General features: G+C 61.6%; 51 protein-coding genes, 1 tRNA gene and 1 other RNA gene (1 of these 53 running past the window's edge). 30 read left to right on the top strand and 23 right to left on the bottom strand.

Going from position 1 to position 57671, the window contains the following annotated elements; genetic code table 11:
* The 3 genes from Q0025_RS02785 to ilvC all read left to right on the top strand — a co-directional run.
* Window positions 1–606 (top strand): thiamine pyrophosphate-dependent enzyme (locus Q0025_RS02785; protein WP_297295802.1); only part of this gene is annotated, 606 nt, incomplete at its 5' end.
* A gap of 16 nt (window positions 607–622) precedes the next feature.
* On the top strand, window positions 623–1174 hold the full coding sequence (gene ilvN / locus Q0025_RS02790) for an acetolactate synthase small subunit (RefSeq protein ID WP_297295929.1): 552 nt from the start codon (window positions 623–625) through the stop codon (window positions 1172–1174).
* A gap of 53 nt (window positions 1175–1227) precedes the next feature.
* Window positions 1228–2247, top strand: a complete 1020-nt coding sequence (gene ilvC, locus Q0025_RS02795) for a ketol-acid reductoisomerase (RefSeq protein ID WP_297295804.1) — start codon at window positions 1228–1230, stop codon at window positions 2245–2247.
* Between the two features lie 413 nt (window positions 2248–2660).
* Here the strand turns inward: ilvC and Q0025_RS02800 are convergent, their stop codons facing one another.
* Window positions 2661–3431 carry an Imm52 family immunity protein gene (locus Q0025_RS02800; protein WP_297295806.1) on the bottom strand — a complete coding sequence of 257 codons (771 nt, stop codon included), beginning with the start codon at window positions 3429–3431 and terminating at the stop codon, window positions 2661–2663.
* Window positions 3432–3514: 83 nt separating this feature from the next.
* Between Q0025_RS02800 and Q0025_RS02805 the strand changes: the two genes are divergently transcribed.
* Window positions 3515–3916 carry an IS1595 family transposase gene (locus Q0025_RS02805; RefSeq protein ID WP_297295808.1) on the top strand — a complete coding sequence of 134 codons (402 nt, stop codon included), beginning with the start codon at window positions 3515–3517 and terminating at the stop codon, window positions 3914–3916.
* Here the strand turns inward: Q0025_RS02805 and Q0025_RS02810 are convergent.
* A complete protein-coding gene (locus tag Q0025_RS02810) occupies window positions 3867–5066 on the bottom strand; it encodes a hypothetical protein (protein WP_297295810.1) in 1200 nt (399 codons plus the stop codon). The genes Q0025_RS02805 and Q0025_RS02810 overlap by 50 nt on opposite strands.
* A 191-nt stretch (window positions 5067–5257) precedes the next feature.
* Here Q0025_RS02810 and Q0025_RS02815 point away from each other — a divergent pair, with 191 nt between their 5' ends.
* Window positions 5258–5950, top strand: a complete 693-nt coding sequence (locus Q0025_RS02815; RefSeq protein WP_297295812.1) for an SDR family oxidoreductase — start codon at window positions 5258–5260, stop codon at window positions 5948–5950.
* A gap of 104 nt (window positions 5951–6054) precedes the next feature.
* Entirely contained in the window at window positions 6055–9660 is a 3606-nt protein-coding gene (locus Q0025_RS02820; protein ID WP_297295814.1) for an AsmA family protein, read from the top strand.
* Here Q0025_RS02820 and Q0025_RS02825 read toward each other — a convergent pair.
* From Q0025_RS02825 to ssrA, 4 genes are all read right to left on the bottom strand, one after another.
* The gene (locus Q0025_RS02825) at window positions 9654–9911 is read right to left on the bottom strand and encodes a ribbon-helix-helix domain-containing protein (protein WP_297295816.1); all 258 of its coding nucleotides are present in this window, start codon (window positions 9909–9911) and stop codon (window positions 9654–9656) included. The genes Q0025_RS02820 and Q0025_RS02825 overlap by 7 nt on opposite strands.
* A complete protein-coding gene (locus Q0025_RS02830) occupies window positions 9904–10101 on the bottom strand; it encodes a DUF4169 family protein (protein ID WP_297295818.1) in 198 nt (65 codons plus the stop codon). The genes Q0025_RS02825 and Q0025_RS02830 overlap by 8 nt, the downstream gene beginning before the upstream one ends.
* Window positions 10098–10706 carry a ClpXP protease specificity-enhancing factor SspB gene (locus tag Q0025_RS02835; protein ID WP_297295820.1) on the bottom strand — a complete coding sequence of 203 codons (609 nt, stop codon included), beginning with the start codon at window positions 10704–10706 and terminating at the stop codon, window positions 10098–10100. The genes Q0025_RS02830 and Q0025_RS02835 overlap by 4 nt, the downstream gene beginning before the upstream one ends.
* A gap of 22 nt (window positions 10707–10728) precedes the next feature.
* Window positions 10729–11088, bottom strand: a transfer-messenger RNA (tmRNA) gene (gene ssrA / locus Q0025_RS02840).
* Between the two features lie 108 nt (window positions 11089–11196).
* Between ssrA and Q0025_RS02845 the strand changes: the two genes are divergently transcribed.
* The gene (locus Q0025_RS02845) at window positions 11197–12009 is read left to right on the top strand and encodes a CPBP family intramembrane glutamic endopeptidase (RefSeq protein ID WP_297295821.1); all 813 of its coding nucleotides are present in this window, start codon (window positions 11197–11199) and stop codon (window positions 12007–12009) included.
* Window positions 12010–12012: 3 nt separating this feature from the next.
* Window positions 12013–12909, top strand: a complete 897-nt coding sequence (gene thyA, locus Q0025_RS02850) for a thymidylate synthase (protein WP_297295823.1) — start codon at window positions 12013–12015, stop codon at window positions 12907–12909.
* Between the two features lie 14 nt (window positions 12910–12923).
* Here the strand turns inward: thyA and Q0025_RS02855 are convergent, their stop codons facing one another.
* From Q0025_RS02855 to Q0025_RS02880, 6 genes are all read right to left on the bottom strand, one after another.
* Window positions 12924–15950, bottom strand: a complete 3027-nt coding sequence (locus Q0025_RS02855; RefSeq protein ID WP_297295825.1) for a tetratricopeptide repeat protein — start codon at window positions 15948–15950, stop codon at window positions 12924–12926.
* Between the two features lie 105 nt (window positions 15951–16055).
* Entirely contained in the window at window positions 16056–16274 is a 219-nt protein-coding gene (locus Q0025_RS02860; RefSeq protein ID WP_297295827.1) for a DUF465 domain-containing protein, read from the bottom strand.
* Between the two features lie 113 nt (window positions 16275–16387).
* Complete coding sequence (locus tag Q0025_RS02865; RefSeq protein ID WP_297295829.1) at window positions 16388–17008, bottom strand: L,D-transpeptidase; 621 nt, start codon at window positions 17006–17008, stop codon at window positions 16388–16390.
* An 89-nt stretch (window positions 17009–17097) separates the two neighbouring features.
* Window positions 17098–18306: an SGNH family hydrolase gene (locus Q0025_RS02870; protein WP_297295830.1), complete on the bottom strand. Its 1209-nt coding sequence runs from the start codon at window positions 18304–18306 to the stop codon at window positions 17098–17100.
* Window positions 18307–18480: 174 nt separating this feature from the next.
* Window positions 18481–19518 (bottom strand): nickel/cobalt transporter, encoded by a 1038-nt coding sequence (locus Q0025_RS02875; RefSeq protein ID WP_297295831.1) that lies wholly within the window; start codon window positions 19516–19518, stop codon window positions 18481–18483.
* Between the two features lie 33 nt (window positions 19519–19551).
* Complete coding sequence (locus tag Q0025_RS02880; RefSeq protein WP_297295832.1) at window positions 19552–20172, bottom strand: DUF1007 family protein; 621 nt, start codon at window positions 20170–20172, stop codon at window positions 19552–19554.
* A 283-nt stretch (window positions 20173–20455) separates the two neighbouring features.
* Here Q0025_RS02880 and Q0025_RS02885 point away from each other — a divergent pair, with 283 nt between their 5' ends.
* Together Q0025_RS02885 and Q0025_RS02890 are read left to right on the top strand one after the other, a co-directional pair.
* Window positions 20456–23953 (top strand): indolepyruvate ferredoxin oxidoreductase family protein, encoded by a 3498-nt coding sequence (locus tag Q0025_RS02885; RefSeq protein ID WP_297295833.1) that lies wholly within the window; start codon window positions 20456–20458, stop codon window positions 23951–23953.
* A 103-nt stretch (window positions 23954–24056) separates the two neighbouring features.
* Window positions 24057–24473: a cupin domain-containing protein gene (locus Q0025_RS02890; protein WP_297295834.1), complete on the top strand. Its 417-nt coding sequence runs from the start codon at window positions 24057–24059 to the stop codon at window positions 24471–24473.
* A gap of 73 nt (window positions 24474–24546) precedes the next feature.
* On the opposite strand, the gene Q0025_RS02895 is transcribed toward Q0025_RS02890, so the two are convergent.
* Both Q0025_RS02895 and Q0025_RS02900 read right to left on the bottom strand, forming a co-directional pair.
* Window positions 24547–25977, bottom strand: a complete 1431-nt coding sequence (locus tag Q0025_RS02895; RefSeq protein ID WP_297295836.1) for a saccharopine dehydrogenase C-terminal domain-containing protein — start codon at window positions 25975–25977, stop codon at window positions 24547–24549.
* A 154-nt stretch (window positions 25978–26131) separates the two neighbouring features.
* A complete protein-coding gene (locus Q0025_RS02900) occupies window positions 26132–26875 on the bottom strand; it encodes a L,D-transpeptidase (RefSeq protein WP_366939380.1) in 744 nt (247 codons plus the stop codon).
* 333 nt (window positions 26876–27208) lie between these two features.
* Between Q0025_RS02900 and Q0025_RS02905 the strand changes: the two genes are divergently transcribed.
* The 3 genes from Q0025_RS02905 to Q0025_RS02915 all read left to right on the top strand — a co-directional run bounded on the left by Q0025_RS02905 (window position 27209) and on the right by Q0025_RS02915 (window position 29154).
* A complete protein-coding gene (locus tag Q0025_RS02905; protein WP_297295838.1) occupies window positions 27209–27397 on the top strand; it encodes a DUF465 domain-containing protein in 189 nt (62 codons plus the stop codon).
* 178 nt (window positions 27398–27575) lie between these two features.
* Window positions 27576–27652, top strand: a tRNA-Arg gene (locus Q0025_RS02910).
* 665 nt (window positions 27653–28317) lie between these two features.
* A complete protein-coding gene (locus Q0025_RS02915) occupies window positions 28318–29154 on the top strand; it encodes a hypothetical protein (protein ID WP_297295839.1) in 837 nt (278 codons plus the stop codon).
* Here the strand turns inward: Q0025_RS02915 and Q0025_RS02920 are convergent.
* Both Q0025_RS02920 and Q0025_RS02925 read right to left on the bottom strand, forming a co-directional pair.
* The gene (locus tag Q0025_RS02920; RefSeq protein ID WP_297295841.1) at window positions 29138–30064 is read right to left on the bottom strand and encodes a cytochrome c; all 927 of its coding nucleotides are present in this window, start codon (window positions 30062–30064) and stop codon (window positions 29138–29140) included. The two genes, Q0025_RS02915 and Q0025_RS02920, sit on opposite strands and share 17 nt — an antisense overlap.
* Window positions 30065–30175: 111 nt before the next feature.
* Entirely contained in the window at window positions 30176–30709 is a 534-nt protein-coding gene (locus Q0025_RS02925; protein WP_297295843.1) for a helix-turn-helix domain-containing protein, read from the bottom strand.
* 80 nt (window positions 30710–30789) lie between these two features.
* Here Q0025_RS02925 and Q0025_RS02930 point away from each other — a divergent pair, with 80 nt between their 5' ends.
* The 3 genes from Q0025_RS02930 to Q0025_RS02940 all read left to right on the top strand — a co-directional run bounded on the left by Q0025_RS02930 (window position 30790) and on the right by Q0025_RS02940 (window position 40219).
* A complete protein-coding gene (locus Q0025_RS02930; protein WP_297295845.1) occupies window positions 30790–31971 on the top strand; it encodes an MFS transporter in 1182 nt (393 codons plus the stop codon).
* Between the two features lie 837 nt (window positions 31972–32808).
* On the top strand, window positions 32809–38145 hold the full coding sequence (locus Q0025_RS02935; RefSeq protein ID WP_297295933.1) for a HAMP domain-containing protein: 5337 nt from the start codon (window positions 32809–32811) through the stop codon (window positions 38143–38145).
* Between the two features lie 7 nt (window positions 38146–38152).
* Entirely contained in the window at window positions 38153–40219 is a 2067-nt protein-coding gene (locus Q0025_RS02940; RefSeq protein WP_297295847.1) for a response regulator, read from the top strand.
* A gap of 430 nt (window positions 40220–40649) precedes the next feature.
* Here Q0025_RS02940 and Q0025_RS02945 read toward each other — a convergent pair whose 3' ends face one another.
* Entirely contained in the window at window positions 40650–40964 is a 315-nt protein-coding gene (locus Q0025_RS02945) for a hypothetical protein (RefSeq protein WP_297295849.1), read from the bottom strand.
* 84 nt (window positions 40965–41048) lie between these two features.
* On the opposite strand from Q0025_RS02945, the gene Q0025_RS02950 reads away from it, so the two are divergent.
* From Q0025_RS02950 to Q0025_RS02960, 3 genes are all read left to right on the top strand, one after another.
* Window positions 41049–42200, top strand: a complete 1152-nt coding sequence (locus tag Q0025_RS02950; RefSeq protein ID WP_297295851.1) for a DUF1236 domain-containing protein — start codon at window positions 41049–41051, stop codon at window positions 42198–42200.
* A 105-nt stretch (window positions 42201–42305) separates the two neighbouring features.
* Window positions 42306–42515 carry a CsbD family protein gene (locus Q0025_RS02955; RefSeq protein ID WP_297295852.1) on the top strand — a complete coding sequence of 70 codons (210 nt, stop codon included), beginning with the start codon at window positions 42306–42308 and terminating at the stop codon, window positions 42513–42515.
* A 251-nt stretch (window positions 42516–42766) separates the two neighbouring features.
* Window positions 42767–43120 (top strand): DUF1236 domain-containing protein, encoded by a 354-nt coding sequence (locus Q0025_RS02960; RefSeq protein ID WP_297295935.1) that lies wholly within the window; start codon window positions 42767–42769, stop codon window positions 43118–43120.
* Between the two features lie 80 nt (window positions 43121–43200).
* On the opposite strand, the gene Q0025_RS02965 is transcribed toward Q0025_RS02960, so the two are convergent.
* Window positions 43201–44232, bottom strand: coding sequence for an SDR family NAD(P)-dependent oxidoreductase (locus Q0025_RS02965; RefSeq protein WP_297295853.1), 1032 nt, complete (start codon window positions 44230–44232; stop codon window positions 43201–43203).
* Window positions 44233–44537: 305 nt separating this feature from the next.
* On the opposite strand from Q0025_RS02965, the gene Q0025_RS02970 reads away from it, so the two are divergent.
* The 3 genes from Q0025_RS02970 to Q0025_RS02980 all read left to right on the top strand — a co-directional run bounded on the left by Q0025_RS02970 (window position 44538) and on the right by Q0025_RS02980 (window position 45629).
* Window positions 44538–44822: a DUF3175 domain-containing protein gene (locus Q0025_RS02970; RefSeq protein ID WP_297295855.1), complete on the top strand. Its 285-nt coding sequence runs from the start codon at window positions 44538–44540 to the stop codon at window positions 44820–44822.
* A 65-nt stretch (window positions 44823–44887) separates the two neighbouring features.
* Window positions 44888–45070 carry a DUF6496 domain-containing protein gene (locus tag Q0025_RS02975; protein ID WP_297295857.1) on the top strand — a complete coding sequence of 61 codons (183 nt, stop codon included), beginning with the start codon at window positions 44888–44890 and terminating at the stop codon, window positions 45068–45070.
* 37 nt (window positions 45071–45107) lie between these two features.
* Complete coding sequence (locus Q0025_RS02980) at window positions 45108–45629, top strand: DUF892 family protein (protein WP_297295859.1); 522 nt, start codon at window positions 45108–45110, stop codon at window positions 45627–45629.
* A 132-nt stretch (window positions 45630–45761) separates the two neighbouring features.
* Here Q0025_RS02980 and Q0025_RS02985 read toward each other — a convergent pair whose 3' ends face one another.
* Window positions 45762–46157: a PRC-barrel domain-containing protein gene (locus tag Q0025_RS02985; protein ID WP_297295861.1), complete on the bottom strand. Its 396-nt coding sequence runs from the start codon at window positions 46155–46157 to the stop codon at window positions 45762–45764.
* A gap of 662 nt (window positions 46158–46819) precedes the next feature.
* Between Q0025_RS02985 and Q0025_RS02990 the strand changes: the two genes are divergently transcribed.
* The gene (locus Q0025_RS02990; protein WP_297295863.1) at window positions 46820–47356 is read left to right on the top strand and encodes an inorganic diphosphatase; all 537 of its coding nucleotides are present in this window, start codon (window positions 46820–46822) and stop codon (window positions 47354–47356) included.
* Between the two features lie 50 nt (window positions 47357–47406).
* On the opposite strand, the gene Q0025_RS02995 is transcribed toward Q0025_RS02990, so the two are convergent.
* Window positions 47407–47901, bottom strand: a complete 495-nt coding sequence (locus tag Q0025_RS02995; protein ID WP_297295864.1) for a ferritin-like domain-containing protein — start codon at window positions 47899–47901, stop codon at window positions 47407–47409.
* Between the two features lie 476 nt (window positions 47902–48377).
* On the opposite strand from Q0025_RS02995, the gene Q0025_RS03000 reads away from it, so the two are divergent.
* From Q0025_RS03000 to Q0025_RS03025, 6 genes are all read left to right on the top strand, one after another.
* Window positions 48378–48854: a DUF3147 family protein gene (locus Q0025_RS03000; protein ID WP_366939383.1), complete on the top strand. Its 477-nt coding sequence runs from the start codon at window positions 48378–48380 to the stop codon at window positions 48852–48854.
* Window positions 48854–49288 (top strand): DUF3147 family protein, encoded by a 435-nt coding sequence (locus tag Q0025_RS03005; protein WP_297295866.1) that lies wholly within the window; start codon window positions 48854–48856, stop codon window positions 49286–49288. Before Q0025_RS03000 ends, Q0025_RS03005 begins: the two co-directional genes overlap by 1 nt.
* 117 nt (window positions 49289–49405) lie before the next feature.
* Window positions 49406–50851 (top strand): hypothetical protein, encoded by a 1446-nt coding sequence (locus tag Q0025_RS03010; RefSeq protein ID WP_297295868.1) that lies wholly within the window; start codon window positions 49406–49408, stop codon window positions 50849–50851.
* A 95-nt stretch (window positions 50852–50946) separates the two neighbouring features.
* Complete coding sequence (locus Q0025_RS03015) at window positions 50947–51393, top strand: MarR family transcriptional regulator (protein ID WP_297295870.1); 447 nt, start codon at window positions 50947–50949, stop codon at window positions 51391–51393.
* 64 nt (window positions 51394–51457) lie between these two features.
* Window positions 51458–52018, top strand: a complete 561-nt coding sequence (locus tag Q0025_RS03020; protein WP_297295872.1) for a cysteine hydrolase — start codon at window positions 51458–51460, stop codon at window positions 52016–52018.
* A 2-nt stretch (window positions 52019–52020) separates the two neighbouring features.
* A complete protein-coding gene (locus Q0025_RS03025) occupies window positions 52021–52353 on the top strand; it encodes a hypothetical protein (RefSeq protein ID WP_297295873.1) in 333 nt (110 codons plus the stop codon).
* A gap of 529 nt (window positions 52354–52882) precedes the next feature.
* On the opposite strand, the gene Q0025_RS03030 is transcribed toward Q0025_RS03025, so the two are convergent.
* Window positions 52883–53251, bottom strand: a complete 369-nt coding sequence (locus Q0025_RS03030) for an SPW repeat protein (protein ID WP_297295875.1) — start codon at window positions 53249–53251, stop codon at window positions 52883–52885.
* Window positions 53252–53436: 185 nt separating this feature from the next.
* Window positions 53437–53628: a DUF6494 family protein gene (locus tag Q0025_RS03035; protein WP_297295877.1), complete on the bottom strand. Its 192-nt coding sequence runs from the start codon at window positions 53626–53628 to the stop codon at window positions 53437–53439.
* A 147-nt stretch (window positions 53629–53775) separates the two neighbouring features.
* On the opposite strand from Q0025_RS03035, the gene putA reads away from it, so the two are divergent.
* On the top strand, window positions 53776–56859 hold the full coding sequence (gene putA, locus Q0025_RS03040) for a bifunctional proline dehydrogenase/L-glutamate gamma-semialdehyde dehydrogenase PutA (RefSeq protein ID WP_297295879.1): 3084 nt from the start codon (window positions 53776–53778) through the stop codon (window positions 56857–56859).
* Window positions 56860–56865: 6 nt separating this feature from the next.
* Here the strand turns inward: putA and Q0025_RS03045 are convergent, their stop codons facing one another.
* Window positions 56866–57671, bottom strand: partial view of a PLP-dependent aminotransferase family protein gene (locus tag Q0025_RS03045; protein WP_297295881.1) — the 3' portion only. 757 nt of this gene lie beyond the right edge of the window; only the last 806 of its 1563 coding nucleotides appear in the window; its start codon lies beyond the right edge, outside the window; it ends in the stop codon at window positions 56866–56868.

Consider the following 57671-nt stretch of genomic DNA (forward strand, 5'->3'; position numbering starts at 1 on the left):
ACGCGCGGCCGCGACACCTACATCACGACCGAAGTCGGCCAGCATCAGATGTGGGCCGCGCAGCATTTCCATTTCGACGAGCCGAACCACTGGATGACCAGTGGCGGCCTCGGCACGATGGGCTATGGCCTGCCGGCAGCGATCGGCGTGCAGATGGCGCATCCGCATGCGCTCGTCGTCGATATCGCCGGCGAAGGCTCGATCCTGATGAACATTCAGGAGCTTTCGACCGCGGCGCAATATCGCCTGCCGGTCAAAGTCTTCATCCTCAACAATGAATATCTTGGCATGGTCCGGCAATGGCAGGAGCTGTTGCACGGCGGGCGCTATTCGGAAAGCTATTCCGAGGCGCTGCCGGATTTCGTCAAGCTCGTCGAATCCTTCGGCGGCCACGGCATCCGCTGCTCGGACCCGGCCGATCTCGATGCCGCCATTGCCGAGATGATCGAGACGCCGAACATGGTCGTGTTCGATTGCCATATCGACAAGACCGAGAATTGCCTGCCGATGATCCCGTCGGGCAAGGCGCATAACGAGATGATCCTGCCGGACACGGAGGAAGCGATCAGCGATGTGATCGACGACGCCGGCAAGATGCTCGTTTGAGATTGAGATGGCTGACATGAATGCCCCGACCGCGCCGCTTTCGCCTTATTCTTCCGCACTCGGCACCGAGAATGTCGAGACGCATACATTGTCGATCGTCGTCGACAACGAGCCGGGCGTGCTGGCGCGCGTGGTTGGTCTCTTCTCCGGCCGCGGCTACAACATCGAAAGCCTGACGGTGGCCGAGGTCGCGCATGCTGAACACCTGTCGCGTATTACCATCGTCACGTCGGGTCCGGCTGCCGCGATCGAGCAGATCGGCCATCAGTTGAACCGGCTCGTGCCGGTGCATAACGTCAAGGACCTGACGCTGAGCGGCAACGCGATCGATCGCGAACTCGCGATGATCAAGGTCTCAGGCACCGGCGTCGCGCGCGAGGAAGCGCTGCGGCTCGGCGAAATTTTTCACGCCCATGTCATCGACACGACGACGCAATCCTTCGTCTTCGAATTGACCGGCAGCGCATCGAAGATCGACGAATTCGTCGAACTCATGCGGCCACTCGGCCTTGTCGAGGTCGCCCGCACCGGCGTCGCCGCGATGACGCGCGGCAAGGAACCGACTTAAGTTTCTTTATCAACTCCAATGGCCGCGGCGCGGCCCATCAACCGGGAAAGACCATGCGCGTTTATTATGATCGTGATGCCGACCTTAACCTCATCAAGGGCAAGAAGGTCGCAATCATCGGCTATGGCAGCCAGGGCCATGCTCATGCGCTGAACCTGCGCGATTCGGGCGTCAAGGATGTGATCGTGGCGCTGCGCGAAGGCTCAAGCTCGGCCAAGAAGGCCGCGGCCGAAGGCCTGACGGTCAAGTCCGTCGCGGAGGCCGCGAAGGTCGCCGATGTCGTCATGGTGCTGACGCCGGACGAATTGCAGAGCGACATCTATCGCGAGCATCTCGCGGGCAATCTCAAGGAAGGCGCGGCGCTCCTCTTCGCGCACGGCCTCTCGATTCATTTCAATCTCATCGAGCCGCGCAAGGACCTCGACGTGCTGATGGTGGCGCCGAAGGGCCCCGGCCATACGGTGCGCTCGGAATATAAGCGCGGCGGCGGCGTCCCCTGTCTCATCGCCGTGGCGCAAGATGCGACCGGCAATGCGCACGATCTCGCGCTGTCCTATGCCTCAGCGATCGGCGGCGGCCGCGCCGGCATCATCGAGACGACCTTCCGCGAGGAATGCGAGACCGATCTCTTCGGCGAGCAGGCGGTACTTTGCGGCGGCCTCGTCGAATTGATCCGCAATGGTTTCGAGACGCTGGTCGAAGCCGGCTATGCGCCGGAAATGGCCTATTTCGAATGCCTGCACGAAGTGAAGCTGATCGTCGACCTCATCTATGAGGGCGGCATCGCCAATATGAATTATTCGATCTCGAACACTGCCGAATATGGCGAATATGTCTCGGGCCCGCGCGTCATCACCCCGGCGACCAAGGCCGAGATGAAGAAAATCCTGGCAGACATCCAGACCGGCCGCTTCACCCGCGATTGGATGCTGGAGAACAAGGTCAACCAGACCTCGTTCAAGGCGAGCCGCGCCCGCTCGCAGGCGCATCCGATCGAGCAGGTCGGCGCCAAGCTGCGCGCGATGATGCCCTGGATCGGCGCCAACAAGCTGGTCGACAAGGACAAGAACTGATCAGGGCAGAATCGGGCGCGGCCGCTCTGGCCGCGCCGATAAGGCTTTAACCAGCCTCTGCCGGTTCGGCACCAGGCGGCCAGGCAGCGCGGCGAGCGGCGCGACAGCCGCCATGGCGTCTTAACCATTCATAAACTTTGTCATCGTTCTGCAACACAACTTGAGATAAGTTTGGGTTGCGTCCGGGTTGGCACACATCTGCCGGAAAGCGCTCAATTTTTTGGTGGTGAAGGAAACGGCCCTTGCGTCCCCGTGGGGCCGTTTTCCTTATCCGGCCTTCTTTGGCCGGAGCAGAAAGACGCCGGGCGGCGCGCCACGATGCCGTGGATCGGCGCCAATAAGCTGGTCGACAAGGAAAAGAACTGATCAGGGCAAGCGCCAGGCGCGGCCACTCTGGCCGCGCCGATAAGGCTTTAACCAGCGTGTGCCGGTTCGGCGTCCGGTGGCCAGGGCAGGGCGGCGAGCGGCGCGACGGCGGCCAATATATCCCGCGCGGCGGCGACATGCGCCGGGTTTGAAACAGAAAAAGGCTCGTCGGTTGCCGCCATCAGCAGACCGCCGTTGGGCCTGCGCTCGACAATTGCGCTCGCGGGCGGCGTGATCAAATGCGCGAAGCGCGGCCCGACATAGGAAATCCATGCGAGACGGTAATAAGACGGTCTCCGCCCGAGTTCCATGAGGTCGTGGGAATAGGCCGTGCCCCACATGGCATCGAAGGTTTCGGCTGTTGCGAGGACGGCGCCTTTAAAAATCGGAAAAGTGATGATGGCCGGATCTGGATCAACGTACCAGTCCGTTGAAATGCGCACATCGTTGGTGATGAGGTCCGAATCGGACCAGCAGCCGCCGTGCACGTCGATGCTCAGCCCGCGAGGCTCGTGTTCGATCGAATTATAGACATAAAACCTGTAACCGTAGATCGGTTCGGGGTCTCCATCGTCGCCCCGCGAGATTTTTGCCGCGATCTCCGCGGGCAATTCACGCTTGATCTCCTCAAATGCCACGGTCTGATCGTCTTGGTCGGTCCAGAGCCAATGGTCAAAAATCGGATCGACCGCCTTCAGCCGATCGAGCAAATCGAGGAAGCGTCCGGCCAGCGCCGCGGGCGTCTCGCGCCGCGGCCCCCAAAAGGCTTTTGTCGCGAAGTTGTTTCTTATACGGAGTTTCGAATTTTGACTGCTCATTAGAAACCACTCCATATAATTTCTGACGTGCCCGTTCCTTCCGGGGTATAAAAAATCCGAACCTTGGATAGAAAGCCTGCCTCATGGGTATGTTGCAGCGTGACGGCCGTATCTTGGCTGCGCCAGTTCCCGGCACCAGCGCAGACATTCTGCAAGGCGCTATCGCCCAAAATGTCGAACTCGGCAGCACTATCAGCACCGACGAACACAAGTCCTATCACGGCTTACGCTTCGGCTATGAACATGGCGTCGTCACGCATAGCGCCAAAGAATACGTGCGCGGCAAGCACCACGTGAACTCTCTCGAAAGCCATTGGTCGCTGTTCAAGCGCGCCGTCAAAGGCACGCATGTCCACATTTCGTCAAAGCACGCTTGGAAATACGTGAGCGAATTTAGTTATCGCCGGAACATGCGGCAGTCGCATTGGGCGATGTTTAACCTTCTCGTTCACGCTTTTGCGCTGCCGCGCCTAGAAGAGAATTGAAATCCTCTCGGTGACGTGGGTTCTTTTCGTCGCCTGATTCGCCGAAAGCGTTCGATTCCGGCTCAGGATCGTTCCTAGAGGCGCGATCTTTCTCTGCGGCCTCTTCTCTCCTGCGCCTCTTTTCCTTAAAGACCGGCTTGTTGATCAAGGGCCAAATCTCCCATGCTGGCACTGTGACTGCGACACTATTGGGAATTTTTAGCCTATCGCCTTCCTTGAGGGCTACATCCGCCCCTTCGGCCGAGACTAATTTTTCGACCTCAATTATTTTTACGGGGTCGTGGAACTGCGCGGAGTGAACTCCAAGTAACTTAATGAACGCATTGTTATGCAATTTTTGCTGGCGTTTATAATATTGCTCAGACGCATACATATCTTCGTGCCAGCGAGATAAAAGGCCTGATATTGGCGGTGGGTCCTCGTGAATACCGAACGCAATATCCCGAATGTCGCCCTCAGGCGTTCGATAAACAAAAACCGGCGAACCTGAAAAGCCAGGGCGCGACCGCATATCGAACAGGTGCGACGGCCGCCTTACACCATTCCCTTGACGGATTGGCTCTTTATCATCCGCCAAGAGACTTATGTTGCCAAATTTCGCAGCAACTAGGTTGTGAGTTTTCCCAGGAAGATCGGCGAACAGCCCCAACATAAAGCCGTCTTCGCCAATACCTAGTTCTACCCCTTCAATAAAGCGCTTTGTGCCTAGCATTTCAGGGACCAGTGCCGATACGGAGTCTTCCTGAAGGCTCAAAAGATCGGTCACATCGGCTGCGGCGAGATCGTCGCCAGAATCAGATTTTTCCCAATCGCTAGGCTCAATGTCGATTGGGCGGCTTTTGCCTTCCTCCGCTGAATTTACCCGAATCGCATGCGTATCAATGGCGACGTGATGGCACGTCACGGCATATACATGGGTGACATCTACGAAGAGGTCGCTAGGTATCGCAACAAAGACCCCCGAACCGATTGGCTTCGTTTCCGCCGTTTTGGGATTAATGCCAAAAGCGAAAAACACCATTTTCGGCATCCACGGAGCTAAACGTGGCATCCCGATCGGCCTCCAGCCAATTATGCGCCCACCAATCCCCATGACTGGCTGAAGCTCAAAATCAGCGTCGTTAAATACTATTTCATGGCAGGGCGGCATAATTATCCACAATCACTACTTGCCGAGAAGGGATAAACCCCGCCAAACGATGTAAAGAACATAAAGTGAACATCAGTCTTACCGATCGTCGTCCCGCATAAGTCCAAAACCCCAGCCGGCTTGACCCAGTCAAAACCGCGCACATATCCGCACAGGTGCGTGCATATGCATCTATTTAAAGGGAGGACGTCATGAAAATCGAGGGTTCGGTCGCGCTGGTCACCGGCGCCAATCGCGGTCTTGGCAAGGTATTGGCCGAGCAATTGAAGGCCAAAGGCGCCAAGAAAATCTACGCCGGCGCCCGCGATCCCGCGAAAGTGGCCTATGCCGGGGTCGAGCCGGTCAAGCTCGATATCACCAGCGCCGCCGATGTTTCGGCCACCGCCAAGGCGCTGGGCGACGTCAACCTGGTGATCAACAATGCCGGCATCGCGCCGTTTTCGTCGCTCGCCGCCGACGCCTCGCTGGAGGTCGCCCGGACCGCGATGGAGACCAATTATTTCGGCACGTTGCGCGTCGCCAATGCCTTTGCGCCGATCTTGGCCAAAAACGGCGGCGGGGCGCTCGTCAACATGCTCTCGGTCTTGAGCTGGATCACTTATCCCTCGCTCGCCGCCTATTGCGCCTCGAAATCCGCCGCCTGGGCGCTGACCAATGCCCTGCGGCATGAGCTCAAAGAGCAGGGGACGCTCGTCATCGGCGTCCATGCCGGGCTGATCGATACCGATATGGCGGCCGGCGTCGATGCGCCGAAAGTCTCGCCGGAACAGGTCGCCGCGGCGATCCTCGAAGCGGTGGCCTCGGGGCGCGAGGAGGTTCTGTCGGACGAACCCTCCCGCCAGATCAAGGCGGCGCTCTCGGCTCAGCCGGGGCCTTATCTTTAAAGCCGGGTCCCGCGCACGCCGCCAAAAGTTCTATTGTCTGGACGCCGGCAGAGTCTTAGGGACTGCGGGCAACCCCGCGCTGCCGTGCGCCCAGGCGAAATCTCTTGCGCGAAATTCTCACCATCCTCGCCATCGTCCTGATCGTGATTTTGACCGCCGCTCTGGCGGTGCCCTATTTCATCGATTGGGACGCCGAGCGCAGCCTGGTCGAAGCGCAGCTGTCCAATCTGACCGGCGCCGCGGTCAAAATCCGCGGCGGCATCGATCTCAAGCTGTTGCCGACGCCCTATCTGCAGCTGGCCGATGTCGAACTCGCCGCGCCCGCCTCGGGGACCGACGTCAAGGTCGCGGAACTGCATCTCGAACTGGCGCCGACGGCGCTGTTGCGCGGCGAAGTCGATTTCGTCGAGGCGCGGTTCGTCGCGCCGCAAATCAAGCTGCGCTTGCAAAACGATGCTCTGCCGCAATGGCGGCCGCGGCACGGCTTCACCGGGCAGATGAGCTTCGAGCGCATCTCGGTCAAAGACGGCAGCCTCGTCCTCGACGACCCGGCGGCCAAGCGCGCCTATCATTTCGACAACATCAATCTCTCGGCCGAAGCCGACGCTTTGACCGGGCCGTTCCGCGCCGACGGACGGTTTGACATGGGTGGCGCGCCGACCGCCTTCCGCTTCTCGACCGGCGCGCGCGAGGGCGCGAAACTGCCGGTGAAGCTGATCTTCGATCAGAATGCGCTGCACCCGAGCGCCGATCTCGACGGCAGCCTAATCTTTCATCCGTCGGCGAGCGCATTCTCCCTGCCGGACGTGACCGGCACGCTGCATCTTTCCGGCGCCCGCGCGTTTGACGTGCCCTGGCAGGCAAGCGGCACGCTCGAAGCGGGGCTGCGCAAGGGGCGTCTCTCCAATCTCGAGGTCCAGTTCGGCGATGATCTCGCCGCGACGCTCGACGGCAGCGCGGACTTCGACCTCGGCGCGACGTTGCGCGCGACGATCAAATTGAAAGCGCAGCAGCTCGATTTCGACCGGTTGCTGACCGTCAAGGATGCGCCGGTGCCGATGCAGCGGCTGCGCGCGGCCTTTACGGCGATTGCGGCAGGGCCGAGCGCGACCTTCTTCGGCATGCCGCTGACGTTTGATCTTTCTGCCGGCACGATCATTCTCGGCCGCGATGCGCTGACGGGTGTCTCGGCCATGGTGTCGGCCACGGCGCCGCAAACGGACGGCTTACGCTTTTCCGCCGAAGGTCCCGGCGGTGCGCATGTCGCGCTCGATGGCCGGCTTGAGACCGGCAGCGCCCCCGTCTTTCAAGGGCATGTCGATGCCGGCGCCGACGATGTCTCGCGCTTTCAGGATTGGCTGTCGGCCAGCCTGCCGGAGTTGGCGCGTCCCGATCTGCCGCCCGCATCCGTTGCGCTCGATGGCGACGCCAATATTTCGCAGGTCGGCGCTGTCGGCAGCGGTCTGATGCTGCATCTCAATGGCTCGGTGCTGACCGGCACGCTCGCCTATACGAAGAAAATCGGCACCGAGCGGTCGCGTCTCTTTGCCGATCTTTCGGCCCAACGGCTCGAATTGCCGGGCCTGCCGGATCTGCCGAACCTGCTGGCCCAGACGGGCGATATGGATCTTGCGCTGCGCTTCGATGCGCGCTCGGTGAAGCTCGCGGGCTCTAAAGCCGGCGCCATCGAAACCGGGCAAATCCAGTTCGACTTCGCCAAGACGGGCCCGGCGTCGGAACTCAAGAGTTTGACGATCAGTGGCTTCGACGGTGCCAATGTGACGGCGAGCGGCCATTGGCGCGATGCGGGGGGCGGCGAATTGGCGCTTCAGCTCGACGCGCCGCATGCCGGCGAAATCGCCAGCCTCGTCGCCCATCTCGCACCCGGCGCGGAGACGGATTTCGTCGCCGCGCACAGCAGCGAATTCTCGCCGATGCATCTGTCGCTCGCGTTGAAAGGCGATGGCGGCGCGGCAAAGGCCAATCTCACCGGTCTCGACGCTGCGGGCACCGCCGGCGCGACGCAATTCCTCGCCCGTGCAACGCCGGCGCCGGGCCATGGTCTCGATGTCTCGGCCCGTGCCGAGTCGCCCGACGCCCGCGCCTTGCTGCGGCAATTGGGGTTCAAGACCTTTCCGGGCAAGAAACTCGGCGCAGCGACAATCAGCGCGACGGCGCAGGGTGCGCTCGACCATCTCCAGTCGCGGGTTTCGGCTTCGCTTGCCGGGGCGACGCTTGATTTTGAAGGCGGTGTCGCGCAGGCGGACAAGGCGCCGCACGCCGCCGGTACGCTCAAGATCGCCAGCGCCGATCTGGCAGAGCTCTTGCGCGCCATCGGCCTCGCTGATCCCAATCTGCAACGCGCTCTGCCGCTCGACCTCAGCGCTGCCTTGGAAGCGGGCGGCGACGGCCTCCTGCTCAAGGCGCTCACCGGCACCTGTGCCGGCAACAAGATCGCCGGCTCGCTCAGCTATGCCCCGGACCGCGGCGTCACCGGCACGCTCGAAACGGACCGGCTGGCGCTCGGCGCCTTGCTGCAATTGGCGCTGGGGCCGCCGCGTCCGGCAAAGCCTGGCGCGCTCTGGTCCGACGTGCCGTTCGCCGCGCCGGTCACGCTGCCGCCGGCGCTCGTCGCCTTGCATGCCGGCACGTTCAGCATCGCGCCGACGATCGATGCCCATGACGCCGATTTCGATCTATCGCTGGCCGGCGGCCAGATCGGCCTGCAACATTTTTCGGCGAAGCTCGGCGAGGGCCGCCTCTTCGCCGATCTCACCTTGCAGCGCGACGGCACAACCGCTGCGGCCGCGGGCCATTTGAGCCTGGATGATTATGCGCTCGACCTGCCGACGGCGCGCGCCCGCGTCTCGGGAAAATTCGATTTCGCCGGCACAGGTCAAAGCGCCCATGCGCTTGTCACCGGGCTCGCCGGCTCCGGCGCGCTCAATTTCAAGGACATTTTGCTGATGCGCAGCGATCCGAGCGCGCTGGCGCAGGTCTTGAGCGATGTCGACGAAGAGCGCTTAAGCATCGACGAGACCGAGATCGATCGGGCTTTGTCCGACGCGTTCGACCGGCATGCGCTTTCGGTCGACGCGGCGGACTTCGATGCCGGACTGGCGGCGGGCGTGTTGCGCCTCACCGGCAAGGCGTCGACGCCGGTGGGCGGCAATTCCGACGTGATGCAGCAGACGCAGGCGGCGTTCGATCTGCGCAATCTTTCGCTCGATCAAAGCAGCGTCCTGACGCTCACGGCACTGCCGCGGAACTGGACCGGCGCACCGCCGCAGGTCGCCGTCGAATGGAGCGGTCCGCTCGATCATCCGCTGCGCAATCTCGATGCGTCGAGCTTCGTCAATGCGCTCGCGGCACGCGCCATTGCGCGCGAGACGGCGCGCATCGAGGCGCAGGAATTCGACGTCCACGAACATGCCGTTGCGCTGAACCGCCTGCAGGCGCTGCGCCGCCAGGAGGCCGAGAGACTGCAAGCGAGCGACGACGTGAAACATGCCGCCGAGCGCGCCCGCGAGCGCGAGGCGACGATGGGGCGGCTGCGGCAATTGCTGGCGCTGGAAAAGCAGAAGGCGCAGCCTTTGCCGATCAGCCCGGTGCCGTCATCGCCGGCCATGCCGCCCGCGGCAACGGCGCCCACGCCGGCTGCGCCGCCGCCGGCGGTTCCAGCCGATCCGAGTGCGGCCGGGCGTTATTGAGCGGTCACGCGCTCGGCCTGCCGGGCGCCAGAAACCACCGTCTCCAGGACGAAAACGCGAATGGCGGAGGAAAGATTGGCGCCGCCACGCCGCGCATCGATCTCGCCGATCAGCGCCGCAAGTGACAGGCCGCGCGCATGAGCGATCTCGCGCAAGCCGTCCCAGAACGCGTGCTCGAGTGAAATGCTGGTGCGGTGGCCGGCGATCGTGAGCGAATGTTTGGCGAGGGCCGTCGCGGCCGGCTCAGCCATTGTCGGAACCGGGTTCGGGGTCGCGGCGATGCGCATCGAGATGGCGGCGTTCGAGATCACCGGTCGCAGCCGCAAGCGCACGCTCGCTCTTGCTGACGCCGAAGCGCAGCCGGTTCTGCGCCGCCGTGTCGGCTGCCGCGGCCCGCGCCTTGGCTTTGCGCGCCCGGCGCAGATTGACGATCTCGCTCATTTCTTGCGAAAGGCGTCGATGGAGACGACCTTGGCCGGCGTGTCGGACGGCGTCTCCTCCGACTTCTGCGCGGTCTTCGCCGCGGCTTTGGCCTCTGCCGGCTTAGCGGCTTCGGCCAAGTCCGGCTGTTTCGGATTGATCTCGGCGGGTTCGCTGCCGCTGCCGCGGGGCTTGGTCTTTTCCGGCGAGGCCGGGCGCGGCGCCGGCGCTTGCGGCGCGGCAACGGCGGGTGCGGCGCCGGCCGGTTCGGTCGCCATTTCGAATTTCAGGCCGAATTCGACCGCCGGATCGAAGAAGCCGGTGACCGCATCGAAGGGGATGACCAAAATCTCCGGCTTGCGGTCGAAATTGAGCCGAACCTCGAACGCCTGCTCACCCACCGTCAAATCCCAGAATTCGTGCTGCAGGACGATGGTCATTTCCTGCGGATATCGTTCCCGCAATTTGTTCGGCACGCGCACGCCCGGGGCATCGGTGCGGAAGGCGATGACGAAATGATGATTGCCGGGCAGGCCGTCGCGGGCGGCATCGGCCAGGACGCGGCGCAAAACCGAGCGTAGCGCCTCCTGCACCAGAAGATCGTAGCGGATCAGATCGGTCGTCATTCCAATATCCCGCCCCGGGGGAAGTGGAGGCTTCTGTTGCCAGGTGCCTCCGAACCCCGCCTTGAGGGGCTAACCCCAAGGGCTTTGAATCGGTACCATTACCGCATTACGCGGCAAGGGCAACCGGAGCATAGTTGTCGTTGGCAACTATAGGTTTAGCCCGATGACGGTGGAACCATGCCGAGCGAAAGAACACCCTTTACACTCCCCGTCGAACCTATTTCGCCCCCGCCGGAACGCGCCATTGACACATGACGCGCTCTGGTGGAGGCGCCGGGTACCGCCCCCGGGTCCGAAGAGCTTATTGCGATGCCGTTTATCGCCATAGCTGCCGCAAGGCAGCGGCCCAAATATAGGCAGAGACGGGTGAATTAGAAAGTCCCAGGGCGATGGCGCGGCCAAAGTCGGAAGTTTTCCCCGAAGCTTTGCTTCAGCCGCGAAATTGGGGATGCGACCGCTTCGCCCCTTTCGCGCCGGCCACGAGAATGCGATGCGCCGAGATCAGATTCTGAATGCCGGACATAGGCCGCCCATGGACCCCGCGCCCGCCGAGACAAAGCCCGCGCCTTATAAAACGATCGGCCTTTGCCTGAGCCTCGTCGCGGCGCTCGGGCTCGCGGTCATCCTGATGACGGCGATCGCCGGCAGCGGCTATCTCGCGATCGCATTGCTGCACGGCAAGGCCGCAGCTAATGCAACGGTCGCCGCGCTCCTCGCCGCTCTTGAGGTCAACAACGAATTCGGCGTCGCGCAACTCGGGCTCGGAGCCTTTTTCTATGCCGCGGCGCTGGCCGCCATCCTTCTCATCGCGCGCTGGCGCGGCGGCAAGGATTGGCGCGGCCTCGTCGCCTGGACGCCGCCGATCTGGCCGCTTCGCGATAAAGTGCTCTGGATGCTTGCCATAGCCGGTCTCGTCTATGGCTTGGCCTCGAGCGCCGCGCTCAGCTATTTCTATCCGAAATCCGACAGCTGGCTTTTGATTCCGCGCGATCCTCGCGCCGCCGGCCTCCTGCTCGTCATGGCGGCGGTCATGGCGCCCATCGCCGAGGAGACATATTTTCGCGGCTGGATTTTCACCAGCCTGCGCGCCCGCTGGGGGCGCTGGCCGGCGATCGTGATTTCGGCGCTGCTGTTCGGCCTCGCGCATTACGAATCGACGCATCTTTATGCGCTGGCGGTGTTTCCCCTCGGGCTCGTGCTCGCGGCGCTGCGCGAACGCACCGGCAGCGCCGGGACTTCGATGCTATTTCACGCGGCGAACAATCTGATCGCCTTCCTGTCCGCCGGAATGGCCGGGAGCTGAAGGATGCGGCACCCTGAATATCAATATCTCGATCTTCTCGCCGACGTGTTGGCGCATGGCGACAGGCGCGTCGATCGGACCGGCGTTGGGACGCTCTCGCTTTTCGGCGCGCTGACGCGGTTCAATCTCGCCGCCGGCACGGTGCCGATCCTCACCACCAAGCGCGTCTATTGGAAAACGGCGATCCGCGAAATGCTCTGGTTCTTGACCGGAAAAACCAATATCCGGCCGCTGCTCGAAAATAACGTCCACATCTGGACCGACTGGCCGCTCGAGCGCTATCGCCGAGCGACGGGCGAGGCGATCGCGCAAAGCGATTTCGAGCAAAGGATCATTGCCGATGATGCGTTCGCGTCGCGCTGGGGCGATCTCGGGCCGGTCTATGGCAAGCAATGGCGCCGCTGGCTCGGCCCCGACGGCAAAGAGCATGATCAGATCGCGACTTTGATCGAGACGCTGAAGACCAATCCGGCCAGCCGGCGCATGCTGTTCCACGCCTGGAATGTCGGTGAACTCGCTGAAATGTCGCTGCCGCCGTGCCACATGGTCTATCAGTTCCATTGCACGCATGATGGCAGGCTGAGCTGCCTGCTCTTCCAGCGTTCGGGCGATCTGTTGCTCGGGTGCCCGTTCAATTGGGTCGGCGGTACGGCGCTGCTTGCGATGATTGCGCAGCAGGCCGGTCTCGTGCCGGGCGAATTCGTCTGGGTCGGCGGCGATGTGCACCTCTATCTCAATCATATCGAGCAGGCGCGAATCCAGCTGGCGCGCGAACCGCGGCCATGGCCGACCCTGCGGCTTTTGCGCATGCCGGCGAGCATCGATGATTACCGCATCGAGGATTTCGAGGTCGCGGGCTATCATCCGCACGCCGCCATCAAGGCCGATGTCGCGGTATGAGCCGCTGATCGCAATCAGCCGATGCGGCGCGCGATGATGTCCATGCCGATGCGAAGCTGCGCGCTCACCTGAAATTCAAGCGGTTCGAAGCCCCACTCGCGCAGCAGCGCATAAAGCCGCGCGCGGCCGAACATATGATAGCGGCCGATCTCGCTCCAATACGGATTGGCCGCTTGCGCGTGGAGCAGATTGAACGGCATCGCATCCATATTGGGCAGGCTCAGCACGAGCAGGCCGTCGCGTTGCAGCAGCCGGTGCGCGGCGGCGAGCCTGTCCGTGGGATCGGCGCAACGCGGCAATTGATCGTCGAGGCTGACGACACCGAAACGCCCCGGCGCGGCGAAATTTTCGATCGAGACATGGTGCGCTTCCAAGCCGAGCTGGCGCAGCGCCGCGACAGGCGCAGCCCGGCTTTCGAGGCCGACGGCCTCGAAGCCGAATTCGGCTGCGGTGAGCAGCAGCGATCCGGCGCCGAAACCGGCATCGAGCCAGGCCGTATCGCAATTGCGCAGGCCGATGTGGCGTGCCGCAGCGGCGACGAGCGGGGCTATGGCGCGGCGGCCGGCTTCCATCTCATGGCCGAAGGATGCGCCGCCAGGCGCGAGCGCCGGATCGAAATAGCCTTCGGCGAAGACGTGGTCGCAATCGTCGCAGAGGTGCCATTGCACTTGCGATGGCATGCCCGCCCGGTAGCCGGAATCCCGGCTGCAATCGGCGCCGAAGAAAGCCTTGTGCGCGCGGCTGCCGCAGAGCGGGCAGGCCTCATAGGCGTGGCGGGTGATCGCCTGCACCGGGGCGAGCGCAGCGGCGGCGTGCGGCGTGATCGGCGCCACGGCGAAAGCCCGCGGCGCCTCGCCGCCCGCCCAAACGTCCCACATGCGGGTATAGGCGGCCTCGAGATGGCGCGTATAGCGGGCCACATCGAACAAAGGCGCGCTCGGCCGATTGGCGAAAAGCTTGCGGCGGACGGCGGCAAGCGCCTCGGGCGCTTGTGCGAGCTTCAGCGCCAGCGCCTCATAGTCTTGCAGGGATCGGGTCACGAGTTCCGGCAGGCCGACGGCATGGAGCAGGCTCGCGGCGACGCGGCCGGCGAAGGTGTCGCCGAGCATCGTGATCACCGGCAGGCCGGCCCAGAGCGCATCGCTCGTCGTCGTATGGGCATTGTAAGGCAGAGTATCGAGGAAGAGATCGGCCAGGCGATGCCGGGCGAGATGGGCGCCGAGGCCGCGCCGCGCTGCGAAGACGAGCCGCTCCGGATCGACGCCTTGCGCCGCCGCCTCCCGGCGGAGATTGGCTTTCACGCGCTCATTGCCGTCGAGCAGCCAAAGCACGCTGCCGGGGACGGCGGCCAGCAGGCGCATCCAAATGGCGAAGAACTGCGGTGTGATCTTGTAGCTGTTGTTGAAGCAGCAGAAGACGAAACCTTCCGCCGGGAGGCCGCATTCGGCACGTGTCGGCGTGCGGTCGTCGATTGGGCGCGACCGGTCGTTGGGCTGATAGCTGTCGGGCAGATGGATGATCTTCTCGTCGTAGAATGGCTGCTGATCCATCGGCAAAGTGATCGGATCGGCGATCACGTAATCGATGAAAGCCGCGCCCATCGTGCCGGGATAGCCGAGGAAGTTCACCTGGATCGGTGCCGGGCGATGCGCGGCGATCTCGCTGCGCGAGAACTGCGTATAGCCTTTGAGTTCGATCAGAATATCGACCTTGTCGTCATAGATGCGCTGGGCTGCGATCCGATCGTCGACGCCGGTGAGATCGACGAAACGGTCGAAGGCCCGGTCGAGCCGATGGCGCAATTCGCTGCCGTCGCTGGCGCCGTGCGAATAGGCGATGATCTCGAAGCGGGACCTGTCGTGCTGCTCGAAGACCCCGACCATGAGCATGGCGGTCGCGTGGCGGAAGAAATCCGACGAGAGGTAGCCGATGCGCAGTTTTCGCCCGCGCTCGTTCGCTGCCGGGCGGCGATGATCGAAACTGGGCGCGGCGCGGAGCGCCTTGGTCCAGTTCCGCGCCACATGCAGTTGCAGCGCATGACCGGAGTTCATGCTGAGGGTGCTGAAGGGCGGGACGGTGCCGCCATACGCGGCAGCCGCGGCAAGAACCGCGCTTTCTTCGGCGTCGTGGCCGGCCCAATCGCAGAAGGCGCGGCGAATGTAGAGCATCTGCAATCTTATGCCGACAAGGGCCGGGTTGAGCGCGACCGCGCGTGCGTAGGCGCTCAGCGCCTCGTCGGCGCGGAATAGGGATTCATAAGCCGTGCCGATATTGCAATGGACTTCCGCCATATCGGGATTGATCGCCAGCGCCTTTTCGTAGGCGGCGAGGGCGCCCGCGAAATCGTTATGATGCTGCAGCATATTGCCGAGATTGCTGTAGGCTTCGGCGAAATCGGGACGCAACGCGACGGCCTGCTCGAAGGCCGCACAGGCTTCGTCGATGCGCAGCAGATCGCGCAAGATATTGCCGGCGGCAAAATGCGGGGCTGCCGCGTCCGGCCGCTTCGCCGCCGCGGTGGCACAAAGCGCCAGCGCTTCGTCGTGACGGTCGAGCCGGCGCAGGATTTCGGCGCCGTTCACGTGGGCTTCGACGAAGAACGGATCCAGCCGGCAGGCCGCCAAATAGGCCGCGAGCGCCGCTTCCAGCGCGCCGATGTCTTCGAGCACATTGCCGAGATTGTTATGCGATGGGGCAAAGCCGGGATCGAGGCGCACGGCGCGTTCGGCGGTCTCGCGCGCCGCGTCGAACTGGCGCGCCTCGCGCAGGATCGCCGTCAGATTGGCATAGGCGCGGGCGTAATCGGGCTTCAGGTCGATCGCTTTGCCGATATATTCCACGGCCTGAGCATGCCGGCCGGTCACATGCTCGACGAGGCCGAGATTGTGCCAGGCGATTTCGTGATTGGGATTCTGTTCCAGGACTTGCGCATAAAGCTGGCGGGCGATGCCGTATTGCCGGCTGTTATGAAATTCGATCGCGCTTTCGAGCAACTGGGCTTCGGCGAGTTCAGACGGTAGCGCGGCTTCGGTGCGGGTCATGGCGGGCCTCGAAGCGTCCGGCCGGCGCCGGGCGCAATTCCAGAGCGTAGCCTTCGCCCTTTATCGGCCCTCGCTTGCGCGAAGCTGCCGCAATCAGCGGGAAAATTACGCGATGATGTCGGGGGTCAGCGCATCCTCGATGCGGTCGATCCTATCGCGCAGGACGAGTTTGCGCTTTTTGAGCCGCTGGATTTGCAATTGATCGGAAGCGGCGATGTCGGCGAGCGCCTCGATGGCCGAATCGAGGTCGCGATGTTCCTGACGCAGCCGCTCGAGCTCCGCGCGCAAGGCCGCGCGCTCCTCATCGCTCAACTTGTCAGCCATCGCCGCCGTCCCGAAACGCTACGGCCGGCACATGTATGCCGGCCGATGCCGATCGCTATCGGGATAAAGCATTTTGCCGTCTGCCTGCAAATCGTCCGAAAGCCCGCGGCGGTTCAGATCACGTTAACTTGCGTGCCCACCTTGACGCGGTCGTAAAGGTCTTCGACGTCCACGTTCAGCATGCGGATGCAGCCGGAGGAAACCGCCTGGCCGATCGTATCAGGCTCATTGGTTCCATGGATGCGGAAACCCGTGTCGCCCTGCGCATTGAAGAGATAGAGCGCGCGGGCGCCGAGCGGATTGCCAATTCCGCCGGCCATGTAATGCGGCAGGTCGGGCCGGCGTTTCAGCATCACGTCGGGCGGCGTCCAGTCCGGCCATTCGGCGCGGCGGGCGACATGAACATGGCCGGTCCAGCCGAAGCCTTCGCGCCCGACGCCCACCCCGTAGCGCAACGCCTTGCCGTCGCCGAGGGACAGGTAAAGATATTTGGATTGGGTATCGACCGTGATCGCGCCCTTCGGCGCGCCGGTTGGATCATCGACCAAGGTCTTCGTCGGCCTGGCGTCGCCCATAACGTTCGGCGACAGGCTCGCCGGTTGTGCCTGCGCCGGTTGCGACGACGGCTGCCCGGAGAAAAGGTTGAACGGGAAAGGAAGGTCCTGGGCCATTGCGCCGCCGGCGCCGGCCGAAACAAGCAAAGCAGAAAGCGCAATCGCGTGGAGTTTCAACATAACGCACCCCCGACAAAAAATGCCGCGCGCCGATAAAGCCACGGGGCGGTTCGGGCGGATGTGCGTTTTGTTCCGTCGCGATGGAGCGCTCAATGGGTGCTTACGCCGGGTGCCGAGGCCGGGCTCTTCGCCGGCGCGGCAGGCGCGGCCGAGGTTTTTGCCGGCATGGTCGCGGCGAGGGCCGAGGCCGGCTTTGGCGGCGCGGGCGGCGGGCGGACAAGCTCCGTTCGTGGCCAGGCGAAGTCGTCGGCTCTGCCGGGCTTTGCATCCGGCGTCTTGCCGTTGACGAAAGCTTGCTCGACGAGGCTGGTAGCATCGGCCTTGGTCGGGGCCGAGGCCAGCGTCGCAAGCTGACCGCCAGGGGCGAGGACCGGTCCGGTCAAAGGCAGCACAGGGCCGACCGGTGGTTTGACCGGCGCAACCGCGGCATTTGCCGCGGGCGAATTGGTTCCGGCCGGCGCGGTCGTCTCGATTTTCGCCAACGCAGCATCGTCTTGCGGCACTGCGCCATTGAGAATGTCGCGAATCTGCGGCTGGACGAAGCTCGCGAGTTTCAGCCCGCCCGCCTTGGTGAAATGAATGCCGTCCATCGCGCGCAGCCGCACGACCTGGCCGTCGACATCCGGGCCATAGGAGCTGAACTGGCCGCTGTCGTCGACGAAATCTTCCCAGATATCGACGTAGGTCGCGCCGTTCCGGCTCGCGTATTGACGATACATGTCGTTCAGCGCCGCCATTTCGGCCGAGAAACGGTCGCTCTTCATGATCGGCAGGCCGACCCACAGCAGCGGGATCTTGGCGTCGTGAAAAATCTTCGCCACCGCTTCGATCCGCGCCGAATAGATTTGCTCATATTGCGGGGTGCCGGGATCGTAGCTGCCATTGGCATCGTGCAGCGTCTGGTGGTCGTTGCTGCCAATCATCATGACGGCGACATTGATCTTTTGCCCGCTGGCGACGAGGTCGTGCGCGGCTTTCGGCCAATCGTAATAATCATCGCGCACAAGGCCGGAATCCTCTTTTGCGTCGTGCAGAACCTCGACCTCCGGCCTGTCGCTCAAGGCGGTGGTCAGGCCTTGGCCGAGCAATTGGCCGAGCGAGTCGCCAAGAACGGCGACGAAGAAGGTCGGCGGTACGGCCGGCGCCTTCGCCGGCTTGTTCGCGGCCGATACATGCGGATGGTAAACGTAATGGCGACGCGGCCGCGGCGGCGCGTATTCTTCGTAGTTATGCTGCGGATGGAATTGCTCTTGGAACCAGTTGAAAGGGTTAAAGCCCTGGGCCTGTGCCGCAGGCATAAGGGCGCCCAACCAAAACAACAGCGCGCCCAGCACGCGTGCCGGCGCTTCTATTCTCTCCCGAAGCTTATGGTCGCGCTGCGGGCGCGTCCGCCAAAGAGCCATCGTCTGCCTCTTGTTCCTATCTACGCCATTTGACGGCGAAGTTAAGGAAAAAGGAGGACTTTCAGCGTCTCAAGCAACCGTCAGGCCGGAAAAGCTGGCGACCAGGAGCAAAGTGCCGAAGACGAGTACACAGAGCGCCGCGCCGACCTCGATCAGCCGGCCGATGATCTCGGCGCGGGGGGAGCCGCGGCCGGAAAAGCGCACGGCGATTTTCTTGGCGAAGACCGCGAAACTGGCGAGCCCGGCGGTGGTGATGGCGGTGCCGAGCGCCATCGCGAAGACCGAGAAGACCCCGGCCATGAACAGGCCCTGCGCAATCGAAAAAACAAGGATCAAGATAGCGCCGGAGCAGGGCCGGGCGCCGGCGGTGGCGATCGTGACGGCCGCGGATTTCCAAGAAAAGCCGGCGCCAAGCTGGCGCGGGTCGGGGGCGTGGAAATGGCCGCAATCCGGGCCGTGGATATGATCCGTCCCATCGTCGGCGAGGAAAGTGGCGTTGCCGCCTGACGCGAAGGCGAGCGTGGGCGCGGCCGTAAAGGCCGGCAGCGCCCGCGCGGCCCAGGCATGCCGGATGCTTTGCACGAGCGCCGCCGTCTTCGTGATCAGCAACGTCACGCCGAGGACGATGATGCCGGCATAGGCCGCGTATTCGAGATAGCGCGCCGCGGCATTCATCCGCGCTGCGGTGGCGTTGAAGACAAGCGCCGCACAGCCGACCAAAGCCACGGCCACCACGCCTTGTAGAAAGGCGGCCAGGAAGGCGATCACGATGCCGCGCTTCAGCGCGCGTTCGTTGGAGATCATATAGGAGGTGATCACCGCCTTGCCGTGGCCGGGCCCGGCGGCATGAAACACGCCATAAAAAAAGCTCAGCGTGGCGAGGCCGAGAAAAGCATAACGGCTGTCGCGAACGGCGCGCATGGCGCCAACGAGCGCCAGCGAGAAGTGGCTTTCCTGAGCAATGATCCAGGCGGTGAGGCCCGAGGCATTGCCAACCGCGCCTTCATCGGCACCGACCGCAAACGGATGGTGGAATTCTTGCGCGAGCGCAGCCCCCGCCGTGGCGAACAAAATCAGCGACGCGAGCGCGGCAGCTCTAAGCTTCACAGGTCGAACCATCGCCTTCCTCGAGCATCCTGTTTAGGGGCAAGCAACGATCACCCGGTCGGCGAGCTTCATGCCGAAGTTCGCGCCGGGAGACAGATTTTGATAGAAAGCTTCGGACAATTGTTTGGCGTCTTGCACATCGAGCGGATTGGCGCCGAGGACGCTGATCGAACAGCCTTTCGGCGCGCCGGCAAGGCTGACTGGAGCGGTCTTGGCCAGGCTGAAATCGACGAAGAACGTTGGATCGTAGACCGAAAAGGTGAAGGCCTTGCCCGGAACGAGCGGGTCTTTCAGCGGCACGGTGAAGGTCAGCACCACGAGCTTGTCCGGCCGCTCTTCGAGCGAATAATCCTTCGGCGGCCCGAAATCGACTTTGGCGCCGTCGTTTTTGGCGAAGGTGAAATAGCCGAACTCCGCCAGCGAATCGACATTGGTCTTGGCAAGCGGCGCCAGCTGTTCCTTGGTGGCGAGCTGGCCATCCTTAGCGAGGCCCTGTACCGCAAAGGCCGAATACATATCGTCGAAGATCCAGGAATTGCGGATCGCGGCGATTTTACCGTCCGGCTGGAAGATCACGTCTTCGTGGGCCGTCACCCAAACGTGTGGATGGGCGGCGGCAGGGCCCGCACCCAGGAGAAGGGCCAGAAGGCTCAATGTCAGCCTTTGGGGGGTGCGCATCGTTCTCGATCAGGGGCTTAGGCAGAATCGTTTCGGCCACTAGCCAGGCAAACTCTGGCCAAAGCGAGGCGAAATCTGTCAATTCGGCGCCGGAGCCGATCGCGCCGGCTTCGCAAAACGCGGTTACAATCATTTACTTAGATAAAGTGGACGGGGAGCCGCGGCGGCGGTTGCGAGGGTTGGACGATCCGCACGCCTGCTTTATACCCATTATTCCCGTTGGGGGCGGCCGGGCTACTCGGCCTTGGGCAGGGTATCTATGGCGGACGCCGACAAAACACAGCGCACGACCCCGCCGCTCTTGCTTGCGGACAAGTACGATCTCGGCCAAAGCCGCATTTTCGTTTCCGGACCGCAGGCGATCGTCCGCCTGCTGGTGATGCAATCGGAGCTTGACCGGCGCGCCGGGCTGAAGACGGCGGGCTTCATTTCTGGCTACCGCGGTTCGCCGCTCGGCGGCCTCGATCTCAATTTTCTGCGTGCCGAGAAGGTGCTGACCGGGCGCGACATCCTCTTCGAGCCGGGTCTTAACGAAGACCTTGCCGCCACCGCGCTCTGGGGGGCGCAGCAGGCGGAGATGCGCGGCGAGGGCCGGTTCGACGGCGTCTTCGGTCTTTGGTACGGCAAAGGGCCGGGCGTCGATCGGTCGGGCGATGTCTTCCGCCATGTCAATCTCGCCGGCACGTCGCGCTTCGGCGGCGTGCTGGCCTTGATGGGCGACGACCATACCGCCGAATCCTCGAGCACCGCGCATCAGTCCGAATTCACCTTTGTCGCGATGATGATGCCGATCCTGGCGCCGGCCGGCGTGCAGGAGCTGATCGACTACGGTCTCTACGGCTATGCGCTGAGCCGCTATTCCGGCTGCTGGGTCGGTCTCAAATGTTTGAAGGACACGGTCGAATCGACCGCCTCGGTCGAGGCTTCGCTTGATCGCGTGCGGCCGGTCATCCCCGCCGATTTCATCTTGCCGGCGACGGGCCTCAACATCCGCCCGCATGATTCCGTGCTCGAACAGGAAAGGCGCCTGCAGAACGAGAAGTTCCCGGCGGTGCTCGCCTGGCTGCGCGCCAACAGGTTGAACCAGATCGTCACCTCCGGCGGGCCGAACGCCAAGCTCGGCATCGTCGCGGCGGGCAAATCCTATCTCGATGTCCGCCAAGCGCTCGACGAGCTCGGCATCGACGAAGTGCGCGCCAATGCGCTCGGCCTGCGCCTCTACAAGATCGGTTGTCCCTGGCCGCTGGAGCCGCAGGGTTTGCGGACCTTCGCGCAAGGCCTCGACAAGATCATCGTCGTGGAAGAAAAACGCTCGCTGATCGAGAACCAATTGCGCGATGAGCTTTACGGCAGCGCGCATCAACCCGTCTGCGTCGGCAAGAAGGACGAAAGGGGCCGTCCGCTGTTTCCGGTTGCCGGTGCGCTCGAGGTCAACGCCATCGCCATCGCCATCGGCCGCCGCTTGCTCGACTATCGTCCAAGCGCCGAGCTCGAAGATCGCATCGCTTATCTCGAAACTTTGCAGGGCGGCCTCGCAACGCTGAAAGATGCGGCGACGCGCACGCCCTATTTCTGTTCCGGCTGTCCGCACAATACATCGACCAAAGTGCCCGAGGGCATGCGCGCCTATGCCGGCATCGGCTGCCATTACATGGTCCAGCGCATGGACCGGGCGACCGAGGGCTACACGCACATGGGCGGCGAGGGCGCCAATTGGATCGGCGAGGCGCCGTTTTCGACGCGCGGCCATATCATTCAGAACCTCGGCGACGGCACCTATAATCATTCGGGCGTGCTGGCGATTCGTTGGGCCGTCGCGGCCGGCACCAACATCACCTTCAAGATTCTCTTCAACGACGCCGTGGCAATGACGGGCGGCCAGGCGCTCGAAGGCGACCTGACGGTGCCGAAGCTCGTCCGTCAGGTGATGGCGGAGGGCGTCAAGCAAGTCGCCGTGGTGAGCGACGCGCCGGAGAAATATCGTGCTTTGGCCGATTGGCCGGCACAGGTCGGCGTGCATCCGCGCGAAGACCTCGATTCCGTGCAGCGCGATCTCGCCGCCGTCTCCGGCACGACGATCCTCGTTTATGACCAGACCTGCGCGGCGGAGAAGCGGCGTCGCCGCAAGCGCCATGAATTTCCCGATCCGGACAAGCGCGTCTTCATCAACGATCTGGTCTGCGAAGGCTGCGGCGATTGCGGCGTCGCCTCGAATTGCGTTTCCGTGCAGCCGCTCGAGACGGAATTCGGCCGCAAGCGCGCGATCGACCAATCGAGCTGCAACAAGGATTTTTCCTGTCTCAACGGCTTCTGCCCGGCGATGGTGACGGTGCATGGCGGCAAGCCGAAGGTCGCCGGCATGCGACCGGCGGCGGAGGATGATTTTCCATCGCTGCCGCAGCCGGACATTCCGGTGCTTGGCGACAGGCCTTTCTCCATTCTGATCGCCGGCGTCGGCGGCACGGGGGTCGTGACCATCGGCGCCTTCCTGGCGATGGCGGCGCATCTCGAAGGCAAAAGCTGCGGTTCGACCGATATGGCCGGCCTCGCGCAAAAGGGCGGCGCCGTCCATAGCCATATCAAGATTGCCGCGAAGCCCGAACAGATCCATGCGATCGGCATCGCTGCGGGGGGTGCCGATCTCGTCATCGGCTGCGATCTTGTCGTCTCGGGGAGTGCCAAAGTGCTCGCCGCGATCCGGCCCGGCGAGACCGGCGTCGTCGTCAACAATGCCGAAACTTATCCTGGCGATTTCACCCGCGACCCGGATTTCACGCTGCCCGTCGCAACGATCAGACAGGCGATCGAAAAGGCGGCGGCCGGCCGCGCCGCATTCTGCGATGCGACGACGCTCGCGACCGCCCTCGTCGGCACTTCCGTCGCCGCCAATATCTTCCTCGTCGGCTTTGCCTGGCAGCGCGGGCTTCTGCCCTTGTCGGAAGAGGCGCTGATGCGCGCCATCGAGATCGTCGGCGAAGCGGTGGCGATGAACAAGCGCGCTTTTCTGTGGGGCCGGCGCGAAGCCTGCGCGCATGAGCGCGTCGCCACGCTCTTAAGGCCCATCGTCGCGCCGCATTCGTCGCGCTTCCTGTCGACGTCCTTCGCCGACCTTTTCGCGCGCCGCAAAAGCTTTCTCGCCGCTTATCAAAACGCTGCCTATGCGGAGGCCTATGCGCAGGCTGTGCAGCGCATCGCCGATGCCGAACGGCGCGTTGCGCAAGGCGAGACCCGCCTCGCCACGGCGGTCGCCAAAAGCCTGTTCAAGCTGATGGCGGTGAAGGACGAATATGAAGTCGCTCGGCTCTACAGCGACGGCACGTTCATGCAGAACATTGCCGCCGCCTTCGACGGCACAACGCAGATCACCTTCCATCTGGCGCCGCCGATCTTTGCGCAAAAACGCGGACCGGCTCCCAAATGGACGTTCGGGCCGTGGATGATGGGTCTGTTCAAGATCCTGGCGCCGCTGAAAGTCTTGCGCGGCACGCCGCTCGATCTTTTCGGCTGGAGCCGCGAACGTCGCATGGAGCGCAAATTGCGCGCCGATTTTGAAAGCCTGCTTGACGAAATCACATTGAAACTGGTGCCGGAAAATTACGAATGCGCCGTTGCGCTGGCATCGCTGCCGGAGAAAATCCGCGGCTTTGGCCATGTAAAACTGCAGACGATCGAGAAGACGAAGGCCGATGAGGCCGCGCTCCTCGCCCGTTTCCGCGACGAAATGATCCAGCATCCCGTGAAGCTCGCGGCGGAATAACGACTTTCTTACCGGCCGAGCGCAAAGCGTCGCATGATGGCGGCTTTGTTTCGCGTGCTCGAATCCCCACATGGCTTCGTGCAGCGCGAAGGAGGATGTCACAATGCAGAAAGCCCCATCGGCCTTCGGCCGGTTCGATGTCAAGAAGATCGCGGACTCGTTTCCGCCCAGGGCCGATACATTGCTGCTCGATACTTATCTGACCAATGAAGAGGCCGCGAGCGCGCGTATTTTTCGCGTCTACCGGCCGACGCCGGCGCATTATCATGCGACCTGCGACGAATATCTCTATGTGCTGTCCGGCAGAGGCACGTTCTGGCTGGACAATCCGCAGAACGGCGGCGCCTTCGAACCCGGTCAATTGCTCTTTTTTAAGAAGGGCGTCGTCCACGCTTTGCCGGAGATGAACGAGGAGCCGGTCGTCTTTCTTTCGGTCGATACACCGCGGCGCGACCCGAAGGACATTATCTTCGTCAATCCGCAGGACGGCACGCCAGAGAGCTTCATCAAAGCTCTCTGACGCGCGGCGCGTTTAGAGCGTTTTCGAGCGAAGCGGATGCCGGTTCGCGTGAAGAAAACGCGTCAAAAAGGCCCTACCGCACGATGACGTTGGAAAACTGCCAAGGGTCGTCTTTGTCGAGCTCTTCAGCAAAGAGCTTGGCGCGGTCGACCAGCGGCGTCCAATCGGTATAGGTGCCAATCACCGGCTGCAGATAGGGCGATTGCACCTCGAGGCAGCGATGGAAATCCATCTCGTCGGCCTCGACGATGCCGGCACGCGGATTTTCCAGCGCCCAGACCATGCCGGCGAGCACGGCGGAGCTCACCTGCAGCCCGGTTGCATTCTGATAAGGCGCGACGCGGCGCGTCTCCTCGATCGACAGCTGCGAACCATACCAATAGGCGTTCTTGGCATGGCCATAGAGCAGCACGCCAAGCTCGTCGATGCCGTCGACAATCTCGTTCTCGTCAAGAATGTGCCAGTCGGGCTGCTGGCGCCATTGCGCGCCGGCCATTTCGTCGAGCGACAGCACGGCGTCGTCGGCCGGCCGATAAGCGTAATGAACGGTCGGGCGATAGACCACCTCGCCTTCTTCGCGCAGGGTCAGATAATCGGCGATCGAGATCGATTCGTTATGGGTGACGAGAAAGCCGTGCTGCGGCCCCGGCGTCGGCGTCCAGGACCGTACGCGGGTGCCGGCGCCCGGCCGAAGCAGATAGATCGCGCAATCAGGGCCATAATCATGGCGGCGGCCTTCCGGCGGAAGCTGCTTCTCGTGCGTGCCCCAGCCAAGCTCGGCCGGCTGCAAGCCTTCGGAGACGAAGCCTTCGACCGACCAGGTGTTGACGAAGACATTCATCGGCTTCGGCGTCTTGGCGCGCTGCGTATCGCGCTCGGCGATATGAATGCCTTTGATGCCGAGGCCCCGCGCCAGCCGCGCCCAATCCTCGCGCGTCTTCGGCGCGGCAACTTTGAGGCCGATATCCGCGGCGACGTTGAGCATGGCCTGTTTGACGAACCACGAAACCATGCCGGGATTGGCGCCGCAGCAAGAGACGGCCGTCGGGCCTGAGCCGAGCGCGTCGCGCTGGTCGAGCACTTCTTGGCGTAAGGCATAATTCGAGCGCTGCGATTGCGTCAGTCGCGGGTCGTCATAGAAGCCCGGCCATGGCTCGCAGACCGTGTCGATATAGAGCGCGCCGACCTCATGCGCGAGCCGCATGATCGCGGCGGAGGATACCTCGACAGAGAGATTGACGATGAAGGGCTGGCCGGGGCCGTTGGTCAGCAGCGGCTTCAAGAGATCGACGAAATTGTCTCGCGTCACGGCCTTCTGAACGAAAGCGATGCCGCGCTCGTCGAGAAGATGCCGGTCCTTTTCGACCGGATCGATGACGGTGAAGCGCGTCTTGTCGAACTGAAAATGCCGCTCGATCAAGGGCAGGGTGCCGCGCCCGATCGAGCCGAAGCCGATCATGACAATGGGGCCGGTAATCGTGCCGTGGATCGGCCAATTCTGCATCGTCAGTCTCCAGGATGAGGGGCGCAGCGCAAGGGTCGCGCGCCTTAAATGCGAGATGGCCGCGAAGGTCAAGAACATGCGGCGCCGGCGCGCAAGAAAAAGGCCTTCCACCGGGCGCGGCGAAAGGCCTTTTCTTTTCAGATTCGACGACGCGTTACAGGACGATGACCTTGGTGCCGATCGCAACGCGCTGGTAGAGATCCATCACGTCGCCGTTCATCATCCGAATGCAGCCCGAGGAGACCGCCTGCCCGATCGAATCAGGCTCGTTGGTCCCGTGAATCCGGTAAAGCGTGTCCTTGCCGTTCTCCCAGAGATAGAGCGCGCGGGCGCCGAGCGGGTTGCCGAGGCCACCGTCCATCTCCTCCGGCAGATCCGGCCGCCGCTGCAGCATGTCCGACGGCGGGAACCACTTCGGCCATTCCTGCTTGCTATGGACTTCGGCGACGCCCTTCCAGGCGAAGCCCTCGCGGCCGACGCCGATCCCATATTGCAGCGCTCTTCCGTTGCCCTCGATCAGATAGAGGTGCTTCGACGCGGTATCGACGATGATCGTGCCGGGTTTTTCCGAGCTCGGATAATCGACTTCCTGGCGCGTATGTTTGCCGACCGCGGCGGCATCGTCGTCAGGCGGCGGATTATAAGGCGCAGTATCCGGCGAGACATGCGGCGTCGGACTGGCATAGGCGCGCTGATCCGGAGGCACATAAGAATCCGGCGGCTCGGCTTGCGGCTCGCCGTAATTCTGCGGTTGGCCGCCGCCCGGATAGGGCGGGTAGGTATAATTCGGCGGATTGGCCTGATAGCCATTGTAATTGCGCCATTGCGCAGAAGCCGGCGCGCAAAAGGCGACAACGGCGGCGAGTGAGAAAAGCGCCACAACGCTTGATTTCATCATTGTGAAATTCATGGATCGACCCCACGGCCCCCTTCAAGCTGAATGATACCTAAAAAAGCGGCAAAATACCGAATGTGCCGGACCACACACGACACTTCCAACAACGCTATTTTCCAACGAAATAACGCTTGCGCGTAGCTTGCGCCATCGCCTCACCGGACTTTGAAGGCAGCCCGGGTCAAGCTGACCGCGCGAGCGTTAACAAAGCTTTAGCGGCGCTGGCACGGGCGCGCGAGAGGAGGTTTTTATGCCGTTTCGCTTGGCAAGGCTCTTGCCGCCGGCCAATCCTGTGTCACACTACCTTCGTGGATGCGTCTCCAGAAGGAGCAAGGCATGTCTTTGGAAAGCCATCTCGCTGAGCTTGAACGCCGTCACGAAGCCCTCGACCGCGATATCGCGCGCGAATGGGGCTATCCCTCCGTCGACGAAGTCAAACTGGCCGAGTTGAAGCGGCGTAAGCTGCAGCTCAAGGACGAAATTACCAAGTTGAAGGGCATCGAGAGAACCGAGACTTTGCATTAGAGCCCGGTTTAATCAAAAAACTGGTGTTCGGGCAGGAGTCGGGCGCGCCGCGCGCCCGGCTCGCGCCGCGTCATGGGTCTGAAAGGCGCTGGAAAACAGCGCACCGCATTGTGGCGGCGCCCCGGATCAGCTAGAAGTTCGCCGCGGTCGAGCTGATGCCCGGCCGGCGGCCCAATTTGCACCCGTAGCTCAGCTGGATAGAGCGCTGCCCTCCGAAGGCAGAGGTCACAAGTTCGAATCTTGTCGGGTGCGCCAATCAAATCAAAAGCTTATCTTGCTTGCCCTGACAGCGAATTTGCATCAGTGAGCCCATAGTAAGCACGGTCGGGCAATCACGTTCACCGCACTACCTAGTCTTTTCGGGCAGCGACGCGGCCCGACAGCCGGGGCGAAGCATCTTCGCTCATGCGGATGCCGACGCCACATGCGACCGATACATGTGATCGCTAAGCCGAAGCTCTGCGCGACGCGAAGCTGGCCGAGATGTTGGTTGGTGCCGGCGCGAAGCGCCGGCGGTCGACTGAGCGCGACGTGAAATCGTTCAGTGCACATTTCGCGATCTGCAGTTCGAACTCTTCACCGGCCGATCTTGGCTGAGCCGGGCGGCCTTTAGCGAAATTTACAAGGCGCGCGATGGCTTATCGAACCGCCATCTCTGTCGAATCGTCAGGAAGCGCGCAAGAAGGCAGCGTCAAGTTCGGGCGGAAGATGAACGATCGCCGCATCGGCGCCAGGCTCGTGGGTATGGACGGATCAATTCCTGCGCAATACCATGAGCAGGAGGTGATCTTCCGTGGCGCTAGCATTTGCGCGTCGCCAAGGCAGGCGATGAGGACGTTCGTTCGATGACGCTGCGCCGAGCGGGTTAGCCTTTCGATTTACCGCCCCTCGCAAGCGTGTCGATCTCGAGAGACCTGGTCATGACCGACAACAAGCCGGCTGCAGACGTTACCAAGGATTGGCAAGCAACGCAGAGCCAGAAGTCCTCCGCGATGCGCCTCCGCCTTTTCGCCGTGCTCTGCTGGATCGTCGCCATGGGTGGCGAGGTCGCTGGGATCTATTTGTTCTACCAGCGCAAGTTCGACCATGGGAACATGCCGCTACTGATCGGCATGCTGGTCGGGATCGCGGTCTTCGCAATCGCCGGCAACTTGCTATGGAAGGCGGCCAACAGGCACGATCCGGCCCGTGCATCCGATTCGGCCAGATTCTTCTTCCAAAACCAGCTCGGCGCGATCATCACGCTGATCGCCTTCCTCCCGCTGCTTTTCCTGATCTTGACCGACAAGAACATGGATCCGCAGACCAAGAAGATTGCCGGCGGCGTCGGCGCTGTGCTCGCCGTGCTCGCGACGCTGATCGGGGTCAGCTACCAACCCCCGTCGGTTGAGCAGTACACCCAGGACATGAACGCGTGCGCGACTCAAATTAAGACGGGGCTGCCGACTACCGCCTGTTCGCCCGACGTCGCCGCCCAGGCGAAGGAGATTGCCACGGACTCGGCCACAGTGGCCGCGGCGACGAAGGATACCGCGCACCCCGCCGGTCGGGATGTCGTCTATTGGATTGCGCCTGAAAACGGCGCCAAGAAGTCCGCGACGCCGCATGTCTTCCACCTCTGCGCAGGTGTGAGCCCGCTGAAAGGCAAGGCCGTGAACAGCGGCTCCGTGACCGAAGCCTATGCACAGAATGCCATCCGCATCACGAAGCAAATCGCGATGGAACAGAAGCAATGCGGGTTCACGGTTTCGCAATAAACCTGCCCATCGCCATGGCGTGCAAATAGGCGACGAGCGCGTCGAGGTCAGCGTCCGAGATGGCGCTTTTGCTGAAGCCGATCATCTGTTGAGCCGGCCAGGCTCGGACTGCCTTCGGATCTCGGATGATGGCGCGAAGTCCCGCATCGGTCAGATATTGTGTTGGAGACATCGGACGTCCGAGGTCCGGCCCGGTATCGCTGGCGCCGCCGTCATTCATCCGATGACATGGCAGGCATTGCGTAACAAAAACGTCTTGTCCGCGTCGTGCTGGAGCGTCGGCTGGTGTCGTCGCGGGCACAGAGATCTGAGGCCAACGATGAGCCGGGCTTTCGACGAAGGTCAAACGGCTCAGTTGATAAGGCCATTGCTCGCTTGAAATTGCAGATTTCTCGGGATTCTTCCAGATCAGGTAAAACGGACCGGCCGTTTCCGCTTTCTGCGGCAGTCGTGGCCAGGGGTGCCTAGGATCTTCGATAGCAATATAGGCGACAGCTCCGCCGTTTGCGCCACGCTTGATCAGTGCAAATGGAATCTGGCTGACGAAGCCGTCCCGTGCCTCCATTTCGACGGTATCGAGTTTCGGATCGACGTCGTTGCCTAAGAGGTCCAAAAATGGCACCGCGCGATAGACAATTGTGTGGTTATAGACGTCGCCCGTTGTCCTCAACTCCACGACCTCCGGCCTCGTCAAAAGTTGGGCGGCCGTGAAGCGCTGCTCATTTGCGCCACCATTGATAACAAGCACAGGCTCTGTCGCTCGTTCGGATTCTGAGCGGGCCGCGCGCCATGTAACAGAGACCAGCAGCGTAATGACGGTCGCCATCAGCACAGGCCACCGCAGGAATAGGTTGCCGCGGCAGAGAAAACACTGTCGTTTCGTATTACCGACAGAAACGAAGTGTGACATCTGTCGTCTCCAGTGAACGCAAATTGATGCGTGAGCTCGAAAGCACAGGATGATTGCCGCAAGCTAGCACCTTAAAGATGATGCGGCGAAGGCGCGACAAAACGAGATGTCTCAGGGGTGGCCGAGAACTTTTTGATTGCGGTTTTCGATGACCCGGCGAGTCTTGGCTGAGGCTCCAGGCCCCGGCGCAAAGCGGATGTCCCGGAACGAAAGCGGCGCGCCGCCCTTCGCATGGACCGTAATCGGCTCGATCGGCGCGCCGGTTGCGTCCTCGACGAGCGCGGTCGGGGGCTTGCCGCAAGAGGCAAGCCAGCGATCTCCCCATTGCCACAACGCAACCAACACCGGATACAATTCCTCGCCCTTTTTGGTCAGGCGGTAGCCGTCCGTGTTGGCGCGATCCTCGAGTGCAAACCGCTCCAGAATGCCGAGTTCGGTTAGCCGAGTCAGCCGCGCGGTGAGGATGTTCCTCGCAATACCAAGCTCGCTTTGGAACTCGTCGAAGCGAGTCGCTCCCTGCGTGCACTCGCGCACGATCAATAGCGACCACCATTCGCCGACCTCTTCGAGAGCGCGCGCGATCGAACAGTTCATTCCGGAGAAGCTCTTTCTTTGCATAGCAGACCCTAGCAAAAATAGTTGCATAACGCAACTAATTATGTTTTAGTTGCATTATGCAACTGATATGGCGAGGGCGCCAGGTCGAAATTTTTGGGGAGTTTATGATGGATCGTCGCTTGCTCGTCTTGGCTCTGGGCATGTTTGCGCTTGGAACCGATAGTTTCGTAACGGCCGGCGTGCTGCCGCAGATCTCCCACGCCTTTCACATTTCGATCGCCAGTGCAGGACAGCTGACGACGATTTACGCGCTGACTTACGCGGTGATGGCGCCGACTGTCGCGGCGCTCGCGGCGCATATTCCACGTAAGGTTCTTCTGCTTTCGAGTCTCGTGGTCTTCGTGATTGCCAATCCGGCGACGGCAGCGGCGCCGACGTTCGGCGTCGCGCTTGCGACGCGCATCCTTGCCGGTCTAGGCGCGGCAATGTTCGCGCCGACCGCCACCGGCGCGGCGGCGATGATCGTTCCTCCGGAGAAGCGTGGATTTGCATTATCGGTCGTCATCACCGGCCTCGCCGCTTCCACCGCGCTCGGTACCCCTATCGGAGCCGTCATCGGCGGCCTCGGCGATTGGCGTTGGACAATGATATTTATTTCGGCTCTTGCGGCGATCTCGGGGGTGGGCGTTTGGGCGTTGCTGTCGCATGTTCCGCTGCCGCCTAAGATCAGCTTGGCACAGCGGATAGCCCCCGTCGCCGATCCTCGCATCGCCCTGACCTTGCTCACGACGTTCGTTTATCAAGCGGCACATTTCATTTCCTATACCTACTTTGCGGTCGTCTTCGATCGCGTGCTCGGCCACGACACGCTGCTGATTGGCGCGATCCTCGTCCTCTGGGGATCGAGTGGCACGATCACCAATTTGGTGACCGGACGCTTGGCCGACAGCATTGGCAGCCGGAACGTCATCTTCGCGCTGCTGATCGTCCTTGCCGTGGTCCTGGCCTCCCTTAGCTGGGCCAGCGCGCATCTCTGGTCGACGATTCTGGCGTTCGCCATTTGGGGGTCGGCCGCCTGGGGCCTGCTTGCCCCGCAACAGCACCGCCTGGTGACTGTGGCCCCGCACTCGGCTCCGGTCGTCCTGGGCCTCAACACGTCATTCACTTACTTTGGCATAACGGCCGCCGGCCTGATCGGCGCATGGGGCATCCAGACGGTCGGCGCGCATAATCTCGGTTACATCGGCGCGATGATGACGCTCGCCGCGGTCGGGATCGCAGAAGTAGCGACTTGGCGCATCAACGTTTCGAATGCCAAGCGTACAAATAGCGCGCTCGCATCAGCGTAAACTCGCGAGAGATCGTCGATCCTCGTCTGGAGTCTCAGGCGGGGATCGACAGAAAGCCCGCTCCTCGTCATCTCGCAGACGTCGTGCTGTCGACCCGATCACTCTCGGTCCGTCGACCTATAAGGACCGCGCAATTGCGCGCCCAAGCGCCACGATGCGCGGCGTCGGATCCAAACCTTACGTTCGCACGCCAACGGGGAGATGCCTGACACATTATTGTAAATAAGCAAACCTATCGTTTATTGTCACATTATCTTTAATGGTGGCTTGGAGTGATATTGTTGGCTGTTCCCAACGAGACTACCGGGCCGCGCCGAGATCCTCGCCCCGCATGAATGGTTCGAGCAGCCCTCGATCGTCACCATGAAAGGCGGCCTGTGGGAGGCCAAAGGCTGGGATGACGCGCAAGATGCCGCGTCGGCCACATGAGCAGCGATCATCCGGGCTTCTCAGTTAACGCAGCAATCGCAGAATGAGAGAATAGCCCGCTGCCACAGCCGATCACGACTGATCGGTTCGCCAGCCGATTTTCGGGACATGAGCCGCGCCCTGCCAAGGCGGAGGCCGCCACGGCCAAGCTTGGCCGCCCTTATAGCTCAGATCGAGCTGGGCCGCCGGAACCTTGTGCGCGTCCATTCGTTTAATTACGGGCGCGTGTAGGCGCACCAAAGCAAAACCTTAAGCGGCAGAGCGGAGTATTCGATGGCACCGAAGGCAGGGGCGCCCGTCAGGAAAAGCTCTGAGCGTGGTTCAGATCGTTTTCCGGCCGCCATCGAGGGCTCGGAAGAGCAAGTCTCGGAAACGGATTCCGCGAAGCTTCTGCGCGCTTTGCAGGCCATGCGGTCGGGCGATTTCAGCGCGCGCCTGCCCGGCGACTTGACGGGGCTCAGCGGAAAGATCGCCGACGTTTTCAACGACATCATCGCTGCGAACCAGCAGATGGCGGCGCAATTGGCGGCGGTCGGCGAGGCGGTCGGCCGCGATGGGCGAATCCGCACGCGCGTGCGTTTCGGCATTTCGACCGGCGCCTGGGCCGACATGGAAAATTCCGTCAATACGCTGATCGATGATCTGCTGTGGCCGACGACGGCGGTGACCCGCACCATTTCCGCGGTGGCCAAGGGCGACTTGCTTCAACCGGTCCGGCTCGACGTCGATGGCCGCCCGCTGAAGGGCGAGTTCCTGCGCTCCGCCACGATCGCCAATGCGATGATCGAACAATTATCGGTCTTCACCTCGGAGGTGACGCGCGTCGCCCGCGAAGTCGGGACGGACGGCAAGCTCGGCGGCCAGGCCAAGGTCAAAAACGCAACCGGCGTTTGGAAGGACTTGACCGAATCCGTCAATTCCATGGCCTCGAATCTGACCGGCCAGGTTCGCAATATCGCAGAGGTGACGATCGCGGTCGCATCCGGCGACCTTTCCAAAAAGATCACCGTCGATGTGCGCGGCGAAATTCTGCAGCTCAAGGAAGCCATCAATACGATGGTCGATCAGCTTCGCTCCTTCGCCTCCGAGGTCACGCGCGTCGCCAAGGAAGTCGGAACCGAGGGGCGGCTTGGCGGCCAGGCCCAAGTTCCCGGCGTTGCCGGCACATGGAAAGATCTGACCGACAACGTGAACTTGATGGCCTCCAATCTTACGGCGCAAGTTCGCAATATCGCAGAAGTCTCGACCGCGATCGCCAATGGCGACCTCTCGAAGAAGATTACCGTCAACGTCAGCGGCGAAATTCTCGAGCTGAAAGAGACCATCAATACGATGGTCGATCAGCTCAACGCCTTCGCCTCAGAGGTGACGCGCGTCGCGCGCGAGGTCGGCACCGACGGTCGGCTCGGCGGTCAAGCGGAGGTGCCCGGCGTTGCCGGCACGTGGAAGGATTTGACCGATAGCGTGAATTCGATGGCCGGCAATCTGACGGCTCAGGTGCGCAACATTGCCGAAGTCTCGACCGCCATCGCCAACGGAGACTTGTCGCGCAAGATCACGGTCGATGTCCGCGGCGAAATCCTTCAATTGAAGGAAACGCTGAACACGATGGTCGACCAGCTCAATCGGTTCGCGTCGGAAGTCACGCGCGTCGCCCGCGAGGTCGGCACCGAGGGCAAGCTCGGCGGCCAAGCCGTCGTTCCGGGCGTCGCCGGAACCTGGAAGGATCTGACTGAGAACGTCAATTCGATGGCGTCGAATCTGACCGGACAGGTGCGCAACATCGCGGCGGTGACGACCGCCGTCGCGCGCGGCGATCTCTCGCGGAAAATCACGGTCAACGTCAGTGGCGAAATTCTGGAACTGAAAAACACCATCAATACGATGGTGGACCAGCTCAATGCCTTCGCCGGCGAAGTGACGCGTGTTGCGCGCGAAGTCGGGACCGAAGGAAAACTCGGCGGCCAGGCGCAGGTGCCCGGCGTTGCCGGTACGTGGAAGGACCTCACCGACAACGTCAATTCGATGGCCGGCAACCTCACCGCCCAGGTCCGAAACATCGCCGAGGTCGCAACGGCGATCGCCAGTGGCGACCTGTCGCGCAAGATCACCGTCGATGTCCGCGGCGAGATTCTGCAGCTCAAGGAAACGATCAATACGATGGTCGATCAACTTCGCTCGTTTGCCGGCGAAGTCACGCGCGTCGCGCGCGAGGTCGGAACGGAAGGCAGACTCGGCGGCCAGGCCGTCGTCCCGGGTGTCGCCGGCACCTGGAAGGATCTCACCGACAACGTCAATCTTCTCGCGGCCAACTTGACGACGCAGGTGCGCAATATCGCGGAAGTGACGACGGCCGTTGCGCGTGGCGACTTGTCCCGGAAAATCACCGTCGATGTTAAGGGCGAGATTCTCGAGCTGAAAAATACCATCAATACGATGGTCGATCAGTTGAATGCCTTTGCCGGCGAAGTGACGCGCGTTGCGCGCGAGGTCGGCACCGAAGGCAAGCTCGGCGGCCAAGCGCAGGTTCCTGGGGTGGCCGGAACGTGGAAGGACCTGACCGACACGGTCAATGTCATGGGCGCCAACCTCACCGAGCAAGTGCGCGGCATCGTCAAAGTCGTGACCGCCGTCGCCAACGGCGATCTCAAGCAAAATCTCACCGTCGCTTCGAAAGGCGAAGTCGCAGCCTTGGCTGAGACGATCAACAATATGACCGATACGCTTGCGACTTTCGCCGAGCAGGTGACGACGGTTGCACGCGAGGTCGGCGTCGAAGGCCGTCTCGGCGGTCAGGCGCATGTGCCCGGCGCCGCCGGCACCTGGAAGGATTTGACCGGCAACGTCAACCTTCTTGCCGCCAATCTCACGACGCAGGTCCGCGCTATCGCGGAAGTCGCGACCGCCGTGACCAAGGGCGACTTGACCCGCTCGATCCAGGTCGACGCGCGCGGAGAAGTGGCCGAACTCAAAGACAATATCAACACGATGATCGGCAATCTGCGGCTGACCACCGAAAGAAACAACGAGCAAGACTGGCTCAAGACCAACCTCGCCCGCTTCACCAATATGCTGCAAGGCCAGCGCGATCTCGCCAATGTGGGACGGATGCTACTGTCGGAGCTCGCTGCGCTGGTCGATGCCCAGAACGGCGTGATCTATCAGGTCAATGGCGACACGCTGCAATTGCTGCACGCCTATGCCGACGATAGCGCCAATGGCCACCCGAAGGAACTTCGGCTTGGCGAAGGCCTCGTCGGCCAGTGTGCCCGCGACGCAAGGCGGCTGCTCATCACGGACGTGCCCGAAAACGTCGTGCCGATTTCGTCGAGTATCTTCAAGACGACACCGAAGTCCGCGGTCGTCTTGCCGGTTCTGTTCGAGGGGCAAGTCAAGGCCGTCATCGAGCTTGCCTCGCTCAGCCATTTTACCGAGCTGCAGCTTTCCTTCCTCGAACAATTGACGACCGGTACCGGCATTGTCTTGAACAGCATTGAAGCAACAATGCAGACCGAGGGACTCCTCAAGCAATCACAACAACTGGCGGCGGAGCTTCAAACCCAGCAAAAAGAGCTGCAGCAGACCAATGAGCAGCTGGGGCAGAAGGCGCAACAGCTCGCCGAACGCAATGTCGAGGTCGAAGCCAAGAATCAAGAGATCGAGCAGGCGCGCCGCGCACTTGAAGAGAAGGCAGCCGAGCTGGCGCTGACATCGAAATATAAGTCCGAATTTCTGGCGAACATGTCGCACGAATTGCGCACGCCGCTGAACAGCATCCTCATCTTGGGCCAACAGCTCGTCGACAACCCGGAGGGCAATCTCAGCGGCAAACAAGTCGAGTTCGCCCGTACGATCCATGGCGCCGGCACCGATCTCCTCAATCTCATCACCGACATCTTGGATCTTTCGAAGATCGAATCCGGCACCGTTTCCGTCGAAGCCGAAGAAATTATCTTCACGAATTTGCTGGAGATGATGTCGCGGCCGTTCCGGCACGAGGCCGAAAGGCGGCAGCTCGCCTTTGAAATCGATCTCGATCCGAACCTTGAACGCAGTCTGATAACGGACTCGAAACGGCTTCAGCAGGTCCTGAAGAATCTCCTGTCGAATGCTTTCAAATTCACCGAGCGGGGCGGCGTCAAGCTGACGGTGCGGTCCGCGAAGAGCGGCTGGAACGCGGATCATCCGACGCTTCGCGCGACGCCGTCGGTCGTCGCTTTTGAGGTCTCCGATAGCGGGATTGGGATCCCCCCCGAGAAGCAGAAGATCATCTTCGAGGCCTTCCAACAGGCGGACGCCGGGACAAGCCGAAAATATGGCGGAACCGGCCTAGGCTTGGCGATCAGCCGCGAATTGGCGAATTTGCTTGGCGGCGAAATTCAGCTTCGCAGCACGCCGGGCGTCGGCAGCACGTTCACGCTCTATTTGCCGCTGACTTACGTGGGCGCGCAAACGATGCCGCGAGGCAGAGAGGCGACGATTCTGCCGTTCCCGCCAGGCGCCTCGGCGTCCCGGCTGTCCGAACATCAGCCCGAACGGCTCGAAGACGATCGTGCAGACATTCGGCCTGGCGATCTGTCGTTGCTTATTGTGGAAGACGATCCTCATTACGCGCGGGTCTTGGCCGATCTGGCGCGCGACAATGGGTTCAAAGTCATTCTTTCGTCGCGCGGGTCTGAGGCGCTGACTCTCGCACGGGACTGTCGGCCGACCGCCGTCTCTCTCGATGTATTCCTGCCCGACATGCTCGGCTGGAATGTCTTGAGCCAATTGAAGCAAGACCCCAACGTCAGGCATATCCCAGTTCAAATTATTACGCTCGATGAAGATCGGCATCACGGCCTTGCGCGTGGCGCTTATTCTTTCATGACCAAACCGACGACGATCGATGGCTTGGAGAGCGCATTGAGCCGCCTGAAGAAGTTCGCTGCGCCACGCCGGCGGCGCCTTTTGGTCGTCGAGGATAATGCCGCAGAACGGCTGAGCTTGAGCGAGCTTCTTGGCCATGACGATATTGAAATCGTCGCCGCCGAGACGGGCAATGGCGCGCTGAAGATTCTCAAAGAGAATCCGCCGGACTGCATCGTCCTGGATCTCTCGCTTCCGGATATTTCCGGGTTCGAGGTCCTAGAAAAAATCCGCGACGACGCCTCGCTCGCCGACATTCCGGTCGTCGTTTTCACCGGCCGCGAGCTTTCCTCGGAAGAAGACGCCGTTCTTCACACCATGGCGCGCAGCGTCGTGGTGAAGGGAGTTGAATCGCCCGAGCGGCTTTTGGATGAAACCGCGTTGTTTCTTCACCGCGTCGTCTCCGAACTTCCGGCGGCCAAGCAAAAGATGCTGGAACGTCTGCATAATTCAGATGAAGATTTGGTCGGCCGCACTGTGCTCCTCGTCGATGACGACCCGCGGAATATTTTTGCGCTGAGCAGCGTGCTGGAGCGCCGCGGCATGCGCGTGCTTACCGCTTCGACAGGCAGCGAGGCCATCGACGTCATAAACCAAACTCCCGATCTCAAGATCGTGTTGATGGATATTATGATGCCGGGAATGGACGGATATGAGACCATGCAGGTCATTCGCGCCAAGCCAAACTACAGGCGGCTGCCCATCATCGCGCTCACTGCAAAGGCAATGAAGGGAGATCGCGAAAAATGCCTCGAGGCAGGCGCATCGGATTACCTTGCAAAGCCAGTCAATACTGAGCAGCTTCTTTCCGCGCTGCGGATGTGGCTGCACCGGTGATACGGCCGTGCATGACAAAGTAAACATTCTGCTTGTCGACGATCAGCCTTCAAAGCTGATGAGCTATGAAGCGATTCTGGGCGAGCTCGACGAAAATCTGATCACCGCCAATTCCGCGCGTGAAGCGTTTCAGCAGCTTCTCAAGGCTGAGATTGCGGTGATTTTGATGGACGTGCAAATGCCGGAGCTCGACGGGTTTGAGCTTGCGGCGATCGTTCGAAATCATCCTCGCTTCGAGCGAACTGCAATTATCTTCGTCTCGGCAATTCATCTCAGCGATTTTGATCAGCTCAAGGGATATGCTGCGGGCGCGGTCGATTATGTATCGGTTCCCATCATTCCCGAGGTCTTGCGCGCCAAAGTGCGCGTTTTCGTCGATCTCTACCGTAAGACACGTCAGCTCGAGCGGATGAATGAAGAGCTCGAACGGCGTGTGGCCGAACGGACGGCGGAGCTTGAGACATCGTCCCGTCGGCTTGTCGAAAGCGAGCGGCGTCGTAGCATCGCTCTTGCGGCCGGATCGATGGGTTCATGGGATTGGGAATCGGACACCGGCGACCTCACATGGGATGAGGGCCATTACCGAATTTGCGGCCTCACGCCGGGGGCGTTTCGGCCGACCACGGCTTCTGTATGGGCGATCTTGCATCCGGATGACCGGGAAGCAGTGCGGGACGCCGCGCTTGCATCGTTGCGGCTGGGCGAGACGTTTCATCAGGAATTTCGGATTGTGCGGCCAAACGGCGAAGAGCGATGGTGCGTCGCGACCGCGATCATATCGCGAGGCGACGAAGGGCGGGCGCAATTGCTGAGCGGCGTAACATACGACATTACCGAAAGAAAACTGGCCGAGCAGGCGCTTGCGCAGACGAATGAAATGCTCGAGCGGCGTATCGAGGAGCGTACGCGCGAACGCGAATTGGCGCTCGCGCAATTGTTCGAGGCACAGAAGATCGACACGATCGGCCAATTGACGGGGGGAGTCGCGCACGACTTCAACAATCTCCTTATGGCGATCCTCGGCAGCCTCGACATGTTGCGCAAACGCTTGCACGATGAGAAGGAACTTCGGCTTCTCGACAATGCGCTTGAGGGAGCGCATCGCGGCGCCGCCCTGACGAAGCGATTGCTGGCCTTTGCCAGACGCCAAGAGCTCAAGCCGATGGCTGTCGATGTCGCGGGACTCGTCAATAACATCGATGAACTCCTGCGGCGCACTCTTGGCCCGTCGATCGACGTCGCAATTTCGATTCCTGCAGGATTGCCTCCGATTGAGATCGACCCCAATCAGTTTGAACTCGCCTTGCTTAATCTGGCCGTCAATGCCCGCGATGCGATGCCGGATGGCGGCTCCCTGTCGATCTCCGCGTCGCTGGCGCGTAGCGCGGACATCAGTCAGCTCAAGCCCGGCGATTATTTATGCGTGTCGTTGACCGATAGCGGCGTCGGCATGGACGCGGCGACCCTTGCCAAGGCGACCGAGCCATTTTTCACGACGAAGGGGCCGGGAAAAGGAACCGGGCTTGGACTGTCCATGGTCTATGGAATGGCAGCCCAGTCGGGGGGCGCGCTTCACCTTTCCAGCGTCGAGGGGAAGGGGACGACTGTCGACCTTTTCCTGCCGCTCGCCGCGAATCAACAGGTCCCGGCAAAGCCGCCGCTTGATGAGAGCACACAGGTGCCGCTCCGCGCGCCGAAGCTCAACATCCTGGTCGTTGACGACGATTTTCTGGTGCGCGTCGGGGCGGCAGCCATGCTCGAGGACCTCGGCCATATGGTCATCGAGGCGCAGTCGGCGAATGAGGCTCTGCAAATTCTGGAAAGAACCCGGACGGTCGATCTTGTCTTAACCGATTTTGCGATGCCCGGCATGAACGGTGCAGATCTCATGCGCGAGATAGCCAACAGATTTCCAGGCATGAACGTAATTTTCATGAGCGGTTATAGCGAGTCGTCAAAAGTAGAGATCAAGTCTCCATGCGTTCGGCTCGCCAAACCCTTCAGTCAAGATCAGCTTGCGGCGGCCATCTCGCAGGCTTCCACCGATTCGGCACGCGAGACTGCGGCGGAGTGACGATCGAGTCCGAGACATGGCATCGGCGCTCAATTGCCACGATATCGCGCACATGAGAATTCACCACGATTTGAATGTGCAAGCGTTCAGTTTCCACGCGTGAATTGAGGCATGCGGTACAATGTGTGAGAGGTGCGTGGTAGAACGCTCGCATGGTCGCAACCTTCAACCTGCACGAGCCTTGCGGACTTTATCTTAGCCCCACGTTTGCTCTCCCGTCTGCCGTGAACATTGCAATTCGGCAATTCCCGTCCTTCGCTCTCGGTCTCGAATATCTGCGATCGCACGTCAGGCCGGATGCGAGGCGGTTCTATCGAATCATCACTGAAAGCGGCGCGGTATTTGAAGGACGCGACTTCGATGAGCATCCGGCGCAAATCTAGGCCGACCCGTCTGAGGATTTCCTCTTCGAAGATCGGGCCGCCAGCCGTCAATCCTCACGGCATGGCCTCGTGGTCTGCCGATTTGATGCAGCTCTGACTATTTCGAGAAGTTCGGGCGAATACCAATTGCTGTGGCGTTCCAGGTGCTTGCGGACGACCGGCGCTCTCTCAAATGTGTCGCGTAGGAATCGCTGCCAAATCTTCCAATCGGCTTCGGCCATATTGGGCTTTTCCGCCACAACGTGCTCGACATAATTCGCCAGGGCTTCGGTTGCGTAGAGGATGAATTCCCGATTTTCTTCGTCGGCATCGAGATCCTTGCCTTGGTAGAAATATTGGTAGGTTCTCGGAACGCTCGCCAAAAACCTGAGAACTTCGAAGCTTTCGGCGGTTAGCCGTTCGTGCGTCGTTCCCCGGATGGTTCGTTCAGCCTGACCGATCTGCCGTTGGACAAAGACGAAGCCGACGACGGCGGATACGGCCGTCGCCCACGTTCCGAACGCTTCGATGATCTCAGCCCAATTGGGGTCCATCTGCCGCGCCTGTCCGATGAGCAGTTTGCGCACAATCTACGAGGCGGCGGCCAGTTCCAAGCCGCGCGGCGACGTCGGTTTTACCGCGCTTTTTGCACACGCTTTTGGCCGATGGCGCGCAGCCTAAAGCGATCGCGCTCTTCGACCGGGCTCATGGCAATCGCAGCGATCCGCTGCACCCGCGCCGTTGGAACTTTCACGCTCATCCAATGTTCCAGCGCCGGTTTAAGCCGATTTGATGGAGGAATTCATATGCGTAATTATTTACTCGCGAGCGCGGCTGTCGTCGCGCTCGCTCTCTCGGCTCCTTTCGCTTCCGCTCAGGAACACTCCGGCGCAAGCGGGGCCGGCGGTGGCGGCATGGGTGCCGCCGGCGGCAGCGCAATAGGTGGAAGCGCGTCGCAGAATTACGGCGGTGCCAGCAGCGGCTCCGGGAGCGCCGGATATTCGGGCTCGGGCGACAGCGGACCGCAAGGAACTTCGCATAGAGCCGCGCAGGAAAGCGACCGACATGGGGCCGCCAGTGGCGCGGCTGGCCACGAAAATGGCGTGCGCAGCGATATGCGCAGGGGTTCAGCGTCGGACACGGACCATACGCGGCGCAATTCGGCTTCGGATACCGATCATACGCGGCGCAATTCGGCGGAAGGCACAGACAATATGCGCCGCAATTCGACCGAAAGCCTGCGACACGAGCGCACCGGTGCAGATTATGGACGCGATCATAACCGCGGGCTGGCAACCGGCGACACGATGCGCGAGGGCGATCGCCACAACGGTCTCGCCGGCGGCGGCGTTCGCGGCGGCGCTCGGTTGGCGGGTGCGGAACGGGGTCGTTTCGTCGACACCATACGCAGAGAGCATGTCAGCGCCATCGACCATGTTGATTTTGATATGAACGTCGGTGTCATCGTTCCGGATCGCTACCATTACTATCCGTTGCCCGAAGATATCGTCTCATTCGTCCCGCAATATCGCGGCTATTATTTCCTGGTCGCCGAGGGCGACATCCTCATCATTGATCCGGATACGCATCGCATCGTCGATGTGATTCCCGAAGGCTGATGCCGAAGCCGGCGGCCGGATGATCCAGCCGCCACATTCGTGGTCCGTTAGGAACCTCCGGCGCGGGAACCGGGTTCCCCGCCTGACGGAAAATGGAGAAGCCGAATGGACAGCGAAAAGCTTAAGGGCAATGCCAACCGAGCGGCTGGTAAAGCGAAAGAGGACCTCGGAAAGGGCATCGGCAGTGAACGGCTCGTCGCCGAAGGCAAGACGCAGGAAATCGAAGGCAAGATCCGCGAGACTGCAGGCGACGTCAAAGACGCGGGAAAAGATATTCTCGATGCCGCAGACGAGGCCGCTGCCCACGAACGGTGATGCCGGCGATTGCAAGTTTTGTCGCAGGACGGCTGCTACGCCGATGCCGTTCTGCTTGCAAAATGTCGGAACCGCTTCTGCCGCTCTGGTGTTTGCGAGGCGCTTGGCCGGTGCTCGGCGTCGCCCGAATCAGTTCGGGCGGAGCTTTGCTGGCCCGGCGGAAACCAACGGAGGAGAAAATGGTCGATCTTCACAAGAGCTTTTTCTATCCGCTGGCGCTGTTGTCGGTTGTTTCGGTCGGCACGCCAGCTATGGCTCAAGGCATCGTCGGCGGCGCTGACCAAGGCGCGCACGAAGGGGCACGGGCCGCGGGCCCTGTCGGTGCGGTCGTCGGCGGGACTGTCGGAGCGGCCGCCGGCGCGGTCGGCGGCATTCTCGGCGTCGACGAACGCCCGCGCTTCCGCACTTATGTCGAGGAACGCCACATTCGGTCCTATGACTTCGATGGGCCGGTTCGTGTCGGCGCAGTTCTTCCGGCCGAGGGCGTAACGTACTACGACGTTCCGCCGGAATATGGGGTTCGCGAATATCGCTATACCGTGGTCGATGACGAACCGGTGCTCGTCGATCCCTATTCGCATCGTATTGTCGAGATCGTGCGATAGCGCGATGCACGCCCCGCCGGCCTGAGGGCGGGCGGGGCGATCCCCTGCGAGACACCCGGACGAGACGCCAAGCGCGAGTTTTATATATCCTTGGCACTGTCCCCGCCGGTCACCTCATATTCCGCGCCGGTGACCATGTTCGCGGCGTCGGATGCGAGAAAGACTGCAGCAGGAGAAATATCCTCGGGTTCAAGCCAGCCGACTCTGAGCGGCACCGTCGGCGCGCGGACATCCCAGGCCTCCTGCGGCGTCGGATGCTGCGGCACGCTGCGACCCGTCTCCGCCATGCTTTCGCGCAAGCGCGTCTCGTATCGCGTCAGAGGCGTATCGACGAGACCCGGAATCAGTGCATTGACGGTAATGTCGTATTGGCCGAGCTCTATGGCCGCCGATTTCATCAGGCCGATGATACCCCATTTCGATGCCGAGTAGCTTGCGGCATCCTTTGTGCCGTGCTTGCCTTGCATGGAGGAGAGTAGAATAAAGCGCCCCTTGCGCTGCTTTATGAACGTGGGGGCGAAGGCGCGGATCGTATTGGCCGTACCGTTGAGATTGTTTTCGATCACATCGTTCCAATCGGCATCGGTCATTTCGACAAGCGGCGACCAGCGTTGGATCGCTGCATTGGCGACGACGATGTCGATCCGCCCATATCTCGTATCGATATCGTCGGCGATCCGGCGCAAAGCGCCGATGTCGCGGATATCCGCGCGGATGGCCTCGCCCCTGCGGCCGTAAGTCTTAATCAGGCGCACGGTCTCTTCAAGCTCGGCCGGGGTCGCTGGCACGGCATTCGACGCCGCCGATACAGGACCGGCGATGTCGAGCGCAATCACGTCGGCGCCGTTGGCAGCAAATTCGACCGCGATCGCGCGGCCAATCCCGCGCGCTGCCCCGGTCACCAACGCAACTTTCCCGGTCAGGGTACTTCCGCGCCCCGGCCGCACCGGTCCGGCGCTGACCGAAGCATTGGGCTCAGGCATCGGCTTTCCATCCAATTCATGCGGCGGAGGATCGGTCCGAATTTGCGCGGCTGCGCCACCGGCCGCCGCCGCACCTGCGGCCGCAGCGCTGAACAGCAAATGTCGACGGAACGGATCGTAGTTTTGCATTGAATCATCCTTGCGTAAGGGATTGGGTTCGATGGGTGGCGCAACGGAATTTCACTGCTCATCCTCCGAAGTCCGGATGAGAGATACCGCAAACAGGCGAGCCTTTGCCGGCGCGCCCGGGAAGCGCGCCGCCGCCTAATTTGCCGCCGGCAGGCGGAACTCGGGTGCGCCATTCTTGTTTCATGCGTAAATCTCGGCCCAATCCGGACTCGCGCGCATGACCATCGCCCGACCGCCCGCGGTCGTAAGCGGCGCTTCGACGGGCCGGTTACGACCTTGCCAAGGCGGCGACTCAGGAGACCCCGATGGCGAAGACGCAAGAAAAATGGTCGGCAGATGTGACCGAACATAGCGATGCGCTCGACCTCGCGTCGAAGACCTTTACTTCCGATAACCCCACAACGATCGCGCGTTCGCTCAAACGCGCGGCGGAGAAAAGCCATCGCCGCAAGGCCGATCCGTATCGATCGGCGATGTCGATGCTGACCTTTTATATCAATCGCGCCGGCACGAATGTCTCGGCCCAGCGCAAGCGTAAGCTCGAAGCCGCTAAAGGTGCGCTGAGGCGACTGTTCGGCCGCGAACGCTAGCTTTCGACTTGATAGGAACATCGAGGCGCTATTGGCGTTTTCCGGCATCTATAGAGGAACGGAACATGCCGAGAAAATCGCAATCAGCCAGCAAGGACGTCAAAAGCGCCATGCACCGCCGCAAGGCCGGTACGCTGAAAAGCGGGCGCAGCGGAAAGACCGCGAAGAGTAAGAAGCAAGCCATTGCGGTTGGCTTGAACGAGGCGCGCGCAAAAGGGAAAAAAGTGCCCAAGCGCAAGGCCTCGTAATTCAAGCCTCAAGACCCGCCGCGACCAGGAGCGTCCGATGTCCGATGTCCGAAGCCTCTCCCGAGAATTGCTCGCGAATGAGGCGCGCAATCTCCATGCAATCCAGAAGAACGCCAAGGCGATGATGGACCGCGTGATCGATCGGCTTGACGATTATCCAGATGCCAAGCAACGTTTGATCGCGCATCTTTCCGACAAAGACAACGAGATGCGCCGGCTCGAGGTCGTCCTGCAAGATCTCGGGGAGGACCTCTCCTCGGTTGAGGATTCCGCGATGTCGATGATGGGTCGTCTCGCGGGCGCAATGACCGGGTCGCTCGACGACGATATTATCAAAAGCAGCATGATCACCTACGGACTCGCGAGCTATGAGATTTGCGCCTACGAAGGCATGATCGTACTCGCGGAGAAGGCGGAGCAGCCGACGGCCGTTTCTCTCCTCGAATCCTGCCTGGCCGAGGAACAAGCCATGGCCCAATGGCTGCACGAGCACATGACGCCGACGCTGGAGCAATATCTCAAATTGCGCTGCGAGGAAGGCCGCGCCGCAGCGCATTAGCGAGCCCCAGGCCGAAACGAGGCTGACCTCGGAAACGTCATGCCAGTACCGGCGCGTTGGCGCAGTTGCGTTGAAATGGCCGGCGAGAGACGCGACCTTGCGCGGATTGATGCGCAAGGCCGCGCGGTGACGCTATTGCGCCGGGGCTTTTTCGGACGCCTTGTCAAACGCGGGCGCCGCCTTGAGTTGGTCCTTCGTCATGTTCAGGACGAGCCAAGACTTGTCGTTGTTGGACGCCACCTTGAGCTCGGTGAACGGGATCGCGACGTCCTTTTGACCGACGCCGAGGAAACCACCGACGCCGATGACCGCCTTTGAAACCGAACCATCCTTGCTGATCACGAGATCATCGACGCTGCCGATCTTATTTTGGTTCGGGTCATAGACTGAGGCTTGGTAGACGTCTGACGCGAGCCAATGATCGGTGGTGAGCGAGGAATCGTTCGCCGCAAACGCGGCGTTGCTCTCGGCCACAACAAAAGTGCTTGCGGCGGCAAAAACAGCCGCGGCCATAAGCTTCGTAAGCATGGTTTTATCCTCCAGGATTCTATGCGGCTCTCGAACGCGGCTGGGGCGCTTTGCGTTCCTTCGAAACCCAAACAGCGCGGGTGAAGCGGCGACGTCGTCGGTTTTGCGTTGGGTCGGCGGCGCAATATTGCGCCTGCCGCGCCAAGGCTTCGTCGCGCATCTTATGCAGAGACGCAGACGACCAAATCGGGGCGCTTGGCCGACGGGGCTTGCGGAGATCGGCACGTCGAGCGCTGCAATTGTACAGGCATCTTTGACGATGTTGCCTGTGATCGGCGCCCATTGCATGCAGGCTGCGTCATCGACATTCGACAGCGACTCGCAAGCAGACGCATCCGAGGACGCGGGCATTCCTGAAAGCACGACTAAAAGAGCGAGCGGCGTCCTCGGGAGAAAGAAAAGACCGGCAACCGCGATCAGCGCAGTATGGGAAATATGACGAGAAAGATACCTCGGCGCGGAACTACAAACTGCGCCTTTGGTTTCGATGTCATGGGAAGGAGAAGGGTTTTATAGATGGCAAGTGCACAGTCTACGCGCTGTTTGTCTTCGTCCATCGCTGATCGAAAAGTCAAGATGACTGCTCGGAGTCGGGCAGTCATCTTTTCCCTCAAAGTCAATGCTGGAGGCTCGGCCGAATTATGAGGGGCGGAACGCGCATTTTGTCTGATTTGCCGACTTTCGATGAGGCTGGCGACCTCACGGTGATCATCGAAACGCCCAGGGGAAGCAGCCACAAATACGATTATGATCCCGCCGCCGATGTTTTTGAATTGGCAAAAACGCTGCCCGAGGGCATGAGCTTTCCCTACGATTTCGGGTTTATCCCTTCGACGCTTGCGGATGATGGCGATCCGCTCGATGTTCTTGTGCTTATCGATCAGCCGGCGATGACCGGGTGCCGCCTCAAGGCCCGGCTCATCGGCGGAATCGTCGCTGAGCAGCGCGAACAGGGCGGAGATTGGCTGCGCAACGACCGTCTGCTTGCGGTTGTCAGACACAGTCATCAGCACCAGGGGGTGCACAAGCTCGACGACTTGCGGCCTGGGCTCTTGGACGAAGTCGCGGAATTTTTCGTGCAATATAATAAAGAGGAGGGACGAAAGTTTCGCTCGCTCGGGAACTGCGATGACAAAGCCGCGATGGCGCTTGTCGAGAAGAGTATCAAGCGTTTCAAGAAGAAGAGGGCGGGTTCTTAAGGAGCCCGCGCCTTCCCCAGTCACGGGCGTCCTCATCATTAGACGATCATTCACGCGGCATGGCGATTGACCGATCGCGTTGCAATCCGAGAAAGTAATTCGTCCGTTTTCTTTTCTTCCTGGAGCGTGGCTTCGAGCAAAGGCACGGCATCCTTCAGCCCCAATTCCGCGGCCCAGGTTTTCAACGTCCCATAACGGCTGATTTCGTAATGCTCGACAGATTGCGCTGCCGCAAGAAGGCCTGGATCCAAGGCCTCCGTGTCGCTGAAGTCCTCGATGACTTCTTTTCCTTCTTCGATGATGCCGAGGATTGCGTCGCAGGTCTTGCCGCGTGCCGGCTTGTCGATCATCTCGAATATTTGGTCGAGGCGGTCGACGTGACCTTGCGTTTGATCGCGATGCTCTTCGAAGGCGTGGCGTAAGTCGTCGGTCTGGGCCGCCTTTGCCATTTTCGGCAAGGCGCGTAGAATCTGCTTTTCGGCAAAATAAATGTCTTTGAGCGTTTCATAGAAAAGCGCGTTGAGGTCCTTGGCCTGTTTCGTCATTGCTGTCTCCTAAACGATTGCGATCCGCTTGGGGGGCACCGCATGCGGTCACCTATAACCGGCAGAAAATTTATACGTTCCGGCAAATACATCTCGAGGGTCGCGATCGGCACGACCCTCATCGCAGCGCTGACGCTTCGATTGCTAGGCGCGTGCGGGCGCGAGTCCGCAGGAAGATGGAACGTGATCGGCGTGCCGGAATTGGGCGTAGCGACCGATCAAGGCGAAACCTCTTACGTCTGGGGCGGCTGCGTGGCCGCGATGGGTCAGGTGAGAGGATCAAATGGCTAACGGTCCGAGAAACATGCAAGACGTTGCGCGGCGCTTCCTGATCTATCTGGCCGTAATCGGAATTATCGCAATCATCGCGGTCGCGGTCCTGATGCCGCATCTGTCGACGCACGGGCCGCATTCTTAAGCTGGGCGCGGACCGAAGGCATCATCATTGCAGCTCACGGATCCATGATGCGCCTCGCATGAGCACCGGCGGGCATTCGTGCAATTCAATTGGGAATCGAGACATCGACACTCGTCGCACGGTAGCGAAGCGCAGAGCCGACCATCGGAACAAACGTTTTCTTTTCAGAACAAAATCAAAGGAAACGTCCATGCTCGAATATGTATTGCGGTTTGTGGTCGGGGGCATTGCGGTGTCGGCTTTTGCGGTCCTCGGCGACCTATTGCGGCCGAAGAGCTTCGCCGGCCTATTCGGCGCGGCGCCTTCGATCGCCGTCGCGACCTTGCTCATCGCTATTCAGGAAAAAGGCGCATCATTCGCCGCGGCGGAGGGCCGTTCCATGGTTGTCGGCGCACTCGCGTTGGCGGCCTATAGCTGGACAGTCTGCGTCCTACTGAAAAAGTTTCGTATCTCTTCCCCGGCGGCGACGGTAGCGGCCTTGGGCGCCTGGCTGCTGGTTGCTTTTGGGCTTCAACAGACATTTCTCGGTCTCTGATGATTATCGGGATCAAGCCAAATGCCTTACGAGAAACGCGCTGGTACGAATACGCGATCCGATTTGTGCTGGGCGGCGCGACGACCGTCTTCGCGGGCCTGATCGCCGCCCGATTCGGGCCGATCATCGGCGGTCTCTTTCTCGCCTTCCCGGCTATCTTTCCGGCGAGCGCGACCATGATTGAAAAGCACGTCAGGGAACGGAAGGAGCAGGCCGGACTTTCCGGCGCCCGGCGCGGCAAGGACGCGGCAGCGCTCGACGCCTCCGGCACGGTGCTGGGAAGCTTCGGCCTTGCTGCCTTCGCCGCGGTCATCTGGGCGCTGATCGAAACGAGTCCGGCGCTCGCGCTGGGCCTGGCGATGTTCGTCTGGTTCGCTGTGTCGATGCTCGCCTGGCGTCTGCGCCGTCGGGGCCGGTCGATGGCACATTGCTAGCAGACCTGCAGCGATAGCCGATGTTGCGTCGCACGCGTTGGGGGCGCCAGTTGCCAAGTCCAAGACAAGGAACCCAGACCGCAGCTTTGCATTAAGGATTGGAGAGGAGACCCTGTCATGGTCCTCGCAAAGTCGCCAACGTCTCCGCTCAAATGGCTCGGCGTCGCGCTTCTGTCCGACCTTCTCATCTATCTCTGCTATCGCCACACCGTGCTTTCTCCCGATGCGCTGAAGTGGACCCCTTGGGCGTTTTCCGATTGGCTGGTCAATTACAGCGCCGGCTTCGTGCGGCGCGGACTTGCCGGCTATTTGATCGGCCTCTACGCGCGAGGCCAGCCCGCCGCGCCAATCGTCAACATGATCGTCTTGGCGAATTTCGCGACGCTGGTTCTTGCGACATCTTTGCTTCTGATCTTATCGCGCCGGCTCGGCGCGCTCGCCGCCATTCTATTCATGTTGGTCCCTGGCGGACTCTGGTCGATGCAGTTTGGAAATGAATTCTATTACCGCAAAGAATTGCTCTTCTACGTCTATATCGCGCTCATTTGCCTGATTTATCTCACCGCGCGGCGCACCGCTCGCGGGCCGGCGTCAAATCTGCTCGACAGTCTCAATTGCGGCTTGATCGCGATCCTCTCTGTCGCGCTGAGCTTTACGCACGAGGCGTTTCTCTTCATCGGTGCAGTTCCCTCGATCATCGTTCTCTATTGGATCGGTTGCATTCGCTGGCCGGCTTCGCGGATGAGCGTGGCGCTGTTCTACGGCATTGCGATGCTCGGCCTATTCCTGACGCTCATGATGTTCAAGGGCGACGAGAATTCCGCTCGGATGATTTGGCGCGGTCTCAATCCCGCCGACCGCGCACTCATTTCGAACAATGGCGAGATCGCCGGCGGCATCTCGGCGATGGGCTGGAGCACGATGCGCGAACTCGGCGAAACTCTCCATGTCGTGCTGAAAGGAACAGCCTGGTATTATCTTTTGGCGTTGGCCGTCTCGCTGTCCTATATTCTCGCGACGACGCAGCTCTTCTGTATTGATCCGGATCGTAGCGCAACCGCGGCCCATCGTTCCGCTTGGACCGCCAGGTTATTTGCGCTCTGCGCCGTGGGGGTGGCACCGCTATTTGTGGTCGGCGCCGATTGGGGGCGTTGGATCGTTGCGATCAATATGATGACGATTCCGTTGATTTGCGCCGGAGAATTCGCATCGCTCCTGCCCTTTCCGCCGCTTGATCTGTGCGCGACCTTTGCTCGAATTGCGCCGGCGAAATGTCTCGGCGTTATCTGCGGCGCGGCTCTGCTTTTGACTGCGCTGACTTTCCGCATTCCGGAATGCTGCCTCGTCGGAAGCGGCGATGGCTTTACGACAGCGGAACGGCAGCTTCTCGCTTTGGTGAGCCGCACATTGCGAGACAAATCGCCGGGGCAAGTGGTCTCTGCTTCGCCTATCCATGATGCGACGGTGCTCTCGTTTCCGCGACAATGGGCTTCCACGAGGCTCGAAAACGTCCCCGCGGATGGCTCTGTCAAAGCCTTCGGCCGGACCCCCAAATGCGAATGACCGATGCAGAAAGAGTGCTGGCCGCAGCGATCGCGGCACGATGAGGTATAAAAGGATAGCTTGCAAGTTTTCCTGTTTTATCCTATCGTCTGCGCATGAAAGCGTCTTCCGAGACCTCAATACCCCTAGAGACGGCCGTTACCGAGCTTTCGCTCGCGATTGGTCAGCTCTTGCGGCGCTTGCGCGCGGAATCGAATCCCGACGGGCTGACATGGTCGCAGACCGTGGCCTTGGCTCGGCTTGAGAAGGCCGGTCCAACGACGACGGCGGACCTTGCGCGGGCAGAATCGGTGAAGCCGCAGTCCATGGGCGCCACGCTCGCTGAGTTGGAGCGCGAAGGCCTCGTCAAGCGTCATCCCCATCCGACAGATGGTCGTCAGGTGTTATTTGCGTTGACCGCCGAAGGTGTCGAGGCGAGGCGAAAGCGTAACGCCGCAAAACAGAAATGGCTGCTGGCCGCCATGGCCAAACTCGATCCCGACGAGCGGCGGGTGCTCCTGTCCGCAACCGCCCTGATCAAGCGGCTCGCCGAAGCCGATTAAGTCGCTACAGACATAGATGCAACGCGCAGGTTGCCGCGTTCCCAATTCGCCGAAAGGAAATATCGTGTCCGTGACCGCCCTCGATCCGAACTCGGCACTCATTGTCGTCGATCTTCAGAAAGGCCTCATTTCACTTCCAACCGTCCATCCGATGGAGGGCGTGGTGAAGCAGGCCGCGGCACTGGCGGAGGCCTTTCGCGATCATGGCTTGCCGGTCGTGCTGGTCAATGTCGCTGGCGGCGCGCCGGGGCGGACGGAGCAGCCGAGAAGCCGGCGAGACTATCCGGAAGGGTGGACCGATCTGGTCCCCGAGTTGAACCGGCAACCGCACGATCATCTCGTAACGAAACATACGCCAGGCGCTTTCACGAATACGGATCTCGAAGCGCGTCTGAGATCATCGGCGGTTACGCAGGTCGTCATCGCCGGCGTCGCTACCAGCAATGGCGTCGAGGTCACGGCTCGCCAAGCCTTTGAGCTCGGCTTCAACGTCACCCTCGCGACCGATGCGATGACCGACTTGCACGCCGATTTGCACGCCCACAGTATCGCGCGCGTTTTTCCGCGGATCGGCGAGACCGGTACGACACAGGATATCATCGCCCTCCTGAGGCGGGGTGCCTGACCATGGATTGGCCTCACGATATCGCTTATCTGTTCGGCGGGGCGTGTCTCGCGAATGCCGTGCCGCATTTTGTCAGCGGCATGATGGGACGACCCTTTCAGAGCCCCTTTGCCAAGCCGCCGGGCAAAGGCCTTTCGTCCTCGACAGTGAATGTACTTTGGGGATTTGCGAACTTTGTCTTCGCCTATCTTCTTATCGGCCAGGTAGGGGATTTCGATCTCCGCGCCGCCGATCACGTCACCGCTGTTGGAATCGGCGCTTTGGCGATTGCCGTCATGTCCGCGCGCCTGTTCGGGCGGTTTTACGGCGGCAATGTTCCGACGCGTAGGCTCTGATCGCTGCCCATCTCGCGAACCAAGCGATGGCCCCGCAGCCTGTTGCTGAACGGGGCCTTTATTCGCTTAGAGCGAATCGTCTGCTTTTCGCTGATAGGTTCGCGTCATCCTCTGCACTTGGCCTTCGTGCTTGGATGGCGCCCAAATTTTGAATTGTCGGCGGCCCGTCACCTTGCCGGAGCGCTCCGGCAAAAGATCCGAACCGTGACCGTGATTAGCTCACGGTCTCCAAGACTGGCCCGGTGGAGTCATCAAACCTCCTTGCCTGATTGGCCCAACAGTGTCGCTCCTCACCGCATTCTTGAGCAAAAAGCTCCAGAAACAGCGGGCTCTGCCTTTCAGGTTCGAAATCTTTCCGATTGGGAAGATCTCCTTCCGTCGAGGTGCGACACCGATCATATTTGCGCCTCCAAGCGTTCTGTCAACAAGCATTCTGGCAATGAGAGAGCGCCGGAGGCCATCGCGCTGGCCGCAAAAAGGGAGCCGCATAACAGCGAGCCGGGGGCTGATCGCATAGTCCGCCCGGCGCTCACGTCGAAACATGCGGCGGCGGAGGCGCCGGCAACAGCAATTCCCCGGCCGAAATCAATGTCACGAGGCCGCCGATGACGAGATGCGCGATGGCTGCCCTGTGATCGGCGCCAAAACCCAAAAGCAAAGGCGCCGCTGCCGTCAGCAGGCCGAGCCCGACATCGACCTCTCTAAACGCACGGGTGAATTCGCTGAGGGTCGAAGTCACGCAGGCGAAAATCGCGACGCCCGCGACGAGGCTCGATGCCATCGCGCGATCATCGTCCGAATAGCCCAAGAACCACGGCGCGGCGATCAGCAAGAGCGCGAGGATGAGTACGACGCCATCGTAACGAGACGCTTTATCGACATCGGAGTGATTGGGCATTTGCACCTCCGAAAAGCGGCGCGCACGTCCAGCCAGGATCATGTCGCGAAACCACCGCGAGCCGTGGAGGCCGGCAAGCCGCGGTCCTCAACGCGTTCACCGAAGTCATCGTTCCGGCGTTAAAGAATGATGCGAAAATTTTCTCTGGGCCCCGGAGCGCACGGTGGAAGCCCTGGGTGCCTCTCTCAACTGAGATCGATGGTCGTCTCGACGACATGGCGGAGCGGCGCATTCTCAGCCGTGAGCGTCATCCGCAGCTTCAGCTCCCTGCCATCGACCTTGTTCTCGCGGACGATGCGCTCGATCTCTCTTTGTGAGGTTACGCCGACCTCCTTGAGGAATTTGCGCACGGCAATGTTAAAGCTATCCTCGTCCATCATGCGTCTCCTTCATTGCGAACATGGCATGAGAAGAAAGCGATATGTATCCAATCTTTCCGGCCGGGGCACGAAATTCCCCTGCGATCGATTTGGCCGCCATTGCGCGATATGATGGTTTGCGCGGCCGAGTCGTTAGATGCCAACATGTCCTTCGATGAGCTCGATGACCTGAAGTTTGCGGATGAGCATACTGCTTTGGCGGCAGCGCTTGCTGCCCCGCCGCTCGACCCCGATGCGCGCGCCAGGGTCCAGCTGGAGGCGGAGGCCCTGGTCAGCGCCGCCCGCCGGCCTCGGCGTCGTGGGGCCGTCGAGAGCTTTCTGCAGGAGTTCAGTCTCTCGACTCCCGAGGGCCTCGCGCTCATGTGCCTTGCCGAGGCTCTGCTTCGCACGCCAGACCAGAAAACCCGCGACCGCCTGATCGCGGCCAAGATCGCTTCGGCGGATTGGGCGAGGCATGTCGGGCACTCCGACAGTCTGCTGGTCAATGCCTCGACCTGGAGCCTTATGCTGACCGGCAAGCTTGTCGCGCCCGATCAAGAAGCGATCCACAATCTTCCCGCCTTCATTCACCGGCTGGCGGCGCGGTTGGGCGAACCGGTCATCCGTGCGGCGGTCGCCGCAGCGGTGCGAATCATGGGCGAGCAATTCGTCCTGGGCGCGACGATCGCGACCGCATTGAAGCGCGCGCATCACGAGGGCTTTGTCTGTTCCTTCGACATGTTGGGGGAAGCGGCCCGGACCGAGGATGATGCCGAGCGCTACCACGCGGCTTACGCCACCGCCCTTGCGCTCGTGGCTGCACAGGCGGGAGGCGGCGGACCGGGGCGCGGCCACGGCATCTCGGTCAAGCTCTCGGCGCTGTCGCCGCGTTACGAGCCGCGCCAAATGGAGCGCGTGGGGGGCGATCTCTATCCACGCCTGAAGGACCTGGCGATCGCGGCCGCGAAAGCCGGCATCAACCTCACGCTCGATGCGGAAGAAGCCGACCGGCTCGTGCCTTCTCTCGCAATCCTTGCGCGGCTGGCGCATGAGCCCGATCTCGGCGGCTGGCCGGGCCTTGGATTCGCCATACAAGCCTATCAGAAGCGCGCGCCGCAGGTCATCGAGGCGGCGGCCGCCATCGCGCAATCGAGCCGTCGTCGGCTGATGGTGCGCTTGGTCAAGGGCGCTTATTGGGACAGCGAAATCAAACGCGCGCAAGTCCTAGGCCTGCCCGATTATCCGACCTACACGACGAAGGCCGCAACGGACCTGTCTTATCTCGTCTGTGCGCGGGTGCTGCTTGCGGCGCACCCCGCCCTCTACGCCCAGTTCGCGACGCATAATGCCTATACGCTGGCGGCTGTGCGGGACATGGCACGCGCGCAGGGCGCCGTTCCCGAATTTCAGCGTTTGCATGGCATGGGTGAAGCACTTTACGCCGGCGCTTTCGAACGTTATGGCGCCTTTCCGCTGCGCGTCTATGCGCCGGTCGGCAGCCACGAAGATCTATTGCCTTATCTGGTGCGACGGCTTCTGGAAAACGGCGCCAACACATCCTTCGTGCACGCTTTGCTCGATGAACGCGTAGCCGTTGCCGAGGTCGTCACGGATCCGATCAAGGCCGTCGAGTCGATCGGCGCGGCGCGAAATCCGCGCATTCCGCGCCCGGCCGATCTTTATGGACCGGCGCGCCGCAATGCATCGGGCGCCGATCTTTCGACGGCTCGCACGCGGGGCGAACTCGCCGGCGCGGTGACCGCGCTCGATTCCGAAACCTTGGTCGCGGGCCCGATCGTCTGCGGACGGCTTAGGGTCGTCAGCGCCGAGGCTCGGGTATCGCCCGCCAGGCTCGATCACGTTGTCGGGCACGCTGCATCGGCCAGCATGGAGGATTTGGAAACGGCTTTTGCCGCCGCCAAAGCGGCGCAGCCGGTCTGGGATGCGCTTGGCGGCAAGGGTCGCGGTGCCGTTCTGCGCGCCATGGGCGACGCGCTCGAAGCCGACCGCAACCGGCTCGTCGCTCTATTGGCGCGCGAAGCCGGCCGGACACTGAGCGATGGAATTGCAGAACTGCGCGAGGCGATCGATTTTTGCCGCTACTACGCCTGTCTCGCCGAGCAGCAATTTGCCGAAAGCAAATTGGCCGGCCCTGTCGGCGAGACCAACCGGCTTCAATTGCGCGGGCGCGGCGTCTTCGCTTGCATCAGCCCGTGGAATTTTCCGCTTTCGATCTTCACCGGGCAGGTCGCGGCAGCGCTTGCCGCCGGCAATGCTGTTTTGGCGAAGCCCGCCGAGCAGACGCCGCTGATCGCGGCCGAAGCCGTGCGCCTTTTCCGCGGCGCAGGGCTTGCGGCGGACGTGCTGCATCTCCTGCCCGGCGCGGGCGAGACGATCGGTGCGGCGCTCGTCGCTCATGGCGCTTGCGACGGTGTCGCCTTCACCGGCGGAACGGAAACGGCTTCGGTCATCAACCGAGCCTTGGCGGCGCGGCATGGGCCGATCATTCCATTCATTGCGGAAATGGGCGGCTTGAATGCCTTGTTCGTGGATACGACCGCTCTGCGCGAGCAAGTGATTGATGATGTCCTCGTTTCGGCATTCGGTTCGGCGGGCCAGCGCTGTTCGTCGTTGCGGCTGCTTTTCCTGCCTTATGAAACCGCGGATCGTCTGATCGAGGGATTGATCGGTGCCATGCGGATGCTGGTGCTCGGAGATCCCGCCGATCCAAGCACCGACATCGGCCCGATCATCGACGCCCAAGCAAAGGCCGGGTTGGAAGCTCACGCCGAACGCTTGCGTCGCGATGCGAAGGTCCTGTACCAGCTCAAGGCGCCGGACAGCGGCTTTTATTTTGGCCCCCTGCTCGCCGAGCTTCCCTCCGCCGGATTTTTACAGCGGGAAGTTTTCGGGCCCATCCTGCACGTGGTCCGTTATGATCCGGAACAGGTCGCAGCGGCTGCCGCGCCGCTGCGCGCGAGCGGCTATGGCTTGACGCTCGGCATTCATAGCCGCATCGAATCCTTCGTCGATCACGTGCAGCGCCTGGTTCCGGCTGGGAATGTCTATGTCAATCGCGCCATCACCGGTGCTGTGGTCGGAGTCCAGCCATTCGGCGGTCTTGGTCTATCCGGCACCGGGCCAAAGGCGGGTGGCCCGCATTCGTTGTTGCGCTATGCGACGGAACGTGCGGTCAGCGTCAATATCGCGGCGCAAGGCGGCGATCCGGCCTTGTTCAATCTTTCCTGACACCCCCTAAGCCGGCACGGCGCCCCGAACCGCTTTCACCATAAAATGACGGCGCGGGATGACCTCAGCCATGATTTGCACGGCCCGCCTGATTTCGTTGCCGCCAAGTGCCGAATAGCCGAGCAGGATCGCGCGGTCGCGATAACGGTCGGCTTGTTCGAAGGCTCCGCCGGACGCCAGCGTATGCACGCGAACACCGCCGTGTGCATCAAGCTTCGCTTTGAAATCCGCCGCTGAAATATTCTCCGGAAGCCGCCACATCACATGCATGCCGGCATGTGCGCCCCAGATATCGGCCTGGCCGAAAGAACTCTCGATCTGAGAAATCAAGCAGCTAAGCGTGTCCGAATAGCTCTTGCGAATTTTGCGCAAGTGGCGCCGATAACCGCCCTCGAGGATAAAGCGGGCCAGCAGTGTCTGTTCCAACCAGGGATGGCCGTAATTCGTCATCGCCTTCACTTTGCGGGCGACATCGACCAACTGCGGCGGGACGATGACATAACCCGTGCGCAGGCCCGCGCCCAATGATTTCGAGAAGGTGCCGACATAGATGACGCATTGTCCTGTGTCGGCCCCGGCGAGAGAGAGAAACGGCGGCCCGTCAAAATTGTAGTCGCTGTCATAATCATCTTCGATGAGATACGCGCCGGTACGGTGCGCCCAATGCAAGAGCTCCTGACGGCGATCGAGCGACAGCGCGGCGCCGGTGGGAAATTGATGTGACGGCGTAACATACGCAAGGCTCACGCCCGACTTGCCGCCGGGTCTGGGCAGCCCGTCGGTCACAAGGCCGTTGCGGTCCACCGGAACCG

Source organism: uncultured Methylovirgula sp. (genome assembly GCF_947646745.1).
Classification (GTDB): Bacteria; Pseudomonadota; Alphaproteobacteria; order Rhizobiales; family Beijerinckiaceae; genus Methylovirgula.

Coding starts and splice junctions, on each gene's coding strand:
- Q0025_RS02930 (WP_297295845.1), top strand. CDS start 30,790: ATGGATCGTCGCTTGCTCGTCTTGGCTCTGGGCATGTTTGCGCTTGGA.
- Q0025_RS02955 (WP_297295852.1), top strand. CDS start 42,306: ATGGACAGCGAAAAGCTTAAGGGCAATGCCAACCGAGCGGCTGGTAAA.
- Q0025_RS02855 (WP_297295825.1), bottom strand. CDS start 15,950: ATGACCCGCACCGAAGCCGCGCTACCGTCTGAACTCGCCGAAGCCCAG.
- Q0025_RS02980 (WP_297295859.1), top strand. CDS start 45,108: ATGTCCGATGTCCGAAGCCTCTCCCGAGAATTGCTCGCGAATGAGGCG.
- thyA (WP_297295823.1), top strand. CDS start 12,013: ATGCGGCACCCTGAATATCAATATCTCGATCTTCTCGCCGACGTGTTG.
- Q0025_RS03010 (WP_297295868.1), top strand. CDS start 49,406: ATGGTCCTCGCAAAGTCGCCAACGTCTCCGCTCAAATGGCTCGGCGTC.
- Q0025_RS02845 (WP_297295821.1), top strand. CDS start 11,197: ATGCGCCGAGATCAGATTCTGAATGCCGGACATAGGCCGCCCATGGAC.
- Q0025_RS02870 (WP_297295830.1), bottom strand. CDS start 18,306: ATGCCTGCGGCACAGGCCCAGGGCTTTAACCCTTTCAACTGGTTCCAA.
- Q0025_RS02970 (WP_297295855.1), top strand. CDS start 44,538: ATGGCGAAGACGCAAGAAAAATGGTCGGCAGATGTGACCGAACATAGC.
- Q0025_RS02825 (WP_297295816.1), bottom strand. CDS start 9,911: ATGGCTGAGCCGGCCGCGACGGCCCTCGCCAAACATTCGCTCACGATC.
- Q0025_RS03000 (WP_366939383.1), top strand. CDS start 48,378: ATGAGCACCGGCGGGCATTCGTGCAATTCAATTGGGAATCGAGACATC.
- Q0025_RS02860 (WP_297295827.1), bottom strand. CDS start 16,274: ATGGCTGACAAGTTGAGCGATGAGGAGCGCGCGGCCTTGCGCGCGGAG.
- Q0025_RS02965 (WP_297295853.1), bottom strand. CDS start 44,232: ATGCAAAACTACGATCCGTTCCGTCGACATTTGCTGTTCAGCGCTGCG.
- Q0025_RS02925 (WP_297295843.1), bottom strand. CDS start 30,709: ATGCAACTATTTTTGCTAGGGTCTGCTATGCAAAGAAAGAGCTTCTCC.
- Q0025_RS02915 (WP_297295839.1), top strand. CDS start 28,318: ATGACCGACAACAAGCCGGCTGCAGACGTTACCAAGGATTGGCAAGCA.
- Q0025_RS02905 (WP_297295838.1), top strand. CDS start 27,209: ATGTCTTTGGAAAGCCATCTCGCTGAGCTTGAACGCCGTCACGAAGCC.
- Q0025_RS02935 (WP_297295933.1), top strand. CDS start 32,809: ATGCGGTCGGGCGATTTCAGCGCGCGCCTGCCCGGCGACTTGACGGGG.
- ilvN (WP_297295929.1), top strand. CDS start 623: ATGAATGCCCCGACCGCGCCGCTTTCGCCTTATTCTTCCGCACTCGGC.
- Q0025_RS02900 (WP_366939380.1), bottom strand. CDS start 26,875: ATGATGAAATCAAGCGTTGTGGCGCTTTTCTCACTCGCCGCCGTTGTC.
- ilvC (WP_297295804.1), top strand. CDS start 1,228: ATGCGCGTTTATTATGATCGTGATGCCGACCTTAACCTCATCAAGGGC.
- Q0025_RS02885 (WP_297295833.1), top strand. CDS start 20,456: ATGGCGGACGCCGACAAAACACAGCGCACGACCCCGCCGCTCTTGCTT.
- Q0025_RS03030 (WP_297295875.1), bottom strand. CDS start 53,251: ATGCCCAATCACTCCGATGTCGATAAAGCGTCTCGTTACGATGGCGTC.
- Q0025_RS02810 (WP_297295810.1), bottom strand. CDS start 5,066: ATGCCGCCCTGCCATGAAATAGTATTTAACGACGCTGATTTTGAGCTT.
- Q0025_RS02960 (WP_297295935.1), top strand. CDS start 42,767: ATGGCTCAAGGCATCGTCGGCGGCGCTGACCAAGGCGCGCACGAAGGG.
- Q0025_RS03005 (WP_297295866.1), top strand. CDS start 48,854: ATGATTATCGGGATCAAGCCAAATGCCTTACGAGAAACGCGCTGGTAC.
- Q0025_RS03035 (WP_297295877.1), bottom strand. CDS start 53,628: ATGGACGAGGATAGCTTTAACATTGCCGTGCGCAAATTCCTCAAGGAG.
- Q0025_RS02985 (WP_297295861.1), bottom strand. CDS start 46,157: ATGCTTACGAAGCTTATGGCCGCGGCTGTTTTTGCCGCCGCAAGCACT.
- Q0025_RS02895 (WP_297295836.1), bottom strand. CDS start 25,977: ATGCAGAATTGGCCGATCCACGGCACGATTACCGGCCCCATTGTCATG.
- Q0025_RS02995 (WP_297295864.1), bottom strand. CDS start 47,901: ATGACGAAACAGGCCAAGGACCTCAACGCGCTTTTCTATGAAACGCTC.
- Q0025_RS03025 (WP_297295873.1), top strand. CDS start 52,021: ATGGATTGGCCTCACGATATCGCTTATCTGTTCGGCGGGGCGTGTCTC.
- Q0025_RS02800 (WP_297295806.1), bottom strand. CDS start 3,431: ATGAGCAGTCAAAATTCGAAACTCCGTATAAGAAACAACTTCGCGACA.
- Q0025_RS02835 (WP_297295820.1), bottom strand. CDS start 10,706: ATGACGACCGATCTGATCCGCTACGATCTTCTGGTGCAGGAGGCGCTA.
- Q0025_RS02920 (WP_297295841.1), bottom strand. CDS start 30,064: ATGTCACACTTCGTTTCTGTCGGTAATACGAAACGACAGTGTTTTCTC.
- Q0025_RS02865 (WP_297295829.1), bottom strand. CDS start 17,008: ATGTTGAAACTCCACGCGATTGCGCTTTCTGCTTTGCTTGTTTCGGCC.
- Q0025_RS02830 (WP_297295818.1), bottom strand. CDS start 10,101: ATGAGCGAGATCGTCAATCTGCGCCGGGCGCGCAAAGCCAAGGCGCGG.
- Q0025_RS02805 (WP_297295808.1), top strand. CDS start 3,515: ATGGGTATGTTGCAGCGTGACGGCCGTATCTTGGCTGCGCCAGTTCCC.
- Q0025_RS02975 (WP_297295857.1), top strand. CDS start 44,888: ATGCCGAGAAAATCGCAATCAGCCAGCAAGGACGTCAAAAGCGCCATG.
- Q0025_RS02890 (WP_297295834.1), top strand. CDS start 24,057: ATGCAGAAAGCCCCATCGGCCTTCGGCCGGTTCGATGTCAAGAAGATC.
- Q0025_RS03015 (WP_297295870.1), top strand. CDS start 50,947: ATGAAAGCGTCTTCCGAGACCTCAATACCCCTAGAGACGGCCGTTACC.
- putA (WP_297295879.1), top strand. CDS start 53,776: ATGTCCTTCGATGAGCTCGATGACCTGAAGTTTGCGGATGAGCATACT.
- Q0025_RS02815 (WP_297295812.1), top strand. CDS start 5,258: ATGAAAATCGAGGGTTCGGTCGCGCTGGTCACCGGCGCCAATCGCGGT.